Annotated in this window: 45 protein-coding genes and 1 tRNA gene (1 of these 46 running past the window's edge); 23 read left to right on the top strand and 23 right to left on the bottom strand. The window is 62.9% G+C overall.

Annotated elements, in window-relative coordinates; all coding sequences use genetic code 11:
- Window positions 1–116: 116 nt before the first annotated feature.
- Entirely contained in the window at window positions 117–776 is a 660-nt protein-coding gene (locus GNT67_RS02980) for a glycosyltransferase family protein (RefSeq protein ID WP_159628426.1), read from the bottom strand.
- A gap of 137 nt (window positions 777–913) precedes the next feature.
- Window positions 914–1,603, bottom strand: coding sequence for a response regulator transcription factor (locus GNT67_RS02975; RefSeq protein WP_159628425.1), 690 nt, complete (start codon window positions 1,601–1,603; stop codon window positions 914–916).
- A gap of 234 nt (window positions 1,604–1,837) precedes the next feature.
- Here GNT67_RS02975 and GNT67_RS02970 point away from each other — a divergent pair, with 234 nt between their 5' ends.
- On the top strand, window positions 1,838–2,446 hold the full coding sequence (locus GNT67_RS02970; protein ID WP_229407900.1) for a hypothetical protein: 609 nt from the start codon (window positions 1,838–1,840) through the stop codon (window positions 2,444–2,446).
- A gap of 51 nt (window positions 2,447–2,497) precedes the next feature.
- Here GNT67_RS02970 and GNT67_RS02965 read toward each other — a convergent pair whose 3' ends face one another.
- The 4 genes from GNT67_RS02965 to minC all read right to left on the bottom strand — a co-directional run bounded on the left by GNT67_RS02965 (window position 2,498) and on the right by minC (window position 5,170).
- Window positions 2,498–3,034, bottom strand: a complete 537-nt coding sequence (locus GNT67_RS02965) for a carboxymuconolactone decarboxylase family protein (RefSeq protein ID WP_159628423.1) — start codon at window positions 3,032–3,034, stop codon at window positions 2,498–2,500.
- Window positions 3,035–3,255: 221 nt separating this feature from the next.
- A complete protein-coding gene (minE, locus tag GNT67_RS02960; RefSeq protein WP_005663943.1) occupies window positions 3,256–3,507 on the bottom strand; it encodes a cell division topological specificity factor MinE in 252 nt (83 codons plus the stop codon).
- A 1-nt stretch (window position 3,508) separates the two neighbouring features.
- Window positions 3,509–4,324, bottom strand: coding sequence for a septum site-determining protein MinD (gene minD, locus GNT67_RS02955; protein WP_159628422.1), 816 nt, complete (start codon window positions 4,322–4,324; stop codon window positions 3,509–3,511).
- Between the two features lie 36 nt (window positions 4,325–4,360).
- The gene (minC, locus tag GNT67_RS02950) at window positions 4,361–5,170 is read right to left on the bottom strand and encodes a septum site-determining protein MinC (protein ID WP_159628421.1); all 810 of its coding nucleotides are present in this window, start codon (window positions 5,168–5,170) and stop codon (window positions 4,361–4,363) included.
- A 332-nt stretch (window positions 5,171–5,502) separates the two neighbouring features.
- Between minC and GNT67_RS02945 the strand changes: the two genes are divergently transcribed.
- Together GNT67_RS02945 and phbB are read left to right on the top strand one after the other, a co-directional pair.
- Entirely contained in the window at window positions 5,503–6,681 is a 1,179-nt protein-coding gene (locus GNT67_RS02945; RefSeq protein WP_159628420.1) for an acetyl-CoA C-acetyltransferase, read from the top strand.
- A gap of 93 nt (window positions 6,682–6,774) precedes the next feature.
- Window positions 6,775–7,515: an acetoacetyl-CoA reductase gene (phbB, locus tag GNT67_RS02940; protein ID WP_159628419.1), complete on the top strand. Its 741-nt coding sequence runs from the start codon at window positions 6,775–6,777 to the stop codon at window positions 7,513–7,515.
- Window positions 7,516–7,588: 73 nt separating this feature from the next.
- Here phbB and GNT67_RS02935 read toward each other — a convergent pair whose 3' ends face one another.
- A complete protein-coding gene (locus tag GNT67_RS02935; protein ID WP_229407899.1) occupies window positions 7,589–8,776 on the bottom strand; it encodes a hypothetical protein in 1,188 nt (395 codons plus the stop codon).
- A gap of 204 nt (window positions 8,777–8,980) precedes the next feature.
- On the opposite strand from GNT67_RS02935, the gene GNT67_RS02930 reads away from it, so the two are divergent.
- The 5 genes from GNT67_RS02930 (at window position 8,981) to GNT67_RS02910 (ending at window position 14,491) form a co-directional block, all read left to right on the top strand.
- Complete coding sequence (locus GNT67_RS02930) at window positions 8,981–10,303, top strand: amino acid deaminase (RefSeq protein WP_159628418.1); 1,323 nt, start codon at window positions 8,981–8,983, stop codon at window positions 10,301–10,303.
- Between the two features lie 56 nt (window positions 10,304–10,359).
- Entirely contained in the window at window positions 10,360–11,316 is a 957-nt protein-coding gene (pip, locus tag GNT67_RS02925) for a prolyl aminopeptidase (protein ID WP_159628417.1), read from the top strand.
- Window positions 11,317–11,449: 133 nt separating this feature from the next.
- Window positions 11,450–11,926: a DUF2721 domain-containing protein gene (locus GNT67_RS02920; RefSeq protein ID WP_159628416.1), complete on the top strand. Its 477-nt coding sequence runs from the start codon at window positions 11,450–11,452 to the stop codon at window positions 11,924–11,926.
- 22 nt (window positions 11,927–11,948) lie between these two features.
- The gene (locus GNT67_RS02915) at window positions 11,949–12,404 is read left to right on the top strand and encodes a hypothetical protein (RefSeq protein ID WP_159628415.1); all 456 of its coding nucleotides are present in this window, start codon (window positions 11,949–11,951) and stop codon (window positions 12,402–12,404) included.
- A 56-nt stretch (window positions 12,405–12,460) separates the two neighbouring features.
- Window positions 12,461–14,491 (top strand): NADPH-dependent 2,4-dienoyl-CoA reductase, encoded by a 2,031-nt coding sequence (locus GNT67_RS02910; RefSeq protein WP_159628413.1) that lies wholly within the window; start codon window positions 12,461–12,463, stop codon window positions 14,489–14,491.
- Between the two features lie 29 nt (window positions 14,492–14,520).
- Here the strand turns inward: GNT67_RS02910 and GNT67_RS02905 are convergent, their stop codons facing one another.
- Together GNT67_RS02905 and GNT67_RS02900 are read right to left on the bottom strand one after the other, a co-directional pair.
- The gene (locus GNT67_RS02905; RefSeq protein ID WP_159628411.1) at window positions 14,521–15,642 is read right to left on the bottom strand and encodes a beta-ketoacyl-ACP synthase III; all 1,122 of its coding nucleotides are present in this window, start codon (window positions 15,640–15,642) and stop codon (window positions 14,521–14,523) included.
- Between the two features lie 111 nt (window positions 15,643–15,753).
- Window positions 15,754–17,181 (bottom strand): S41 family peptidase, encoded by a 1,428-nt coding sequence (locus tag GNT67_RS02900; RefSeq protein ID WP_159628409.1) that lies wholly within the window; start codon window positions 17,179–17,181, stop codon window positions 15,754–15,756.
- 603 nt (window positions 17,182–17,784) lie between these two features.
- Between GNT67_RS02900 and GNT67_RS02895 the strand changes: the two genes are divergently transcribed.
- On the top strand, window positions 17,785–19,854 hold the full coding sequence (locus GNT67_RS02895) for a M13 family metallopeptidase (RefSeq protein WP_159628407.1): 2,070 nt from the start codon (window positions 17,785–17,787) through the stop codon (window positions 19,852–19,854).
- An 80-nt stretch (window positions 19,855–19,934) separates the two neighbouring features.
- Complete coding sequence (locus GNT67_RS02890) at window positions 19,935–22,001, top strand: M13 family metallopeptidase (protein WP_159628405.1); 2,067 nt, start codon at window positions 19,935–19,937, stop codon at window positions 21,999–22,001.
- An 81-nt stretch (window positions 22,002–22,082) separates the two neighbouring features.
- Here the strand turns inward: GNT67_RS02890 and GNT67_RS02885 are convergent, their stop codons facing one another.
- The 3 genes from GNT67_RS02885 to GNT67_RS02875 form a co-directional block, all read right to left on the bottom strand.
- The gene (locus GNT67_RS02885; RefSeq protein WP_159628403.1) at window positions 22,083–23,096 is read right to left on the bottom strand and encodes a glycosyltransferase; all 1,014 of its coding nucleotides are present in this window, start codon (window positions 23,094–23,096) and stop codon (window positions 22,083–22,085) included.
- 263 nt (window positions 23,097–23,359) lie between these two features.
- Complete coding sequence (locus tag GNT67_RS02880; RefSeq protein ID WP_229407898.1) at window positions 23,360–25,588, bottom strand: RIFT barrel domain-containing protein; 2,229 nt, start codon at window positions 25,586–25,588, stop codon at window positions 23,360–23,362.
- A gap of 321 nt (window positions 25,589–25,909) precedes the next feature.
- A complete protein-coding gene (locus GNT67_RS02875; protein ID WP_159628401.1) occupies window positions 25,910–26,500 on the bottom strand; it encodes a c-type cytochrome in 591 nt (196 codons plus the stop codon).
- 195 nt (window positions 26,501–26,695) lie between these two features.
- On the opposite strand from GNT67_RS02875, the gene GNT67_RS02870 reads away from it, so the two are divergent.
- The 8 genes from GNT67_RS02870 to GNT67_RS02835 all read left to right on the top strand — a co-directional run bounded on the left by GNT67_RS02870 (window position 26,696) and on the right by GNT67_RS02835 (window position 37,088).
- A tRNA-Arg gene (locus GNT67_RS02870) sits at window positions 26,696–26,771 on the top strand.
- Window positions 26,772–26,954: 183 nt separating this feature from the next.
- The gene (locus GNT67_RS02865; RefSeq protein ID WP_159628399.1) at window positions 26,955–28,043 is read left to right on the top strand and encodes an acyltransferase family protein; all 1,089 of its coding nucleotides are present in this window, start codon (window positions 26,955–26,957) and stop codon (window positions 28,041–28,043) included.
- Window positions 28,044–28,343: 300 nt separating this feature from the next.
- Entirely contained in the window at window positions 28,344–29,633 is a 1,290-nt protein-coding gene (locus GNT67_RS02860) for a nucleotide sugar dehydrogenase (RefSeq protein WP_159628397.1), read from the top strand.
- Window positions 29,634–29,689: 56 nt separating this feature from the next.
- Entirely contained in the window at window positions 29,690–30,718 is a 1,029-nt protein-coding gene (locus GNT67_RS02855) for an SDR family oxidoreductase (RefSeq protein ID WP_159628395.1), read from the top strand.
- Between the two features lie 51 nt (window positions 30,719–30,769).
- Window positions 30,770–32,167, top strand: a complete 1,398-nt coding sequence (locus GNT67_RS02850) for a TIGR03013 family XrtA/PEP-CTERM system glycosyltransferase (protein ID WP_159628393.1) — start codon at window positions 30,770–30,772, stop codon at window positions 32,165–32,167.
- Between the two features lie 49 nt (window positions 32,168–32,216).
- Entirely contained in the window at window positions 32,217–34,304 is a 2,088-nt protein-coding gene (prsK, locus tag GNT67_RS02845) for an XrtA/PEP-CTERM system histidine kinase PrsK (protein WP_159628391.1), read from the top strand.
- 13 nt (window positions 34,305–34,317) lie between these two features.
- Window positions 34,318–35,679, top strand: coding sequence for a PEP-CTERM-box response regulator transcription factor (gene prsR / locus GNT67_RS02840; RefSeq protein WP_159628389.1), 1,362 nt, complete (start codon window positions 34,318–34,320; stop codon window positions 35,677–35,679).
- On the top strand, window positions 35,676–37,088 hold the full coding sequence (locus GNT67_RS02835; RefSeq protein WP_159628387.1) for a right-handed parallel beta-helix repeat-containing protein: 1,413 nt from the start codon (window positions 35,676–35,678) through the stop codon (window positions 37,086–37,088). The genes prsR and GNT67_RS02835 overlap by 4 nt, the downstream gene beginning before the upstream one ends.
- A 1-nt stretch (window position 37,089) precedes the next feature.
- Here GNT67_RS02835 and GNT67_RS02830 read toward each other — a convergent pair whose 3' ends face one another.
- From GNT67_RS02830 to GNT67_RS02810, 5 genes are read right to left on the bottom strand one after another with little or no spacing between them, the layout of a single operon-like run.
- Window positions 37,090–37,938 (bottom strand): hydrolase 1, exosortase A system-associated, encoded by an 849-nt coding sequence (locus GNT67_RS02830; protein ID WP_308637943.1) that lies wholly within the window; start codon window positions 37,936–37,938, stop codon window positions 37,090–37,092.
- The gene (locus tag GNT67_RS02825; RefSeq protein ID WP_159628385.1) at window positions 37,935–38,756 is read right to left on the bottom strand and encodes a hydrolase 2, exosortase A system-associated; all 822 of its coding nucleotides are present in this window, start codon (window positions 38,754–38,756) and stop codon (window positions 37,935–37,937) included. The genes GNT67_RS02830 and GNT67_RS02825 overlap by 4 nt, the downstream gene beginning before the upstream one ends.
- Window positions 38,756–39,001, bottom strand: a complete 246-nt coding sequence (locus GNT67_RS02820) for an acyl carrier protein (protein ID WP_159628383.1) — start codon at window positions 38,999–39,001, stop codon at window positions 38,756–38,758. The genes GNT67_RS02825 and GNT67_RS02820 overlap by 1 nt, the downstream gene beginning before the upstream one ends.
- Window positions 39,002–39,013: 12 nt before the next feature.
- Complete coding sequence (locus GNT67_RS02815; protein WP_159628381.1) at window positions 39,014–40,063, bottom strand: GNAT family N-acetyltransferase; 1,050 nt, start codon at window positions 40,061–40,063, stop codon at window positions 39,014–39,016.
- A complete protein-coding gene (locus tag GNT67_RS02810; protein WP_159628379.1) occupies window positions 40,060–41,244 on the bottom strand; it encodes a DegT/DnrJ/EryC1/StrS family aminotransferase in 1,185 nt (394 codons plus the stop codon). The genes GNT67_RS02815 and GNT67_RS02810 overlap by 4 nt, the downstream gene beginning before the upstream one ends.
- A gap of 138 nt (window positions 41,245–41,382) precedes the next feature.
- On the opposite strand from GNT67_RS02810, the gene GNT67_RS02805 reads away from it, so the two are divergent.
- The 5 genes from GNT67_RS02805 to GNT67_RS02785 all read left to right on the top strand — a co-directional run bounded on the left by GNT67_RS02805 (window position 41,383) and on the right by GNT67_RS02785 (window position 47,479).
- Window positions 41,383–42,975 carry an acyl-CoA ligase (AMP-forming), exosortase A system-associated gene (locus GNT67_RS02805; protein ID WP_159628377.1) on the top strand — a complete coding sequence of 531 codons (1,593 nt, stop codon included), beginning with the start codon at window positions 41,383–41,385 and terminating at the stop codon, window positions 42,973–42,975.
- Entirely contained in the window at window positions 42,972–44,204 is a 1,233-nt protein-coding gene (locus GNT67_RS02800) for a pyridoxal-dependent decarboxylase, exosortase A system-associated (protein ID WP_159628375.1), read from the top strand. The genes GNT67_RS02805 and GNT67_RS02800 overlap by 4 nt, the downstream gene beginning before the upstream one ends.
- A gap of 161 nt (window positions 44,205–44,365) precedes the next feature.
- Window positions 44,366–45,313: a hypothetical protein gene (locus GNT67_RS02795; protein ID WP_159628373.1), complete on the top strand. Its 948-nt coding sequence runs from the start codon at window positions 44,366–44,368 to the stop codon at window positions 45,311–45,313.
- Window positions 45,310–46,353, top strand: coding sequence for a polysaccharide deacetylase family protein (locus GNT67_RS02790; RefSeq protein WP_159628371.1), 1,044 nt, complete (start codon window positions 45,310–45,312; stop codon window positions 46,351–46,353). Before GNT67_RS02795 ends, GNT67_RS02790 begins: the two co-directional genes overlap by 4 nt.
- A 61-nt stretch (window positions 46,354–46,414) precedes the next feature.
- Complete coding sequence (locus tag GNT67_RS02785) at window positions 46,415–47,479, top strand: sugar-transfer associated ATP-grasp domain-containing protein (protein WP_159628369.1); 1,065 nt, start codon at window positions 46,415–46,417, stop codon at window positions 47,477–47,479.
- Between the two features lie 6 nt (window positions 47,480–47,485).
- Here GNT67_RS02785 and GNT67_RS02780 read toward each other — a convergent pair whose 3' ends face one another.
- The 6 genes from GNT67_RS02780 to GNT67_RS02755 all read right to left on the bottom strand — a co-directional run.
- Window positions 47,486–48,997, bottom strand: a complete 1,512-nt coding sequence (locus tag GNT67_RS02780; RefSeq protein ID WP_159628367.1) for a lipopolysaccharide biosynthesis protein — start codon at window positions 48,995–48,997, stop codon at window positions 47,486–47,488.
- Entirely contained in the window at window positions 48,994–50,238 is a 1,245-nt protein-coding gene (locus GNT67_RS02775; protein ID WP_201447556.1) for a glycosyltransferase, read from the bottom strand. Before GNT67_RS02775 ends, GNT67_RS02780 begins: the two co-directional genes overlap by 4 nt.
- A gap of 60 nt (window positions 50,239–50,298) precedes the next feature.
- Complete coding sequence (locus GNT67_RS02770; protein WP_159628363.1) at window positions 50,299–51,282, bottom strand: polysaccharide deacetylase family protein; 984 nt, start codon at window positions 51,280–51,282, stop codon at window positions 50,299–50,301.
- A 2-nt stretch (window positions 51,283–51,284) separates the two neighbouring features.
- Window positions 51,285–52,643 carry a putative O-glycosylation ligase, exosortase A system-associated gene (locus GNT67_RS02765; RefSeq protein ID WP_159628361.1) on the bottom strand — a complete coding sequence of 453 codons (1,359 nt, stop codon included), beginning with the start codon at window positions 52,641–52,643 and terminating at the stop codon, window positions 51,285–51,287.
- The gene (locus GNT67_RS02760; protein ID WP_159628359.1) at window positions 52,636–52,797 is read right to left on the bottom strand and encodes a hypothetical protein; all 162 of its coding nucleotides are present in this window, start codon (window positions 52,795–52,797) and stop codon (window positions 52,636–52,638) included. Before GNT67_RS02760 ends, GNT67_RS02765 begins: the two co-directional genes overlap by 8 nt.
- A gap of 124 nt (window positions 52,798–52,921) precedes the next feature.
- On the bottom strand, window positions 52,922–52,987 hold the 3' end of the coding sequence (locus tag GNT67_RS02755) for an XrtA/PEP-CTERM system amidotransferase (protein WP_159628357.1). It continues 1,848 nt past the right edge of the window; the window shows 66 of its 1,914 coding nt (coding positions 1,849–1,914); the start codon falls outside the window, past its right edge; it ends in the stop codon at window positions 52,922–52,924.

Genomic DNA, 52,987 nt, shown 5'->3' with positions numbered 1-52,987 from the left:
TCTTGGCGGCGTATTCGAGGTCGGAGAAGCTCTTTTGCATGATCGATGGCGGGCGAGGAACGTAGCGTCATTGTCTCAGGTTGCGGCACCGGCGGGAACCGGAGCGGCCGAATTAATCAGCGTCTCCCTAGCAACAATGTTTCTTTACTGACATGGCCTGCTGTGAAGACCAGCTCAGGCCATATCGCGAGTATTAGCAAGGCAATATGAGCGACATGTCCAGTACCATCGACGCGCTGTGCCAAATGCCTCACAGCGAAGCAGCTGACCGAAAAGAAGGCAAGATTGACCAATAATGGGAGCCAGTTCGTGTCCCCCAAGAGCGTCATGAACCCGGCATAGACAAACGGCGTTCCGGGAGGCCAGAACGCATGACCATTGAGAAAGTAGGGCTCTCCATCTACGATCAACCGTGCAAGCTGAAGATAGGCCGCGCCGTCGCTTACCGGAGCATTTGGCTGGCCAAGATGCCAGACAACAAGACGCAATGCGATACCGATTAAAAGCAGGTGGATCCAACCGCTATTAGTAGGAAACGCGATCGCCATGACACCACGGGACTCGACAGCGCGCAATATTACCAACAGCACCACTGCGGTTGCAGCCACGGCGACCATGCTGCGATAAGGTATGACTAGCCCAATACCGCTGAGTTGTGCTGTTGCAAGATATACCGTAGCGAAGACACATAGGCCAAACAGTACAGCAAGGACTGAGAAACAGGCTGGCGCCAAACGCCAACGGCGATCGGCTTCGACGTTTTCTAGTTGATTCATATTCGCCTGCAGAGAAATGTATCGAAGTATCTACAGGCGTTATCGATATTGCAAGCAATTTGTGTGGCTGCGCCATCAACTAAGGCTGATGTTGCAGAAAGCTCGTTACCCTGCCCTGATTCTGACCGTGGTCGCAGTCAGGCTCCCAACTTTTCCAGCCGGTAGCCATAGCTATAGACCGGCACAAGGCGGAAGCCGTTCTCTGGCCGAAGGTGGAGCTTGTTGCGCACGCGCGAAACGTGGGTATCCATGGTGCGCGACGGCACATCGTTTTCCCGGACCCAGACCGATTCATGGATGTAGGCGCGCGACAGCGGGCGGCCGATATTCCTGAAGAACAGCAGTGCCAGCGAGAATTCCTTCTGGGTCACGTCGATCACCGAACCGTCCTTCAGCAGACGGCCTGGACGGGTTTCGAAGGTGTAGGGGCCGAATTGCAGCTGCTCGGCGCTGTTCTGCGACGGGTAGGCGCGGCGCAACAGGGCCGAGACGCGCGCTACCAGTTCGCCGCGGCGCAGCGGCTTGACCAGGTAGTCGTCGGCGCCGGCAGTGACGCCGGCAATGATGTCGTCCTCGGCATTGTTCCCGACCAGGAATATGGTAGGTGCGGCGCTGGCCAACTTTTCCTTGGCGCGGCGCAGCACTTCGACACCGTCCATATCCGGCACGTTCCAGTCCATCACCAGCATGTCGGCACTGTCCTTGCGCAGCTGAGCCAATAATTCCCTGGCGCTGTCATAAGACTGGCAGCTGTGGCCAGCAGCACTGAGGACCTGGCAAATCAGGTCAGCTTGGGGACGATCTTGCTCCAGTACGGCGATCTTCATGACAGGACAATATATTGAAAAGTTGCCTATGTAGGAAGATTCCTACAAAGTTAAACCAAATATATCAGACTTTCACAAAACGATGCTACTGATAAACATGGCCCAGACACCAAAAGGTGACATTTGTACTATCAGACTGTTGTGTTAACGGGACCACGCAGAAAATCTTCCCACTGGCGTAGACTGAATTTTATATGTCATTCAGATAATGTAGGGGGGGAAGTTATGTTGTTTATGCGCAAAAATGTCACGGTGCCCGAGGATCGGGTGCCCGTCAGCGGAGTCGCGATCGATGCTACCCGCATTCGTTGCCTGGCCCTGGTCAAGAAGCGCGCCGCGATGTCGGCGGCAGTCGCTGCGGTGCCAGTGCCTGGCCTGGACCTGTTGGCCGACATCACCGGTTTCGCTACCCTGGTCGATGAAATCAATGCCGAGTTCGGCCTGACCCAGCAGCAGATCGAGCGCCTCAACCCGCGCCTGCGCGTGATCGCCTACAAGGCGGCGGCCTCGGTGGGCGGCATGCTGGTCGGCAAACTGGTGACGCGAGGCGCGGTAGCGCGCCTGTTCCGCGTCGTGGCCGGCCGGATGGCGGTCAAGACCACGGCCAAGATGGTGCCGCTGGCCGGGCAGATCGCTTCGGCGGCGATCGGCTACACCTTGTTCAAGCGGATGGGCTCGCAGCACGTCGAGGCCTGCGTGAAGGTAGTGCAGGAGCTCGAGCGCGCCGAGGCGGTGGGCGAGGCGCCGCAGCCGGTAGAGGATGGCGGTGACGACGCCACCACTGAGCAGGTCAATGGCGGCGCGGTCAGCGGGCCGGCGAAAGAGCCGGTATTGGTCATGTGACGGTGGCTGAACGCGTGGACGGCAAAGCCGTCCACCCACCATGCGACGCGTTCAAGCGACTTTCGGAAAATCGATCACCGTATCGTTGATCCGGTTGAACAGGTTCGTCAAGGTGATCGCCGTGATCGCCAGGGTGACGTCGACGATCTGCGCGTCGGTCACACCGGCCACCCTGATCGCCTCGATCACGCTGGCGTCGACCGTGCCGCGGGTCGTCACCAGGTGGCGGGCGAAGTCGGCCAGCGCGTCCTCGCGGACGTTGCCGCTGGCGACGCCCTGGCGCACGGCGGCCAGCGCCTCGGGCTGCAGGCCGGCCATCTTGCCCATCAGGCTGTGCGCGGCCACGCAGTAGTCGCAGCCGTTGGTGGCGCTCACCGCCAGCTTGATGACTTCGATGTCGCGCGCCGACAGCGCGGTTTTCTTCAGGCTGGCGTCCAGGGCCAGCACCGATTCCAGCACCACCGGGCTGTTGCTGCCGATGTCGCGGTAGGCGTTCGGCACGGTGCCGATGGCGCCTTTGATGGCGGTAAACAGGTGGGCGGCGGCGCCGGTGGCCTCCGAGACTGGGCGGGAAGCAAGTCGGGTCATGATGAACTCCTTGTCAAAATAGCGTTGGGTTGGCTTGGCTGGCTGCCTGCTGTGTTGCAGCCATGAACCCAGTATAGGCAAGGGTATCGATACTTTTAATGCTCGAAATTGGCTAAAAATTGCTCGATCGTCTCAGTGTAGCGGACGGAAGAGCCGTTCACGCTATGCCAAAAGAAAATGCCCGCACGCGGCGGGCATTGTTGCCAGCATAGTGGGCCGGCTCAGGTATCGGGCAGCACCACGTTTACGTCCAGCACTTCCAGGTTGCCCTGGCGGTCGAGCGAGACCTTGATGTCATCGGGATTGACCTTGACGTACTTCGAGATCACCGCGATCAGTTCCTGGTGCAGGGCCGGCAGGAAGTCCGGACCGGCGCGGTTGGTCCGTTCGCGTGCGATGATGATCTGCAGGCGTTCCTTGGCGGCTGTCGCGCTCTTCTTTTTTTCGGGGAAGAGGAATGAAAGCAATGCCATCTCACTTGGCTCCGAAGATGCGCTGGAACAGTCCCGGCTTTTCGTAGTTGGTAAAGCGCAGCGGACGCTCTTCGCCCAGGAAGCGCGCAACGACGTCTTCGTAGGCATCGGCCACATCGGTCCCCTTGAAGTGGATCGCCGGGTTGCCCTGGTTGGAAGCGTGCAGCACCGATTCCGATTCGGGAATGATGCCGATCAGGGGAATGCGCAGGATTTCCTGCACGTCCTGGTAGGAAAGCATCTCGTCGGCTTCGACGCGCTTGGGCGAGTAGCGGGTGATGAGCAAGTGTTCCTTGACCGGTTCGCTGCCGCTCTGGGCGCGGCGCGACTTGGCCTGCAGGATACCCAGGATGCGGTCCGAATCGCGCACCGACGACACTTCGGGATTGGTGACCACGATCGCCTCGTCGGCGAACGTCAGCGCCATCAGCGCGCCGTGCTCGATGCCGGCCGGCGAATCGCAGATGATGAACTCGAAGTCCATCTTGACCAGGTCGTTGAGCACCCGTTCCACGCCCTCTTCGGACAGCGCGTCCTTGTCGCGCGTCTGCGAGGCGGGCAGGATGAACAGGTTCTCGCAGTGCTTGTCCTTGATCAGGGCCTGGTTCAGGGTCGCTTCGCCGTTGACCACGTTGATCAGGTCATAGACCACACGGCGTTCGCAGCCCATGATCAAGTCGAGATTGCGCAGGCCGACGTCGAAGTCGATCACCGCGGTCTTGTGGCCACGCATGGCCAGCCCGGTGGAGAAGCTCGCGCTCGAGGTCGTCTTACCCACACCGCCCTTGCCGGACGTCACAACAATAATTCTCGCCACAAAAAAGTCCTTTACAGTATCTGTTCAGTTCGGGGATCAGGCGCGCGGTGCCGGAGCCATCGATTGCAGTTCGATCCGGTCGCCGACCAGCCTGATCTGGGTCGGCTGGCGCGCCAGGTCGGACGGAAAACCTTCGTCGAACGTGCGGTATACGCCGGCGATAGACACCAGCTCCGGCTGCATCGACAGCGCGAAGATGCGCGCGTCCGGATTGCCGGAAGCGCCCGCCAGTGCGCGGCCATTGAGCGGCGCATACACGTGGATGCTGCCGTCGGCGATCAGTTCGGCGCCATTGTTCACCACCGCGGTCACGATCAGGTCGGTGCCGCGCGCATAGATGCGCTGGCCGGCGCGCACCGGCGTGTCGACGATCACCGGCAGCGCGGCCGGGGCCGGCGTTGCGACGGCCGGTTCCGGAGCGGCTGTCGCTGCCGCAGCCACCTCGTTGCCGCGCGGGCGCGCACCCGGGCTCTCCTGCTCCACCGGCGCCGGCGGTGGCGCGGCCGCATGGCCGCCGGCGCGCACGCCGCTCGAACCGTCGTCCAGCGCCAGGCCCTGGGCCCGGATCGCGTCGATCATCGCTGGACCGGCGCCGCGTACGGCGACCGCATTCAGGCGATATTTCTTGAGCAGGGACACGAGCGCCGCCCAGTCGAGCGCTGGCGCTTCGGGCGCGATAGCGGCCACGTCGATCACTGCGAACTCGTCCTCGAAGAAATCGGAGACGCCCCCCGTCATTTGTTCCAGTGCGGAATCGATGGCGTCGAGGTCGGCCGCATGCAGGATCGTGGAAATGGCAACGACCGTGGAAATCTTGATCTCGATAGGAAGCGTGATTTTGGGCATAGAACGGTCTGGTTGGCGTTGCGCTTGTGCATTCTACTGTGAAAATTGTAGAAAAGGACAGACGCGCACGAATCATTCCTAACAGAAATTGAACGTTTGCTGGCAACCAAAAATTAAGTCATGCGGTAGATCAAATCAGTGCAACTGCCGGGTTGTTTTCGATGAATAAACTGCTAAGATTGCTGTTGCATAAACAGCAGCATGGGCCCCTCATTTCGTGACTTGAGGTTATATTAATCCCATGCACAAGGCGTTCTCGCATTGCACGGGGCGCCTGGTCCGAGGGAAATTCTGAACCATGCCGGCCCGCGGCCGGCTGAACGGAGATTGAAATGGAAGACGTAGTCATCGTAGCCGCCGGCCGCACCGCAGTCGGCAAGTTCGGCGGCACCCTCGCCAAGATTCCCGCTGCCGAACTCGGCGCGCAAGTGATCAAGCACCTGCTGGCCAAGACCGGCATCGCACCCGAAGCGGTCAGCGAAGTCATCATGGGCCAGGTACTCACCGCCGGCGTCGGCCAGAACCCGGCGCGCCAGGCCGTGATCAAGGCCGGCCTGCCCGACATGGTGCCGGGCTACACCATCAACAAGGTGTGCGGCAGCGGCCTCAAGGCAACCCACCTGGCGACCCAGGCGATCCGCTGCGGCGACGCCGAGATCGTCATCGCCGGCGGGCAAGAAAACATGAGTGCCTCGCCGCACGTGCTGGCTGGTTCGCGCGACGGCTTCCGCATGGGCGACGCCAAGCTCACCGACACCATGATCGTCGACGGCCTGTGGGACGTCTACAACCAGTACCACATGGGCGTCACCGCCGAGAACGTTGCCAAGAAATACGAGATCAGCCGCGCCGAGCAGGACGAATTCGCGCTGCAATCGCAGCTCAAGGCCGAGGCTGCTCAAAAGGAAGGCAAATTCAAGGACGAGATCATCCCGGTCGAGATCGTCACCAAGAAGGGCACGACCGTCTTCGACACCGATGAATACCCCAAGGCAGGCAGTACCCTCGAGGCGTTGGCCAGCCTGCGTCCGGCATTCAATAAAGAAGGTTCGGTCACCGCCGGCAACGCGTCGGGCATCAATGACGGCGCCGCCGCCGTGATCATGATGAGCGCCTCGAAAGCGAAAGAGCTGGGTTTGACCCCGCTGGCGCGCATCAAGGCCTATTCGTCATCCGGCCTCGACCCGCAAATCATGGGCATGGGCCCGGTCTCGGCCTCGCAGCTGTGCCTTAAAAAGGCCGGCTGGACCCACGAAGACGTCGACCTGATGGAAATCAACGAAGCCTTCGCGGCCCAGGCCATCGCGGTCAACAAGCAGATGGGCTGGGATACCTCCAAGATCAACGTCAACGGCGGCGCGATCGCGCTGGGCCACCCGATCGGCGCCTCCGGCGCCCGCGTGCTGGTCACCCTGCTGCACGAAATGATCCGCCGCGACGCCAAGCGCGGCCTGGCCAGCCTGTGCATCGGCGGCGGCATGGGTGTGGCGCTGGCGGTTGAGCGCGACTGAGGCGAGTAGTCGGTAGGTAGCGGTGGCACGCTGCAGCGGCAGCGGCCGCCGGTTTCACGTGGAATGTTTGACACAATAAAACTGGAGAAGACAATGGCTCGAGTAGCATTAGTAACCGGCGGCATGGGCGGCCTGGGCGAAGCGGTGTGCATCAAGCTGGCCGCACTGGGATATCAGGTCGTTACCACTTTCTCGCCGGGCAATACCAAGGTCGACGCCTGGCTCGGCGCCATGAAAGAACAGGGCCTCGACTTCAAGGCCTATGCCTGCGACGTGGCCGACTATGACGCGGCCCAGGAATGCGTACGCCAGGTGATCGCTGACGTCGGTCCGATCGACGTGCTGGTGAACAACGCCGGCATCACCCGTGACATGACCTTCAAGAAGATGGACAAGGTCAACTGGGACGCCGTGATCAAGACCAACCTCGATTCCGTGTTCAATATGACCAAGCCGGTCTGCGACGGCATGGTTGAGCGCGGCTGGGGCCGTATCATCAATATCTCGTCGGTCAATGGCCAAAAGGGTGCTTTCGGCCAGACCAACTACTCGGCGGCCAAGGCCGGTATGCACGGCTTCACCAAGGCGCTGGCGCTGGAAGTGGCGCGCAAGGGCGTGACCGTTAACACCATCTCGCCAGGCTATATCGGCACCAAGATGGTGATGGACATCCCAAGCGAAGTGCTGGAATCGAAGATCATTCCGCAAATCCCGATGGGCCGCCTGGGCAAGCCCGAGGAAGTGGCGGGCCTGGTGGCCTATCTGTCGTCCGACGAAGCGGCATTCGTCACTGGCGCGAATATCGCGATCAATGGCGGTCAGCACATGTCGTGATCCCTTAGGATCAGCACTAAGTCAACAATGCCGTCCAGCGCAAGCTGGACGGCATTGTTAATTGATGCCTGCTTTACAGCGCCGATTCGTAGGCGCCGACGTCGATGGACTTGACGGCGGGGCGAGTGGCGGCCGAAGCACTGTGTTGATAGACATAGGCCGGCTTGAGCGAGAAGCCGTTCACCGTCGGCGGCGCCGAACCGGCATTCACGATCAGGGCATTGGCGGTCGGACGCAGGTCCCAGACGGCGCGGTTGACGAAGCCCGGCGCCACCGAACGGTAGTTGGTCTTTTCGACGGCCCCGACCTGGTTGGTCACAGCGCCCGTACCGCCGAAGATATTGTTTTGCAGCAGAGCTTTCTTGGTGACCTTGGCGCCGATCATCACAAAGGTTCCACGGGCGCTGTCGTCGTTCAGGAAGGTATTGTTGACCACATACAAATCGTGGCCAGGGTTGCTGGCGCCTTCGGCTCCGTAGGAAACCAGGTTCGAATTGCTGTGTGCGGCCGGCTGGTGGATCACATTGCCGACAATATAAGACGTGCCCGCGTTCGGCAGGTCGATTTCATAGCTGGGCTTGCCGCTGGCGGTGGTGCCGGTCTGGCCTGGCACGGTACTCGAGAAGCGGTTGTACGCGATCGTATTGATGCGGGCGCGCGACTTCAGGTTGTGGCCGACGTCTGCATCATGCGAATAATTGAAGCGGAACGTCAGGCTGCCGGCATTGCCGATATACAGGTTGTGGGTTTGGCCGGTGCCATTGCCGTTGTGGCCGAATTCGCTGTTCTCGATCACGATCTTGCTGGCGGTGTTGACGCCGCTGAGGATGCCGTTTTCGTTATCGTGGATAAAGGCCCGGCGCAGGGTGAAGTTCGTGCCTTCGAGGCGCAGCGCAGCGCCGTTCTTGTCGGGAACCTTGGCGCCGAACATCTCGACGTTCTCGATGACGATATCGTTGCCTTGCACCACCCAGGTACCCTTACCGAGTGCGTTCTTGCCGCCAGCATCGATCTTGGGGCGGCCATTCACGCCGACGATGGTCAGCTTGCTGGGCTTGATCGCGCAGACGTCGCCGCGGTAGGTCGTGTTGCCGGCGATCTCGATCCGGTCGCCAGCTTTCGCGACTGCGAATGCGCGGCATGGTGTGGTGTGGGTCTTGCCCGGGCCGACCGACAAGGTTGCGGCATGCGCGGGGAGGATGATGGCCGAACCGAGTAGGGCGAGGATAGTGCCTAGCTGAACAGTATGACGTGAAGACATGGTTTTTCCCTGGAGTATGAACGAATGTGTCTTTTGCAAGTGACGCCGCGAAACATTTCCGAGCATAACTCCTGCCGGTAGGAAAATCCGTTACAGGTTGTAACAGTGAACTGTTCACAATCTGTCGCGATAAAGAGGTAGCGCCTGCGCCATTGCCTGCACACCGATCTACAATTGGCGCATCCACATTGCCGGGACCAAGCCATGCATACCCTTCCCCACGGCGGCCTCGCGCTGTCCAGCCTCGATGAACAGCTGCTGCTTCCCGGCACCAAGGGTTTGCCCTTGCGCGAACCGTTGCGCCAGGGCGCGATCAGCGTGCAGGGCTGGAATGTGTTGCGCGGCGACACCAGCTTCCCGGTCGCCGTACTCAAGCAAGCGAGCCTGCGCCACAACCTCGCGTGGATGCGCGCCTTCTGCGAGCGTCGTGGGATCAGCCTGGCGCCGCACGGCAAGACCACGATGAGTCCGCAGCTGTTCGGCGCCCAGCTCGCCAACGGCGCGTGGGGCATCACCCTGGCTACCGCGACCCAGGTCCAGGTGGCGCACCGCTTCGGCGTACGCCGTGTGCTGCTGGCCAACCAGCTGGTGGCGCGCGCCGACATCGCGGCCGTGCTGGCGCTGCTGCACGACGATCCCGATTTCGCCTGCATCGTGCTGGCCGACTCGCACGCCGGCGTGGCGCGCCTGGCGCAGGCGGTGGCCGCGTACAAGCTGGCCCGGCCGCTTCCGGTACTGGTCGAGCTGGGCCTGGCCGGCAAGCGCGCCGGCTGCCGCACGCCGCAAGAGGCGATGGACGTGGCGCGCGCCATCGCCGCCGCCGAGGGCCTGGCGCTGGCCGGCTTCGAAGGGTATGAAGGTTTGCTGGTGAGCGACGACCGCGAGCACGACCTGCGCATGGTGGATGCATTCCTCGCCCAACTGGCGGCGTTGGTGCGTGACGCCGACGCCGAAGGCCTGTTCGACGCGCCCGAGATCCTGCTGTCGGCTGGCGGCTCGTCCTATTTCGACCTGGTGGCGCGCGGCCTCCAGGGTGTCGGCGGCCTGTCGCGTCCGGTCCGCCCCATCTTGCGCAGCGGTTGCTATCTGACCAGCGACCACGGCATGTACCGGCGCCACATCGACGAGCTCAATGCGCGCGAAGGCGCGGCGCACGACGGCTTGCGGCCGGCCCTCGAGGTCTGGAGCGCCGTGCAGTCGCGCCCCGAGCTGACGCTGGCCATCCTCACCATGGGCAAGCGCGACGCGTCCTACGATGCCGACCTGCCGATCCCGCTGTACACGGCGCGGCCGGGCGAGGCGATGGTCCCGACCGCGCTGCCGCCCGGTTGCGCCATCGTCAAGATGAACGACCAGCACGCTTACCTGCGGCTGCCCGAGGGCGACCCGCTGTGCGCCAGCCTGGCGGTCGGCGACCTGGTCGGCTGCGGCATTTCGCACCCCTGCACCACCTTCGACAAGTGGCCGCTGCTGCTGGCGGTGGACGACGATTACAACGTCCGCCATGCCCTCAACACCTTCTTTTGAACCGACTGTCCATACGTTACAATCGGCTTCTTGAATCACTGCCAACAAGAGCCGCCATGCCCGTCACGCCGCCGTCGCTGTTCCCGCCGATCCAGCCCCATCGCCACGGCATGCTGGCGGTCGACGAGATGCACACGATCTACTGGGAAGAAGTCGGCAACCCGGACGGCATCCCGGTGCTGTTCCTGCACGGCGGCCCCGGCGCCGGCCTGTCGCCCCAGCACCGCCGCTTCTTCGATCCACGCGCCTACCGCGTGATCCTGTTCGACCAGCGCGGCGCCGGCAAGTCCACGCCGCTGGGCGAGTGGCGCAACAACACCACCGGCCTCCTGATCGAGGACATCGAGCGCCTGCGCGCGCTGTTCGGCATCAAGCAGTGGCTGGTGTTCGGCGGTTCCTGGGGCTCGACCCTGGCGCTGGCCTATGGCCAGGCCCATCCCGAACGCTGCCTCGGCTTCGTGCTGCGCGGGATCTTCCTGTGCACCCGCGCCGAAGTGGACTGGTTCATCAACGAGGTGCGCTGGTTCTATCCCGAGCTGTATGAAGAGTTCGTGGCCCCGATCCCGCAGGATGAACGGCACGACCTGTTGAAAGCCTATGCACGCCGCCTGCTGTGCCACGACCCGGCCGTCTACTGGCCGGCCGCGCGCGCCTGGAGCCGCTTCGAGGGCCGGCGCGTGTTCCTGTTGCCGCAGCCCGAAGAAGTGTCGAACGATACGCTCGACCTGGGCGTGGGGCGGCTCGAATCGCACTACATGCTGCATGGCGCCTTCCTCGAAGAAGACCAGCTGCTGCGCGACCTGGCGCGCATCGCCCACCTGCCGGCCGTGATCGTGCAGGGGCGCTATGACGTGATCTGCCCGCCGCTGGCGGCCTGGCGCCTGCATTCGGCGTGGCCGGGTTCCAGGCTGGAGATGATCGCCGATGCCGGACATGGCGCGCTGGAGCAGGGGATTGCACGGGCGCTGGTGGCGGCCACCGAGCAGTTCAAGCTGCACCGTCGTTTCGAATGAGGTTGTTGGGGGGCGTGGCTGGTACACTATGCTTACGCAGGTTGAACGCGTGGACGGCGTAGCCGTCCACCCTACGCATGCACCGTAGGCAGCGGTCGTCCCAGGCACATTACAACAATTCAAACGTGTTCTTATGAATATCCAGATCAGCGACATCGGCCACGTCATCCAGCTGGCGATCGCGCCGGTGTTCCTGCTCACCGGCGTGGCCACCAAGCTGACCGTGCTGACCAACCGCCTGGCGCGCATCATCGACCGTACGCGGGTACTCGAGGACCGGCTCAAGGTCAGCCCCAACGCCGAGTTCTCGAGCGAACTCGAACTGCTCTACCAGCGCTCGCACCTGATCAACTTCGCGATCGCCTCCAGCACCGCCTGCGGCCTGCTGGTGTGCGTGGTCATCGCGATGCTGTTCGCGGGCGATACCACCGGCATTCCGCTCGACCAGTACATCGCCGCCTGCTTCGTGTTCGCGATGCTCGGCCTGATCAGCAGCTTTGTCTATTTTTTGCGCGAGATCTTCATCGCCTCGCGCTTCATGCGCATGCAGCATCAGCAGATCATGCTCATGCAGCCACCGCCGCCGCCGCCAGCGCCGCCATCGGCTTGAGGGCGCGGCAAGAAAGAACCTTATGCACGACTACCAACGCCCTCCGACCCTGCACCGCTACGCGCTGCGCACCGAACTCGACACCGCGCTCAAGACCGGCCAGTTCCGCCTCGAACCCAACGGCGGCTTCCTGCACGTCTCGTTTTCCACCGTCTGGGACAAGCGCCTGTTCGACATCATCACGCCCAGCGACGCCTGCCTGGTGATCCACAATACCGAGGAATTCGGCGAGCGCCTGCACCGCGCCGTGCAGCGCATGCTGCCCAACTGGGCCGGCATCGATGGCGCCATCGAGTACGGCAGCCGCTCGCCGCTGGGCGCCGCCTTCACCAAGAGCGCCGGCCAGGCGCGGGAACAGGAATGGCAGTTCGCCTGGCGTCCGATGTCGCCCGGCGCCAGCCTGAACCCGGTGGTGGTCAGCATCGGCAGCATCGAGAGCTTCGCCGAAGTGCGCGACCGCGAAAGCCACCTGGCTTGACGTAAGGGCAAGTCGTTTAGACGCACGACTCCAGAAAATCGCGGTGTAATGCCGCGATGACTACCCCTTATTCTCACCTGCTGGCGCCGCTCGACCTGGGGTTCACGACCCTCAAGAACCGCGTCATCATGGGCTCGATGCACACCGGGCTCGAAGACCGCTTCTACAACTACGGCAAGCTGGCCGCCTTCTACCGCGAACGCGCACGCGGCGGCGTGGGCCTGATCGTCACCGGCGGCATTTCCCCCAACCGCCAGGGCTGGCTGCTGCCGTTCGGCGGCACCCTCAACACGCTGCTCGACGTGCCCAACCACCGGCGCGTCACGCGCGCGGTGCACGAAGAGGGCGGCAAGATCCTGATGCAGATCCTGCACGCGGGCCGCTACGGTTACCAGCCATTCGTGGTGTCGGCCTCGACCATCAAGTCGCCGATCTCGCGCTTCAAGCCCAAGGCGCTCACCGAAGCCGGCATCGAGTCGACCATCCGCGCCTATGTGCGCTGCGCCAGGCTGGCGCGCACGGCCGGCTACGACGGCGTCGAGATCATGGCCAGCGAAGGCTATTTGCTGAACCAGTTCCTGTGCGCGCGCGCGAATCGCCGTACCGACCGGTGGGGCGGACCGATCGAGAACCGCATGCGCCTGGCGGTCGAGGTGGTGCGCCGCATCCGTGCGGCAGTCGGCCCCGATTTCATCCTGATGGTCCGTCATTCGGTCCTCGATCTGGTCGAAGGCGGCAATACCTGGGACGAGGTCGTGCTGGTCGCCAAGGCGCTGGAGGCCGCCGGCGCCACGATCCTCAACACCGGTTATGGCTGGCACGAGGCGCGCATCCCGACCATCGTCACCTCGGTGCCGCGCGCGGCATTTGCCGAGATCGCCGGCCGCCTGCGCAAGCACGTCGACATTCCGGTGGTGGCCTCGAACCGCATCAATATGCCGCGCGAGGCCGAGGATATCCTGGCGCGCGGCGACGCCGACCTGGTCTCGATGGCGCGCCCGTTCCTGGCCGATCCCGATTTCGTGGCCAAGGCCGCCAGTGGGCGGGTCGACGAGATCAATACCTGCATCGCCTGCAACCAGGCCTGCCTCGATCACACCTTCGCCAACAAGCGCGCCACTTGCCTGGTCAACCCGCGCGCCTGCCACGAAACCGAACTGGTGTTTCGCAAGACAGCCGCGGCGCGCCGCATCGCGGTGGTCGGCGCCGGTCCGGCCGGCCTGTCGGCGGCGACGGTGGCGGCCGAGCGTGGGCACCAGGTGACTCTGTTTGATGCTAACGACCGTATCGGTGGCCAGTTCAATATCGCGATGCGCATTCCGGGCAAGGAAGAATTCGCGGAGACCATCCGCTACTTCGGGCGCCGCCTGGACCTGCTTGGGGTCGACGTGCGCCTGAACTGTCGGGTGACGCGCGAAGAACTGCTGGCCCAGGGCTTCGACGAAGTGATCGTGGCGACCGGGATCCGCATGCGCACGCCGGCGATTCCCGGCATCGACCACCCGAAGGTATTGAGTTACATCGACGTCGTGCAGGGCGGCCGGCCGGTTGGCGCGCGGGTGGCCATCATCGGCGCCGGTGGTATCGGTTTCGATACCGGCGAATTCCTGGTGCACGATCCGCGGGTGGCACTGCCGGTGCCGGCCGCGCACTGGATGCGGGAGTGGGGCGTCGATCCGCTGGTAGCGCTGCCGGGCGGATTGACGCCGCCCGCGGCGCCGCAGCCGCCGCGCCAGGTCTGGCTCCTGCAGCGAAAAACCACGCGTCCCGGCGCAGGCCTGGGCAAGACCTCGGGCTGGGTGCACCGCGCGACGCTGGTGCGCAATGGGGTGACCATGCTGGCCGGCGTGCAGTACGAACGCATCGATGACGCCGGCCTGCACATCACGGTGGGCGGCGAACAACGTTTGCTGGAAGTGGACAATGTGGTGATCTGCGCCGGGCAGGAAAGCCTGGCGGAACTGATGCCGGCCGCTGGCAGCAGCGGCGGGCCGCGCTTCCACAAGATCGGTGGCGCGGCGCTGGCGAGCGAACTCGATGCCAAGCGCGCGATCCGCGAAGGGGCGGAACTGGCGGCGCGCCTGTAGTAAATGACCCGGCCGCCGCCGGGTCACGCTTACTTCTTGCGCACTACCACGCAGCCGATCGAATAACCGGCGCCGAACGAGCAGATCACGCCATTGGTGCCGGCCGCCAGGTCGTCCTGGTACTTGTGGAAGGCGATGATCGAGCCGGCCGACGAGGTATTGGCATAGCTGTCGAGGATCACCGGCGCTTCGTCGGCTGTCGCATCGCGGCCGAGCAGGGTGCGCACGATCAGCAGGTTCATGTTCAGGTTGGCCTGGTGCAGCCAGTAGCGCGCCACGTCCTTGGTCTCGAGGCCGGCCGCCGCCAGCGTGTCGGCGATGGTCTGGGCCGCCATCGGGCACACTTCCTTGAACACCTTGCGGCCCTGCTGGCGGAACAGCTTATCGGGCTGGCCGATGCCGGCTTCGTCGAAGCGGTTCAGGAAGCCGAAATTGTTGCGGATATTGTTCGAGAAGCTGGTCTGGAGGCGGCTGTCGAGGATTTCCCACTGGTGCGCACCGGTGGCCGTTTCCGCCGCTTCGATCACGATCGCGGTGCAGGCGTCGCCGAAAATGAAATGGCTGTCGCGGTCGCGGAAGTTCAGGTGGCCGCTGGTGATTTCCGGGTTCAGCACCAGCACCGCGCGCGCGCGGCCGCCACGCACCGCGTCGACCGCGGTGGCGATGCCGAAGGTGGCCGAGGAGCAGGCCACGTTCATGTCGAAGCCGAAGCCGTCGATGCCCAGCGCCTCTTGCACCTCGACCGCCATGGCCGGGTAGGCACGCTGCATATTGCTGCAGGCGACCAGCACCATGTCGATGTCCTGCGGCTGCTTGCCGGCACGCGCGAGCGCGTCGCGCGCGGCGGCCACGCACATCTCGGCCTGCAGCGAGATCTGGTCGTCGGAGCGCTCGGGGATGCGCGCCGTCATGCGGGTCGGGTCGAGGATGCCGCTCTTTTCCATCACGTAGCGCGACTTGATGCCCGATGCTTTTTCGATGAAGCCGCTGCTCGACGGTTCCAGCGCCGCGAGCTCGCCCGCTGCGATCTGCGCCGCGTGTTCCTGGTTGTGCAGTTCGACGTAAGCGTTGAAGGCTGCCACCAGCTCGTCGTTCGAGATGGAATGCGGTGGCGTAAACAGGCCGGTGCCGCTGATGACGACAGGTTTCATATTCAGCAAACTTTCAAGGAAAATAAGCGGAGTTGTCCGCAAGGTGGGCCGATTCTACACGCTCGGAACGGGCGTGGGAATCGGTCGCGGCAGGGGACGGGCGGGTTGGCTTCAGTGCTGTTGCTGGGCCAGCGTGGTGGCGGCGCCCGCGCGCTTGGACAGCACCACTTGTTGGCCCTTGAGATGGCGCAGGGCCTGGGCCAGCTGGAAATCGTCGGCGCTGCCGTAGTCGAGCGGCTTGCGGGTGCGCGCCTCGGCCAGGAGGCGCATCTGCTCCTCGATATCGTCCTCGCGGGTGGCGACTTCAGGGCCCGCGCCGTTGGCCAGGTGGTGCTGCAGGTCGGCTTCGCGCATGCGCAGCGCATTCAAGCCATCGCCTTCGAGCGTTTCATCGACCGGGAAGTCGGGCACGATGCCGCGCGCCTGGATCGAGCGCCCGGCCGGGGTGTAGTAGCGCGCGGTGGTGAGCTTGACCGCGGCGTCGCGCCCGATCGGGCGGATGGTCTGCACCGAACCCTTGCCGAAAGTCTGGCTGCCGAGGATGGCGGCGCGTTTATAGTCTTGCAGGGCGCCGGCCACGATCTCGGAGGCCGAGGCCGAGCCGGTATTGACCAGCACCACCATCGGCAGGTTCTTGAATGCCGGCGGCAGGCTGGCCAGCGGATCGGCGCCGCTGCGCAGCATGTAGAACTCGGGGCGGGCGTAGTAGCGCTGGCGCTGCTCGAGCAGCTGGCCGTTGGTCGACACGATTTCGGCGTTCTGCGGCAGGAAGGCGGCGGCCACCCCGATCGCGCCCTGCAGCAGGCCGCCGGGATCGTTGCGCAGGTCGAGCACCAGGCCCTTGATGTCGGGGTCTTCGCGGTACAGCGCCTGCAGCCTGGCCGCCATATCGTCCACCGTGGGCTCCTGGAACTGCGCGATGCGCAGCCAGGCGTAGCCCGGCTCGACCATCTTCGCCTTGACGCTTTTTTGCACGATTTCGCGCCGCTCGATGGTGAAGTCCAGCGGCTCGGGCGCATCCTTGCGCGCCACCGTGAGCGTCACGCGCGTGCCCGGCTCGCCACGCATGCGCTTGATGGCGTCGTCGATCGGCGTGCCCTGGACCGGGTGGCCGTCGATGCGGGTGATCAGGTCGCCCTCCTTGATGCCGGCGTGGTAGGCCGGCGAATCTTCCATCGGGCTGACGATCTCGATATAGCCATCCTCGCTCACGGCGATCTCGATGCCGACGCCGACGAAGCGGCCCTCGGTGCCTTCGCGCAGCTCGCGGAAGGCGCGTGGATCGAGATAGGCCGAGTGCGGGTCGAGCGAAGCGACCATGCCGGCGATCGCTTCGGACAGCAGGGCCTTGTCTTCGACCGGTTCGACATAGGTGGACTTGATGACGCCATACACATCGGCCAGCTGGCGCAACTCGGCGATCGGCATGGCGGCGTCGAGCGGAGGCTTGAAGGCGAGGGCCGAGAATTGCATGGTCAGGCCGACCCCGGCGATCACGCCCAGGCCGACGAGGCAGGAATTCTTGAAGGTGGAACCCATGGTGGTTGATCCGTTGATGGCGTCGTTCGGCACGCGCCGCGTACAGTACCGGCCGCGCGAGCTGATGCCTGAGGTAGCGCAAGCCCAGTATAAACCGGTTCGTGCGCGCTTGCGGGAGGCGGCGCAACACCGCACGACATCGACGACGCCGCAACAACGTGGCTCAGGTAAATACCTGTTGCACTCGTCAAAGCGAAGGTAAGCAATTGTAAGAGTAGGAGGGCGTGCGGATGAGGCAGCCTATAGTTGGAACCAGTTTTTCTCTCTCTCCACTCTTGAAGTGGTCTTTGCCCGCGGCCTCCACCGCGGGCTTTTTTCTTCCTGGTCCGACTTTCGCATACCGTATGGTCTGGCAGGCTGCCTCTGCCTGGATTGTACATTCCCCTTCGCGCGGTATCGGGCGCACGTGTCACCTTGTTGTCATCATCCAACACATGCATACGCGAAAACACATGTGTGCCGTGTATCGAAAAGTAAAAATCGCCGCTCCGCCCGCGAGCGCGTTTCCCTACCCGCTAGAATGTTCTTTTGCCGGCACGCAGCAGGCGCGTCCGGCCGGAACCGATTCATCCCCTGCAATTGACTGCAAGTAAGGAATTTCCCGTGAAGCGACACCTCCTGAGCACCCTGACCCTGTCCCTGATGGCGGCTTTCGCCATGCCGGCCATGGCCGCCGCCCCTGCCGATACCGCTCCCGCCGCCGCCAGCGCGCCGGCCGGCGCGATTTCCGGCATCGACACCCAGTACATCGACAGCAGCGTGCGTCCGCAGGACGACTTCTTTGCTCACCTCAACGGCAAGTGGCTGAAAACCACGGAAATCCCGGGCGACAAGTCGAGCTGGGGCACGTTCATCAAGCTGCGCGACGACACCACGCCGCAGCTGCACGCCATCATCGAGAAGGCGCAGAAGGATGCCAAGGCAGGTGGCGAGACGCGCAAGATCGGCGACCTGTACGCCAGCTACATGAACGAGGCGCAGCGCGATACGCTGGGCTACAAGCCGCTCACCGGCGAGCTCTCGCGAATCCGCGGCCTGAAGGACAAGAAGGGCCTGCCGGCGCTGGTTGCCCACCTGTCGAAGATCGGCGTGTCGACCCCGTACGGCATCTACGTCAGCCAGGACATGCGTGAATCGACCAAACATGCCACCTACCTGTCGCAGGGCGGCCTGGGCATGCCCGACCGCGAGTACTACCTCAAGCTGGACGACGCCAAGCTGGCCGACATCCGCGCCAAGTACCAGGTGCACGTCGAGAACATCCTGACCCTGGCCGGCGAGAAGAACGCCGCCGCCCAGGCCAAGGCGATCGTCGATTTCGAGACCGAGCTGGCCAAGGTGCAGTGGACCCGGGTCGAGAACCGCGATCCGGTCAAGCGCTACAACAAGACCGACGTCGCCGGCCTGGCCAAGCTGGCGCCCGGCTACGACTGGACGGCGGCCCTGGGCGCTGCCGGCGTGGGCAACAAGCTCGATTACATCATCGTCAACCAGCCGAGCTATTTCAGCGGCCTGGACGCGGTGCTGGCCAAGACCGAGCTGTCGACCCTGAAGTCGTATTTCGAATGGCAGCTGCTGCGCGAGTACGCGCCCTACCTGTCGAAGGCCTTCAAGGACGAGAACTTCGCCTTCTACGGCACCGCCCTGACCGGCACCACCGAGCAGGAACCGAACTGGAAGCGCGGCGTGGCCACCGTCGAAGGCGCGCTGGGCGAAGCGCTGGGCAAGCTGTACGTGGCCGAGCATTTCCCGCCCGAGCGCAAGGCGCGCATGGAACAACTGGTCAAGAACCTGATCGTGGCGTATGGCCAGTCGATCGACACGCTCGAGTGGATGAGCCCAACCACCAAGAAGGAAGCGCGCGCCAAGCTGGCCAAGTTCACGCCCAAGATCGGCTATCCGGACAAGTGGCGCGATTACTCGCGCCTGGCCATCAAGCGCGACGACCTGGTCGGCAACATGATGCGCTCCGCGACCTTCGAGTACGAGTACCGCATCAACAAGCTGGGTAAACCGGTCGACCGCAGCGAATGGGGCATGACGCCGCAGACCGTGAACGCGTATTACCGCAGCACGATGAACGAGATCGTGTTCCCGGCCGCGATCCTGCAGCCGCCGTTCTTCGACATGCGCGCCGACGACGCTGTGAACTATGGCGCGATCGGCGCGGTGATCGGCCACGAGATCGGCCACGGTTTCGACGACAAGGGCAGCCAGTCCGACGGCGACGGCAACCTGCGCGACTGGTGGACCGCCGAGGACCGCGCCGCCTTCAAGCAGCGCACCGACAAGCTGGTCAAGCAGTTCGCCGGTTTCAGCCCGCTGCCGGGCTACCACCTGAATGGCGAACTGACGCTGGGCGAGAATATCGGCGACAATGCGGGACTGTCGATCGCCTACAAGGCCTACCAGATCTCGCTGGCTGGCAAGCCGGCGCCGGTGATCGACGGCCTGACCGGCGACCAGCGCTTCTTCATGGGCTGGGGCCAGGTATGGCGCTCGAAGATGCGCGACCAGCAGATGGTCAACCAGGTCAAGAACGGACCGCACTCGCCGGGCCAGTACCGTGCGAACGGCGCCGTGCAGAACATGCCGGAGTTCTACGAGGCCTTCGGTGTGAAGCCGGGAGACAAGATGTACGTGGCCCCTGAAAACCGCGTGATCGTCTGGTAAGCGGCTGTTGACGACGGGCCGGCGCCAATAGCGCCGGCCCGTTTTGCATTGCACTCACACTTATAAAGAGAGAGAAATCCATGAAACGACATTTGTTGAGCGCCGCCGCGCTCGTGCTGGTGGCTTCGTTCGCGCACGCCGAATCCGGCGCCGCCGCCGCCCCAGCGACCGCCGCCAAGGCAAGCACGGCTTCTTCCGGCATCGCCACCCAGTACATCGAGGCGGGCGTGCGTCCGCAGGACGATTTCTTCGAACACCTCAACGGCAAATGGCTCAAGAGCGTCGAGATCCCGGCCGACAAGTCGACCTGGGGCGCCTTCCACCAGCTGCGCGACGACACCCTGCCGCAGCTGCGCGCGATCATCGAGAAAGCGGCGATGGAAAAGAGCGGCGCCAACGGCACCGAGGCGCGCAAGATCGGCGACTTCTACGCCAGCTACATGGACGAAGCGCGCCTGGAGCAGCTCGGCGCCAAGCCGCTGGCCGGTGAGCTGGGTAGAATCAATGCAGTCAAGACCAAGGGCGAACTGCCCGCCATGTTCGCCCACCTGGGCCGCCTCGGCGTGAACGTGCCGTTCGTGTTCTTCATCCACCAGGATGCCAAGGATTCGACCAGGTACGTGGCCGACCTGTACCAGGCCGGCCTGGGCATGCCCGACCGCGATTATTACCTGAAGCTGGACGACGCCAAGCTGGCCGACACCCGCGCCAAGTACCAGCAGCACGTCGAGAAGATGCTGGCGCTGGCCGGCGGCAAGAATGCGGCGGCCGATGCGAAGGCCATCGTCGAACTGGAAACCGAGCTGGCCAAGGTGCAGTGGACCAAGGTCGAGAACCGCGACCCGATCAAGACCTATAACAAGGTCGAGCTGGACAAGCTGGCCGCCATGGCGCCCGGCTACGACTGGCAGCAATGGCTGAAGGCGTCCGGCCTGCAGGGCAAGGCCGACTACCTGATCGTCAGCCAGCCGACCTACCTGAAGGGCTTTGCCGAGGTGTTGAACCGCGTGCCGCTCGAGACCTGGAAAGCCTATCTGCGGTTCCAGACCGTGAACGGCTACGCCAACTACCTGTCTAAAGCCTTCGTCGACCAGCGCTTTGCCTTCAATGGCACCACGCTGGCCGGCATCCCGCAGCTGGAGCCACGCTGGAAGCGCGGCGTCTCGACCCTCGAGGGCAGCCTGGGCGACGCGGTCGGCAAGCTGTACGTGGCAAAGCACTTCCCGGCCGAACGCAAGGCGCATATGGAAGTACTGGTCAATAACCTGCTGGCCGCCTACAAGGAGTCGATCGACACCCTGGACTGGATGAGCCCCGCGACCAAGAAGGAAGCGCAGGCCAAGCTGGCCAAGTTCACGCCCAAGATCGGCTATCCGAACAAGTGGAAGGATTACGCGGCGTTGACCGTCAAGCGCGACGACCTGGTCGGCAACGTGATGCGTTCGCGCGAAGTGGAATACAACCGCGAGCTGAACAAGCTGGGTAAACCGATCGACCGCGACGAGTGGGGCATGACGCCGCAGACGGTCAACGCCTATTACAACCCGGAGCTGAACGAAATCGTGTTCCCGGCCGCGATCCTGCAGCCGCCGTTCTTCGACGCCAATGCCGACGACGCGGTCAACTACGGCGGCATCGGCGCCGTGATCGGCCACGAGATCAGCCACGGCTTCGACGACCAGGGTTCGCAGTACGACGGCGACGGCAATATGCGCAACTGGTGGACCGAGGAAGACGGCAAGCGCTTCGGCGAAAAGACCAAGGCGTTGATCGCGCAGTACGCCGCCTTCAGCCCGTTGGAAGGCTATAACGTCAACGGTGAACTGACGCTGGGCGAGAACATCGGCGACAACTCGGGCCTGGCGATTGCCTACAAGGCTTACAAGATTTCGCTCAAGGGCAAGCCGGCGCCTGTCATCGACGGTCTTACCGGCGACCAGCGTTTCTATATGGGTTGGGGCCAGGTGTGGCGTACCAAGATGCGCGAGCCGGCGCAGATCGCCCAGATCAAGACCGATCCGCATTCGCCGGCGCAGTACCGTGCGAACGGGACGCTGAAGAACCAGCCTGGTTTCTATGAGGCGTTCGGGGTCAAGGCGGGGGACAAGATGTATCTGGCGCCGAAGGATCGGGTGATTATCTGGTAGGCTGGCCCGGCGCCAAGGCGCTGACATGAAATCTCCTCCCCAAGGTGCGATGCGCATCTTGGGGAGAAGGCGATGTCGATGTCATTCCGATCGTGGCGCAGGAAGCAGGCCACAGGATCCGATAATTGCTCGCAGTATGTTTTTTGGATACTTGATCGCGTCAATCAAGAACGTCGCTGCGGTGTAGTCGGGAACGCAGGCCATTTGCCGGAAATACCCTGCCAACCCCAACCGCGATGCCTGGTAGCGCAGGGCCTGCACCCGTGAATGCATCATGACGCGTATGTCCGAGCGTTGCGCGTCCGTCAAGGCGATGCCGGCGGAGCCCTCCAGCAAGGTCTGGTACCCGATGATTTTCTGCCGCGAGGCATCGGCGGCAGCGCTGGGGTGGGTCAGATTGTTCGCGTGGCGGTGTACCACCGAAAGATCTTCCAGCAGGCATACGAAGCGACCACGCTCGCTCATTTTCAACCAGAACAGCCAGTCTTCGCCAGCACGATAGGCAGTCGGCATCGCGCCGATCGCCAGCGCATCCACGCGCCGAAAGCAAGATGAGCAAGTCGGTATCAGGCTGGCCTTGAGCAAGGTGGCTTTTGCATCGCGTAGCCACCAGGTTGACGCACCAGGCGCGGTAGGTTCGACCGTCCTGCCGACATCGATGCGTTGTTGGAACATCGCATTCGGAATCGTTTTCGTGGGTGTGATCTTGGTAGCGTCGCCGAACGCCACCACGGCGTCGCGATGCGACTCGAGCGCACCTACCAGCTTTTCCAGCGTGCCAGGCAGGTGCTCGTCGTCCGAATCAAGAAACGCGATGAAGCTCGTCGTAGCGAGCGCCATGCCACGATTGCGTGCGGCGGCCGGTCCGCCATTGACGGTCATCCGTTCTATCGTCACTGGAAATGCCGTGTGTTTGCTCCAGGCCAGGACCTGCTCGACCGTATCGTCGGTCGAAGCATCGTCGACGACAATCAGCATTTTGGGAGGTCGTGCCTGCCGACGAACGCTCTCCAGCGCCCGCACGATCAGACTGGATCGGTTGAACGCGGGCATGATGACACTGACGTCGAGAGCCGATTGGACAGATGCGTCCATGTTTTCCTCCTTGGCGGTTGAGTACGTGACTCAGATCGTTTGAACACAGATGCCATCAAAAGAATATTGATGAGCGGCGCTATTATGAGTCAGAAGTAGGAGTAACGTTGTACGAAGATCATCGGTGCCGCGCCTCGGCTTGTACCGGAAACGGATCCACAGACGGCCGCCACCTTGTGCATCAGGACGGTATGGTTTGCTTGCGTTAACGAAAAAAGCCGGGATTGGTAACAATCCCGGCTTTTGACTACCTTGCTGATGGATTAGCGCGGCACGATTGCAAACTGCGGTGCGGTGCTGTAGTTAGGCTTGACAGTGCGCGCCATGAACGTAGCCCACGCGGTTTTGCCAGTTTCGCCAGAGATTTGAGCACCGTAGGCCAGGGCCGGCTGCATGTTCGAAGGATAGCCGGTCGCTGCCGACGAGTATCCAGTCATTTCGCCCACTTTCAACTTCAGTGCATTAGCCATTGCCACGCTTCCGCATGCCAGCGCTTGCACGGACGCTTCCTGGGTTTCGGCGGCTGCTTGCTTCAGGTCAGTGAAGAAAGGCGCAGTGCTGCTTTTGCGGATGTTCAACGAATAAATGGCACCACTGATCCAGCACAGGCCATTATTGCTCATCCTTTGGACAGGGAATTTGGCTTTCCACACCAGCAGGCGATTGGCTTCCGTGAAGCCCAGTTCAGTGGAATGACCGATAACCGAGGTAAAGAAGTCATCCTGCCAAGGTGCAATGCCTCGGCCGTTGTTATACACGACCGCTTTATTGATCAGCACACCGAATTTGTTTGCATTAACGTCATCGGTATAGTTAGCGTTGTACCATGCCAGATTATTCTGCATGAATCCCATGAAGTGCGATTTCAGGCTGTCGCTGTCTGGGGTGATGAATGCAGCATGCGCCAGAGTGCGCAGGCCCCACGCCTGACCACGTACCTGATTGGAATGCAGAAGTCCTTTGCGCGTTTCACGGTATCCCGGGTTAGCGGACAGGATGTTATACATTGCCCAGAACTGCAGTTCTTCCAGGTAATAATAGTCGCCAGTAACCAGATAAGGAACATACGCAAATGATGCCTGGTGCGAGGTATCATGCTTGTATGGGGTCGTGCAGTTGGCGCCGGTTGCGCATTCCGGGAAGGCTTCCCGTTTGCCAGTCGCCGGATTGCGCGTATCACTCGCCTTACCCAGCGTAGTCATGTATGGGTAGTCGACGACGCTGACCGGACGGTCGGTCAGCTTGTCGCGGTAGTGAATCGACCAGCTGCCTGCCAGGTCACCATTGGCCAGGGTAACCCGCTTGGTGCGCGAATCCATGCTGAGCAGGTAGGTCGCTGCCCATGCCGGCAACAAGCCGATCTCATCGCGGCCACCAGTCGATGGCATATAAGGATTGGCACTGCCGACGCCCATTGGTTCGGTCTTCGCTCCGGTCCAGTTGCTCTTGAACAAAGCCAGGGTAGCTTCCTTGACGACGATCGACTGGTCGTAATTCGGGACAGCCCCAGTACCGAGCAGGTACGCGGTGTCGAGTTTGACATCGATGCTGTCGGCTTCGGTCGAGCCCATCCAGAAGACCTTGCGCCAGCGTGCATGGTGATAATGTTCCAATGCTGGCTTTGCATATACGCTCTTGCCGCCGACCAGTACTTCTGCATCATAGATGAAATTACTAGGAGATGCCTCGTAAGCCCATGCATTTTCCACGGTGACGTCGACGCGCGCTTTCTTGGCCGCATCGAACCAGCGGATTGCGAAGCGGGCGGTTAGGTGGGGGTGCTGGAGGCCGCTGGCAGTTTTCAATGGCGCCGACACATGCCATTCGGTGGCAGTCGGACCAGCCAGCCAGGTCGTCGTGCGGCCAGCCTTGATGAGTTCATCCGCCGAAGCAGTATAACGCTGGCCGCCAATCGTGGCGCTGACCGATGCAGTAAAGCCGCTGCCAAGCAGCTGGGCCGTGGTGGCAGCAGGACCAGTCGTAGCGGTGGCTGGCGCCAGGGTCATCTTGCTAACCTGGTTGGCGGCGATCGTCGGGACGACGCCTGACACGACGGCATGGCGTACCGAGCCATCCGGGTGGAATGCTTTGGCATCGACCTGCAGTTGCAGGGTTTCGCCGTTATCGAGACGGCCGGTGAGCGACATGCCTTTGGCAAGGTGGCCGGCTGCGAATACCTGGCCGAAGGTGAACGGCATGTTTGATTGGACTACAGCGGCCTGGTTAACCAGGCTCACGCTCGTGATTGCTGCGGCTGGATTGGTAGCGACCGGGCTCTTGACCGGCGGCGTCGGGTTCACGGTCGGGCGGCCGGCTTGAATCTTGGCCAGACTGGTCGCTTCCATCGAAGCAGACACAGGCGTCGCTTCGATCGAAGCGGACAAAGTGGCATTGCTATCTACCGAACTTCCACCGCCGCAGGCGGCAAGCAGGGCACCGGACACGGTGGCGACGACAGTACGGACAGCAAAAGAATACGTGGTGTTGGTCATTGTGGTCTCGGGAGAGTGCTGTGGCTGACTAGGAGATTCTCTGCCACGGGAGAACCTGAAGGTTACGCCAAAGCAAAAGATATTCCTAGTGGAATCAAACTTTCCGCACGGAATTTCTCGCAAACGCAACACAAAATTATCCCGTTTTTAACGAATATTATTCGTATGAAAACGGGTTTATTGCATTTATTATTCGATAGCTGAGAAGATGGAACGGAGGAGGGGCAACGCGGAGTAATGAAGAGGGGAAATTATTTGGCAGCAAAGATGTGATGTCAAGTAACTCATCCGGCATGGCTACGAGCATGCCGGATCATGCCGTCATTGGGCTCCGGCAGGCCCCGCAGTATCGGCAGGTGCCGCATCGGTAGAGGCGGCGTCAGCCGGTGCCGCCTCGGCTGGCGCCGGCGCTTCGGGCTCCTTGAAGCTGGCGCCGCTCTTGTTAGACATGAACACGACGGCCCGTGCGACCTCGACATCGTCCAAGTCTGGATTGCCGCCCTTGGCGGGCATCGCGCGGATGCCTTCGATCGCATGCTTGAGCAGCGTGTCGTAGCCCTGCGCGAAACGCGCGCCCCAGGCGCCGTTATCGCCCGTTTTCGGCGCGCCGGCCATGCCGCTGTCATGGCATGCCGCGCAAGTAGCCGTATAGACGGCGGCGCCGGCCAGCAGTACGCGCGGTGCATTCGCATCGACCAGCGTGAAACCTTCTTCCGCGACCGGGCGCATGCGTGCCGTGATCGCTTCGGCGTTCTGGCCATCGGTGCCGGCGCCGGTCACTGGGGATGTCGTAACAAAGGAAACGAGGAGGATGATACCGATCACGATCACGAGGAAGAACCCCGTAACGGCAATGACGAGTTGCTTTGGTGTCCGAATGAGGGATTGATGTTCGGTATGTGCGTCGCTCATGATTTCCTTAGAGGATAAAAAAAACTTGCGAACCCGCTCGACATGCCGTTTCATGCCGAATTGCAAACTCCGGTAGCGGCCGATTATAGTCCTAAAGTTTGCTGGTTGTAACTAGTTATAAGGGATGAGCACGGCAGTTCGCCATGGACGGGCGGACAGAAAGACTGTATCCTTCGGACACCCGTAATTCCCTGCGCGGCTGTAGCTCAGTGGATAGAGTATTGGCCTCCGAAGCCAAGGGTCGCTGGTTCGATCCCAGCCAGCCGCGCCACCCCTGTTGTCAATCCCCATCCCATCTCCGGTTGTTCGCTGGTGGCCTGAGTTCCATGGCATACCTGCCCGATAGGACACGCGCATCTGGCACGATCGCACGCAACACGGCCGGACGCCAGTTAACCGTGCATGATGCATCCTCGGATAGAATTGATAGATTACATTCTTCTAGGTCGTCACAATGCACACACTTGGCGGTCCAGCGCAGAATGACACTCTCCAGCGTATCGCCATGCTCAGGTATGCGATGATCGTCGGGATCGTCATCCTGCATGTGCCGCCATACGTGCCGATTGCCGAAGTGGGCAATGGCCTGTTCGACCAGCTCAAGGCATTTTTCCAGAATGCGGCGTTTCGGGCCACCGTGCCGGTGCTGACGGTCATTTCAGGCTACCTGCTGTTCTGGTCCGGGCTCGACCAGCATTGGCGCAAGCTGGCTGCCAAAAAACTGCGCACTATTGTACTGCCGTTCCTGGTATTCAATCTGGGCTTGCTGGTGGCGGCATACTGGATGCAGCGCTGGTTCGGCATTGCGGCGAGCTACCAGTTGACGCCGTTTGATATGCCTACCTGGATCAATGCCGCACTCGGCCTGACCAAGTCGCCGATCAATTACCCCTTGAATTTCTTGCGCGATCTCATTGCGGTCATGATGCTGGCGCCGCTGATGGGTGTCCTGTTGCGCAAGTTGCCCTGGCTGGGCTTGGTGCTGGTCATTATCTTTTTCTATAACAATTTGGATGGATTGTTTGTCCTGCGCGACGTCATGCCGATCATGTTTTATATAGGCGGACTGGCGGCGGTGCGAGGCTGGAACCTGCAGGCGCTGGACCGGTTTGCCTGGCCTTGCCTGCTCATCTTCATCCTGGCATGCATGGCAATCGTGCATTTCCAAGTCGCAAACACCAATTATTTTCGTTTCATCGCCCCATTCCTGATCTGGCCTGCGATGGCTCTGCTGAGCAATACAGCGATTGGGCGCTGGTTGATATCGCAAAGTCCCTATAGTTTCTTCATCTTTGTTGCACACGCACCACTGCTGCTGATCTTGGCAATGGTTTATAAGAAGCTTGGCGGCAGTGTGCCTTACGTCATATTCTGGATATGCGCGCCGCTTGTCATCGTAATGGTGTTGACCGTAACCTATCGGATCCTTATGTCGAGCTTTCCGACTGCATTTTCCACCATCATTGGCGCCCGCGCTGGCGCCAGGCAGTCGAAGCTGCTGCCATGTGCAACTGACGAGATCGGTGGTATCCCCGAGCGTTAACGCAGCAACTGGGCGGCACCGGCTTGCTTAGCCGCCATGCGCACGATTGAGCTTTGAGAAAGCTTGTCCTGGAGAAAATGATAATATTGCACCTAAGACACGGTTGATGTGCCTTGAAATAAGTACTTCAACGGTTGTCGCGCTGATTTCGCGCATTAGCGTAAAAAAAAGGTAACAACTATTCCTTACTGTGGTTACTCTCCGACAAAGTGGTATCGCGTCGGTTGAGTGCGGCATCTCATTCGTGCTATAGTAAAATTAGCATAATAGCAAAATTTAATTCTATGATGGAACCCGATTATGAAAGCAGATGAAGTCGTTGCAGTGGTTGGACTTGGCTATGTAGGCTTGCCCCTCGCGGTCGAGTTCGGCAAGAAGGTTCGTACCATTGGATTCGACCTGTCTGCAGCCAAGATCGAAAACTACAAGCGTTTCGTCGACCCAACCGGAGAGGTCTCGAGCGAACAACTCCAGCAGGCGCGCCAGCTCGAAGTGACCACCGATGCGTCGCTGCTGGCCCGCGCCGACTACATTGTGGTCGCGGTGCCGACCCCGGTCGACATCGCGCACAACCCCGACTTTACGCCGCTAATCGGCGCCAGCAAGTCGGTCGGCGCCCACATGAAACGCGGCGCCGTGGTCATCTACGAGTCGACCGTGTATCCGGGCGCGACCGAGGAAGTCTGCGTCCCGATTCTGGAGCGTGAATCGGGCCTCAAATGGATGCAAGATTTCCATATCGGTTTCTCGCCCGAGCGCATCAACCCGGGCGACAAGGAACACACCCTGACCACCATCCTCAAGGTGGTCTCGGGAGACGACTCCGATACGCTCGAGCGTATCGCCCAGCTCTATGAAGCGGTGATCACGGCCGGCGTCTACCGTGCCCCGAGCATCAAGGTGGCCGAAGCCGCCAAGGTGATCGAAAATACCCAGCGCGACTTGAACATCGCCCTCATGAATGAGCTGGCGATTATCTTCGACAAGATCGGCATCGATACGCTCGATGTACTCAAGGCCGCCGGCACCAAGTGGAACTTCTTGCCGTTCCGTCCAGGCCTGGTGGGCGGCCATTGCATCGGCGTCGATCCGTATTACCTGACGCACAAGGCCGAGATGATCGGCTATCACCCTCAGGTGATCCTGGCCGGGCGCCGCATCAATGACGGCATGGCCAAGTTCGTGGCCGAGAAAACCGTCAAGTCGATGATTTCTTCCGGTTTCCATGTCAAGGGCGCCAAAGTCAATGTGATCGGCCTGACGTTCAAGGAAAACTGCCCCGACCTGCGCAACTCGAAGGTGGCCGACATCATCCATGAGCTGCAAACATACGGCGTGAACGTGCATGTGCATGACCCGGTTGCCAATGCCGGCGAGGCGCAGCACGAGTATGGCGTCCAGCTCGAAAGCTGGGCCAGCCTGCCGAAGGCCGACGCCATGATCGTGGCAGTCCCTCACAAGGAAGTTATGGCCCTGTCGCTGGCCGATATCCAGTCCAAGCTCAACGCCGGCGGCTGCTTCATCGACGTCAAGTCGCAGTTCGATCCGACAGCCCTGCAAGATGCCGGGCATTGCGTCTGGCGCCTGTAAGCGCCGGTCATGCAGGCCGCCGCATGCGGTGTGCCTAATCTAGGAAGTGTGTTAACGTGAACAAGTACGACGAAGTCCAGCAACAGCTCGCGCAACAGCCCCTTCACTGGCTAGTCACCGGTGCGGCCGGCTTCATTGGTTCCAACCTGGTGGAGGCCCTGCTGCGCCTGAACCAGCGCGTGGTTGGTCTCGACAACTTCGCGACCGGCCATCGCCATAACCTGGAACAGGTGCGTGCCGCCGTTGGTGATGGCGCTTGGCAAGGCTTTACCTTCATCGAAGGTGATATCCGTAACGCCGACAATTGCCACCGCGCCTGCAAGGGCGCCGACGTCGTGCTGCACCAGGCCGCACTCGGCTCGGTGTCGCGCTCTATCGACGATCCGGTGACCACCAATGCCGTCAATGTCGACGGCTTCCTGAACATGCTGGTGGCGGCGCGCGACGCCAGCGTGCGGCGCTTCGTGTATGCCGCTTCCAGCTCGACCTATGGCGATCATCCCGACCTGCCCAAGATCGAAGACCGGATCGGCAATCCGCTGTCGCCGTATGCCGTGACCAAGTATGTCAACGAGCTGTATGCCAATGTTTTCGGCCGTACCTATGGCCTGGAAGCAATCGGCCTGCGCTATTTCAACGTGTTCGGACCACGTCAGGATCCGAATGGCGCCTATGCCGCCGTGATCCCGCAGTGGATCGCGGCGTTGATTCGCAATGACGAATTGCGCATCAACGGCGACGGCGAGACCAGCCGCGATTTCTGCTTCATCGACAATGTGGTGCAGGCGAACATCCTGGCTGGCCTGGCCGGCAAGGATGCCGCCGGCCAGGTGTTCAATATCGCGCTGGGCGAGCGCACCACGCTCAGGCAGCTGTACCAGATGATGCGCGCTGCGCTGGCGCCGCGTTTCGCGCATGTGTCCGGGCACCAGCCACGTTTTGTCGATTTTCGCCGCGGCGATGTGCGCCATTCACAGGCCGACATTGGCAAGGCGGCATCCCTGCTGGGTTACCGGCCAACGCACCGTATCGATGCCGGTCTGGAACAGGCGATGGACTGGTATGTGGCCGACCTGGCAAAGTAAGCGAACCACGATGCAAATCCAGAAAAGTAACCGGAAAACCGGAGGCTGAACGTGTTTAGAATCGCCAACCATTACGTATCGAAGATCGCTTTCCTGCTGCTATTCGTCGAGCTCCTGGTGCTGCTGGCTGCCGCCTATCTCGGCGTGGCAGTACGCATGCTCGAGTACGAAGGCGCTACCCTGCAGTTCGATCACTTGTTCACATCGGCCTTTGCGTTTGCCGCTGCCATCATCTTCAGCATGAGCGCGATGGGCATGTACCAACTCGATTTCGACGAAGGCCTGCGCCACCCCTTCTTCATGAAGTTGATGCCCGCCTTCCTGATGGGCTTCGGCATACTGGCGCTGGTGTTCTATATCGCGCCCGAATTGTATCTGGGGCGCGGCACCATGCTGGTGGTGTTCATTCTAGCCGGCTGCGGCATCTTCCTGGCGCGCATGGTGTTCTTCAAGACCTCCGAAGCCAGGCTCCTTCAGTCACGTATCATGTTCCTGGGCGGCGGCCCGCTGGCCAAGGAGTGCAGCGAACTGGCGACCCGCAAATCACGTTATCATAAATACGAGATCGCCGGCTTCATCCCAAATCCAAGCGAAGAATTGTGCGTCGCCCCAACCAGCCTGCTCAAGGTGCGCGACGGCGACAGCCTAGTCTCCCTGGCGCGCCTGTACAACGTCGGCGAGATCGTGGTGTCGGTGCAGAACCGGCGCGGCGGCTTCCCGATCAAGGAACTGCTGGACTGCAAACTGCAGGGCATCAAGGTCACCGACGCCGCCACCTTCTTCGAGCGCGAAACCTGCCAGATCCGGGTCGATTCGCTCCAGCCTTCGTGGCTGGTGTTCGGCGGCGGCTTCGACCAGAGCTTCGTGCGCACCTTCATGAAACGCAGCTTCGACTTGGTTTGCAGTGTCCTGATCCTGCTCCTGACCTTCCCGCTGATGCTGGCTGCAGCAGTGGCCGTCCGGTTCGAAGACCGCGGTCCGATTTTCTATTCGCAGGAGCGGGTGGGCAAGGATGGCAAGCCCTTCCTTGTTCATAAATTTCGTTCGATGCGCGCCGATGCCGAGAAAAGCGGCCAGCCACAGTGGGCGGCGCAGAACGATCCGCGCGTGACCCGTGTTGGTAATTTCATGCGCAAGACCCGGATCGATGAACTGCCGCAAATCCTCAATGTGTTCAAGGGCGACATGTCCTTTGTCGGACCGCGTCCCGAGCGCCCGTATTTCGTCGAACAGCTGATCGAAGTGGTCCCATACTATAATGTGCGCCATAGCGTCAAACCGGGTATCACGGGCTGGGCCCAGGTGCGCTACGGCTACGGTTCCTCGGCCGAAGACGCGCTGCAGAAACTCCAGTACGATCTCTACTACGTCAAGAACAATAGCCTGTTCCTCGACATCCTGATCTTGATAAACACGCTCAAGGTCGTCCTGTTCCGCAGCGGCCGCTGATGCCGCGCCCGTCGGCGGCGCTGCCGCCGGCCCAACCACCTTGTTTCCCATGGACGTCGCCTCGCTGACCAGTATCGTCATCTATAGCCATGCACTGGCGGCGGCTTGCTTCGCGGTGCTGTGCGTGCCTCTGCTGCGACGCCGCGATTCGTTGCCGCGCACGATGCTGGGCGTAGCTTCGCTGCTTACCGTGCTGTGGGGTTCGGCATCGGCGCTCGAAGCCAGCAACGGTTTCATGTGGTCGAGCCTGACCGATGGTTTCGAGATCCTGCGCAACGCCGGCTGGTCGCTGTTCATGTTGGCGTTGCTGGGCAATTGGTTCACACCCAGCAGCCGCCTGCCGTTCGGCCTGCGTCCAGTCCTGGCGCTGGCGGTGCTGGCCTACCTGCTGTCCCTCGCTGCGAATATCGCCGGTGTCTGGAATCTGGGCCTGTTGCGCGAGCAAAGCCAACTGCCGGTGATCGCGCGGGTCGGCATGGCGATCTGGGGGATGCTGCTGGTCGAGCAGGTGTACCGCAGCCGTTCGCTGCAGCAGCGCTGGGCCACCAAGTTTGCCTGCCTCGGGGTCGGCAGCATCTTTGCCTATGACTTTTACCTGTATAGCCACGCCATGCTGTTCCGCGAAGTCAATCCGAACATCTGGGCTGCGCGCGGCCTGGTCAATTCGCTGAGTGTACCCCTGCTGGCGATCTCGGTGGGACGCAGCGAGTCGTGGACCTCGCCGCTGACGCTGTCGCGGCGCGCGGTGTTCCACTCCGCGGCACTGTTCGGCTCAGCGGTGTACCTGCTGGCAATGGGTTTCGCCGGCTACTACCTGCGCCTGGTCGGCGGCGACTGGGGCATGGTGATGCAGGTGACTTTCCTGTTCGGCACCGTGATCCTGCTGGGCAGCATCCTGTTCTCGGGGACCTTTCGCGCCTGGCTCAAGGTCTTCATCAGCAAGCATTTTTACCGCTATAACTATGATTACCGCGAAGAGTGGATGCGGTTTACCCGCACCCTGTCCAAGCCCGGCCCGGACCTTGGCCAGCGCGTGATCGAGGCGGTGGCGGCCCTGGTCGAGAGCCCGGGCGGGGTGTTGTGGCAGCGCCGCGAAGCAGGCGGCTTCGAGCCGCAGGCGCACTGGCATATGCCGGTCCTGGCCGTATCTGAAGCAGCCGATTCGCCCTTCGTCGCGTTTCTCGAATCGAGCCAGTGGGTGATCGACCTCAATGAGTACGAGAGCAGCCCCGAAAAATACGATGCAATGGCGCTGCCGTCCTGGTTGCAGGAGTATCCGCGTGCCTGGCTAGTGGTGCCGCTGATCATGCACGGCCGCCTGTCCGGCTTCGTGGTGCTGCAAGAGGCGCGCAGTCCGATCAAGCTGAACTGGGAAATCATCGACCTGCTCGGCGTCGCCGGCAGCCAGGCCGCCGCCCACTTGGCGCAGCAGGAGGCGTCCGAAGCGCTGCTGGTGGCGCGCCAGTTCGAATCGTTCAACCGCATGTCGACCTTCGTGGTGCACGACCTCAAGAACTTGGTGGCCCAGCTGTCGCTGATGAACGCGAATGCCGCGCGCCACAAGGACAATCCCGAGTTCCAGGCCGATATGCTGGAGACCATCGATTTCTCGGTGCAGAAGATGAAGCTGCTGTTGCAAAAGCTGAGCCGCACCACGAATACCCAGGAGCGGCCAGTGCCGCTGGTGGTCGAAGAGGTGGTGCGCCAGGCGCTGGCCCTGAAGGGCGCGTTCGAGCCGCATCCATGCCTGCGGATTGAAATGGCGGGCCTGTCCGTACTGGCCGAGCGCGAACGCCTCGAACGGGTGGTTGGCCACCTGATCCAGAACGCGATCGAAGCGACACCGAAGAGCGGCCAGGTCGATATCCGGGTCGCCGAGACGGCGGCCGGGGTGCTGGTCGAGATCGTCGATACCGGCGAAGGTATGAGCGAGGAGTTCATCCGCGAGCGCCTGTTCCGGCCCTTCGATTCGACCAAGTCGGCCGGCATGGGGATCGGCGTATTCGAAAGCCGCGAGTATATTCATGAACTTGGCGGCTGCCTGGAAGTCATGAGCGAACCAGGCAATGGCACCACCTTCCGCATCGTGCTACCGCCATACCGACAAGAAACGCAGTTGGCCCCGAGGGCCGCTTGACACCAGGAATACCGTGACCGCAAACAAATCCAAACTCTTGATCATCGAAGACGACCCGGGCCTGCAGAAGCAGTTGCGCTGGAGCCTGGACGCCTATGACGTGGCGGTCGCGGGCGACCGCGAGGCGGCGCTGGCCCAGATCCGGCGCCACGAACCGGCGGTGGTGACCATGGACCTGGGCCTGCCGCCCGATCCGGACGGCTCGACCGAAGGCCTGGCGACCCTGCAGCAGATCCTGGCGCTGGCGCCGGATACGCGCGTAATCGTCCTGACCGGCAACCAGGACCATGGCAATGCGGTCAAGGCGATCGGCATGGGTGCCTACGATTTCCATCACAAGCCGGTCGATCCCGAAGTGCTGAACCTGGTGATCCAGCGTGCCTTCTTCCTGCACAATCTGCAGCAAGAGAACCGCCGGATGCAGCAGAGCGGCGCCGACTCTCCGCTGGGCGGCGTGATCACGCGCGACCCCGGCATGCTCAAGGTCTGCCGCACCATCGAAAAAGTGTCGCCGACCTCGGCCTCGGTGATGGTGCTGGGCGAATCGGGCACCGGCAAGGAAGTGCTGGCGCGCGCCATCCACGCCCTGTCGCCGCGCGCCAAGGGCCGTTTCATGGCAATCAACTGCGCCGCGATTCCCGAGAACCTGCTCGAGAGCGAACTGTTCGGTTACGAGAAGGGGGCCTTCACCGGCGCGGCCAAGCAAACCAAGGGCAAGGTCGAACTGGCCCATGGCGGTACGTTCTTCCTCGACGAGGTGGGCGACCTGCCGATGCCGCTGCAGGCCAAACTGCTGCGCTTTTTACAGGAGCGGGTGATCGAGCGCATCGGCGGCCACGAGGAAATCCCGGTCGACGTGCGCATCGTCTGCGCGACCCATCAGAAGCTCAAGGAGTTATGCGCTCAGGGACGCTTCCGCGAAGACTTGTACTACCGCCTGTCCGAGATCGTGGTGACGATCCCGCCGCTACGGGTGCGCGAAGGCGACGCGGCGCTGCTGGCGCACCACTTCAAGAATAAGTTCTGCGCCCAGGAAGGACGGGCCGCGCTCAATTTCGCGCCGGATGCGATCGCCGCCATCGAAGCCTATGGATGGCCCGGCAATGTGCGCGAGATGGAAAACTACATCAAGCGCGCGGTCATCATGGCCGACGGTAATACCATCATGGCCGACGATCTCGGGCTGCCAGTCGAGGGACTCGAAGAAGAACCGATCAACCTGCGTCAGGTGCGCGACGAGGCCGAGTACAAGGCCATTGTCAAGGCGCTGGCGCGGGTCGACGGCAATATCGTCAAAGCGTCCGAGGTCCTGGGAATAAGCCGACCGACCCTGTACGACCTGCTGGCGCGCCACGGGATCAAGGCCGGGGCGTGAGGCTGGCGCGGTGCGCGACCGCTTCCCTGATCGTGCTGGCGGGCCTGGTGGCCGTCGTTGCACTGTTCTACCTGCACGCGCAAGGAGTGACACCGCGTGCACTGGCGCCCTATATCGAACGGCGCAGTTCCGGCCACAATGCGCTGATCACCGGCACCGGCAGCTGGACCGGCGCCGTCCTGCGCCGGCTCGACCGCGGCACCGATGGCGGACCCTATCCCTTGCCGCAGTTGGTGGCCGGCGCCCAGCCCCAGCCAGTGGGCGAGACCGGCCGCGCGGGCCGGCTGGTGACTGACGTCGAACAGGCGCGCCAGGCCTTTGCAGGCGCACTGGCCGGCGACACCATCACATTCGCGCCGGGGATATACCGGGTGCGCAAGCTGGAAGCGCGCAGGCCGGGCGTGAAGGGCGCGCCGATCGTGGTGCGCGCGGCGCAGCCGGGCAGCGTGACGATCGAGTTCGACGGGGCCGAAGGATTCCTGGTCGCAGCGCCTTACTGGCGCTTCGAGAACCTCACCATCCGCGGCGTGTGCAAGGTGCATGCCCATTGCGAGCACGCCTTCCACGTGACCGGCAGGGGGCAGGGATTCGCAGCGCTGAACAACACCATCAGCGACTTCAACGCCCACTTCAAGATCAACGGCAGCCGCCACGGATTTCCGGACGACGGCCTGATTGCCCAGAACAGCCTGAATAATGGCACCGTGCGCAAGACCAGCAAGCCGGTCACGCCGATCGACCTGGTGGCGGCCAGCGGCTGGGTCATACGCGGCAACCTGATCACCGACTTCGTCAAGGCGGGGGGGGACGGCATCAGTTACGGCGCCTTCGCCAAGGGCGCGGCCACGGGCACCCTGTTCGAACGCAATGTGATCGTGTGCGAACACCTGTTGCGCGGCCATTCCGGCCAGCGCGTCGGCCTCTCGTTCGGTGGCGGCGGCTCCGGCAGGCGATATTGTCGCGACGGACGCTGCGCTGCCGAGCATGAAGGGGGAACGATGCGCGCCAACCTGGTCGCGTCGTGTTCCGATGCCGGCATCTATGTCAACCGCGGCGCAAACAGCCGCATCCTCGACAACACGCTGTTGGACACCGCCGGGGTGCAAGTGCGTTTCGCCGAGAGCAGCGCCCGCCTTGATGGCAACCTGGTCGACGGCGGACTGCTAGCACGCGACGGCGGCCGGCTAAAGCTGGGCGACAATCGGGTCACGCCGATCGGGCTGACCTATCTCGGCTACCACCCGCAGCGGCTGCTGTTCGCCGATCCTGCCACGCTCGACCTGCGCTGGAAGGATGGGGCGCCTTTACGCGACGCCGCCACCGCCGGTCCCGACCTGTGCGGGGCGCCGCGGCCGGGCGCCCCCGCCTACGGCGCGTTCGAGGACTTCGCGGCCTGCTTGCGGCGCTGAGTCACCAGCCGGCGAGCCAGCCGGCGGTCCAGGCGCCGGCCTGTTCATGCCACGCGCGGCGCGAGAAAGTATGGTCGGCGCCGGCCAGCACCTGGCGCGTGAAGCGCGGCTCCTGCAGCAGGCTGCGCCAGTGCGGCGCCTCGGCCACCACGCTGAATTCCTGGGCCGTCAGGTCGGCGCCGCTGAGCACCACCAGCACCCTGCCCCCGAAGCGTCGCAGCGACCCATGCAGGCGCTCGGGCAGCGCCGCGCCGCAATCGGCATCCGGCCTGGCCGGCGCCGGCAGCAGCGCGCGGCGGGCCACGCCGACGAACGATGCCGCGGCCTTGATCGGGTTGAAACCGCCTTGCGCGATCTTCTTCCACAAAGCCGGGTCGCGCAGGCGGTCGCGATAATAGTGCTTGAGGGTGGCGCGCGCGGCGCCTTCCTCGGTACGCACCCAGGGATTGAGCAGCACCAGGCCTGCCACGCGCGCATCCTGCGGCGCATACAGGGCGGCGGCGGCGGCGCCATCGCACAAGCCCCACAACACGATTTCGCGCAGGCCAGGCACTGCGCGCTGGAAGCAGTCGATCGCGGCGCGCAGGTCGTCGTCGACGCTGTCGAAGGCGCGCTGCGCGCCTTCGCTGTCGCCCATGCCGCGGTAGTCGAAGCGCAGCACCGGCGTGCCGCCGGCGGCCAGCATGCGCGCCAGCAGGGTGAACTGGCGATGGCTGCCGCAGCGTACCTGGGGGCCGCCGACCACGATCACCACGCCGCGCGGGGCCGGCTCTTGCGGCAGGCTCAGGATGCCGATCAAGTGCTCAGCGCCGCAGGCAAAGGAGAGTGCGCGTTCGCTGATTGGCATCATGCGGTGTCCGGGTAGGTATTGGCGCTGGCGTCCAGCAGGGCCGGTGCTTCGGCGATCTCCTGCGTGGTCCAGAAGGCGGGTCCGGCAAGCGTGGCCAGCTGCGCCTCGCCCCCGCCCGCGCGCCAGCTGTCGACCAGGCGCGCAGATGCCGGTGCCGGCGGGCGGCCGGCCTCGGGCACCATCTCGAACCAGTCGACATGGCAACGCGGCGCGGCCATGCGCGCGGCATCGACGCCGTCAAGCGCCAGCGCCAGCGCCGGATGCAGTTCGTAGCCACCGATCTCGAGAACCTCGCCGGCTTGCAGGCGCGCGCGCAGCGCGGCGGTGCCGCCAGACGCGCCGCCTTCCTGCAGCATTTCCCCGGCCACGCGCAGGCGCAGGAACTGGTTCAGGTGCTGGGCGCCGGACAGCACCGGCTGCCACAGCAGCAGCCGCGCGGGCGCCTGCTGCGCCCGCGCCGCGTAATCGAGCCCCAGCAGGGCGCCCAGGCGCAGGCCCCACAGCCCGGGCTGCAGGCCCAGGCGCGCCTGCAGCCAGTCGAGACCGGCCTTGACGTCGGCTTGCCAGCCATCCCAGCGCGCCTCGTGGAATTCGCCGGCGCTGTCGCCGCAGCCGTGCAGGTCGAGCTGCAGCACGCCGACCCCGCGCGCGGCCAGCCGGCGCGCCGCCAGGGCAGCCATGCGGCGCGACTTGTTCATCTCTTCGGCGAACGGGTGCAGGTACAGCAGCGCGCCGCGCGTCTCGCCATGGGGAGGGTGGTACAGGCAGAAGCGCGCGCCGCCGGGGGTGTCCAGGAATAGCGGCTCGGCGCGCGACATCAGGCGGCCTTGGCGGCCACGAAGTCGGCCAGGCTGCCCAGGGTGGAAAAGGTGCTGGCGCTGATGTCGTCGTCGTCGATCATGATACCGAACTGCTCTTCGAGTGCTCCGATCAGGGTCACGACCGCCATCGAATCGAGTTCCGGCAGGCTGCCCAGCAGCGGTGAATCGGCGTCCAGCGCCTGGCCCGAAGGGCCCAGGGCAAGCACGTCGATGAGAAGGGTTTTGACTTGGTCAAGATACATGAATTGCTCCGTTCACTGCGCCGCCGGACGCGCGGCGATGCTCGATTCACGGATCGACTCGAGCATCGCCTGCAGGCGCCGTACCGCCGGCCAGCGGTAATAATTGATATGGTACATAGTGCGTACCTCCCCGGTCCAGCGCAGATGCCACTCCATCACGCGGCCATAGAACTCCAGGCGACTGAAGCGGCCCTCGTCGAACAGGCGGCGGCACGCTTCCTCGCGCATCAGCAGCGTGGGCGACAGGCCAGCGCCGACGCTTTCGTCGTAGGCCGTCTTGAGCACCACGATGCTGTCGCCATCTTCGACGCACAGGTCCATCGCCACCAACTGCTCGCCAAACCAGTAACGATACACGCTTGCCGCGCCGCGCGCTGACAGCGCCTCGAGCATGGCGCGATAATAGCGGCCCTGGGTATTATTGGCGTGTACCGCCGTGCCTTGCCCGGACTTCCAGCCGCTGCTCTCGAGTAGCCCGTACTGGGCCACCGCCGCCGCCATCGCAGCCGGTGTGCGCACGATCTCGAGGCGAGGCGCCACGCCCTCACGCTCCAGGCGCGCGCGCTGCTTTTTAAGGTTGGCGCGCAGGTTCTTGCCGCGCGCCTGCCAGTAGGCGTCGAAGCCACCCGCCAGCGTGACGCGCGCGGTGTCGATATAGTCCAGGGTGCGCAGCCGTGGCGAGTCGGGCGGGCGCGCCAGCAGCATCGGATCGGCCTGGGTCAGGCCGAGCACCAAAGGCAAGCCCGGCAAAGCGCGCAGCAAGCCAGCCAACAGCGGCGCCAGGGCCTGGTCCGGCGCCATCAGCCACAGGCCGAGCGGGGCCTGGCTCGGCTGCAGCGTGGCCCAGGCCCCACGTCCGCTGGGCGCCACCAGCGCCATCGCGAGCGTGACGCCCTGGCTTTCGCAGCAGGCCAGCAGCGTGCCGGGCCGCGCGAAGCATTCCACCAGCGGCGCCACGAAGTCGGCGTCCAGCAGCACGCTGGCGGGGCCGCGCGCATGCAGTGTGCGCCAGCGTTCGGCGAACTCGGGGAAGCGCGCCGCTGGAACCAACTGCCACTTCATGCTCCCACCGCCTTGCGGGTGGCTGCGATCAGCCAGTCGAGCTCGCGCGGCCGCAGCTCCTGGTGGCAGGGCAGGGCCAGCACGTGCTCCGACAGGTGGACGGCATTGGCACAAGTGGCGGCGTCGACGCCCTGCCACAGCGGACGCCCGAAGCGCAGCACCGGCACCTCGGCGCCGCCGAGGCGCGCGGCCAGGCGGTCGGGATCCTCCACCAGCAGCGGGTAGGCCCAGGGACAGACACCGTCCGGCAGCGTCGGATACAAGGGCCGGATACCGGGCAGGCAGCGCAGCGCCGCGTCCAAGCGCAGGTAGTGGGCACGGCGCAGCCTGGCGATGCGCGTGGCCGAGGACAGCCGCAGCAGCACGCGCGCGAACAATGATGAGCGCTTGTCGATCCAGGCCGGGTCGAGCGTGAAGCTGCTGTCGGACGAGGACGGCGCCAGCGCCGGCGCCGGCCCCGTGGACGCGCCGCGCGGCTTGCGCAATGCGTCCTTGAGCGCGAGCGCCGGCCACAGCAAGGCACGCAGGAGCGCCAGCCGCCCGTACTCGAAGCCGCGTTCGAGCGAATTGAGCGCGATCTTGGCCTCGAAGGCGACGCCGGCCGGTTGCAGGACGACCGTTGCCAGGTCATGGCGCGCCGAGACCAGCAGTCCGCCCTCGTAGACGGGCAGGAATTTCATGGTGCTGGCGATCGCATAGTCGCCGAACGACCCCAGCGGCCGGCCCGCATGGCTGCCGATGAAGGCATGCGCGCAATCTTCCAGCAATTGCAGGCCGTGTGCGTCGCACAGCGCCTGCAGCGGTGCCAGATCTTGCGGAAAGCCGAAATAATGGGTGGCCATCAGCACCTGTGCCTGCGGCGCCTTGGCCGCGATGTCCGCCAGGTCTGCTGCGCCGTCGGGCCCGACCCGATAGAACACCGGCACCGCACCGCGCCACAGCACCGGCGGGATCATCGACGGGCTGTGCCAGGCCGGTACCAGCACCCGGTCGCCGGCCTGGACGCCCATCGCGCGCAGGGCTAGCGCGATCGCCACTCGGCCGCTGGTGACGCAGCGCACGGCGCCGGCGTCGAGCACCGAGGGCAGGCCGGGGCCACGCGCGCGCCGCAGCGAGGTGGCCGACAGCACCGGTGCGATCGGAATCCGGGGGCGCGTTGATGAAGGGGCTACGGGGGGCATGCGGCGAGTATAGCGGCTGACGTGCAAAATTTGCCACGAATCATGGCTTTTGCGAGCCAGGCCAGGGCGGCGAGGGCGCACAAGCTGTTAAGATTGCGCCCTGCACGGCGGCCAGGACCGCACCCGAGAGACTAGACCATGCCCGACCTGATCCACGATTTCATTTTCGACTCCGCGCGCCGTACGCCCGGCGCCGAGGCACTCGTCCATGGCGCCCACCGGCTCGACTACGCCGCCCTGGCACGGCTGGTCGAACAGGCGTCTGGCACTTTTATTGCCGCCGGGGTGGAACGCGGCGAGCGGGTCGCCGTCTATCTCGACAAGCAGGTGGAGAATGTAGCGGCGCTGTTCGGCGCCGTAGCCGCCGGCGCCGTGTTCGTGCCGGTCAATCCGCTGCTCAAGGCGGACCAGGTGGCGTATATCCTGGCTGACTGCGCGGTGCGCTCGCTGGTGACCTCGCCCGAGCGCCTGGCGGGACTGGCCGCGGCGCTGGCCGATTGCCCGGCGCTGCGGTCGATCTTCGTCACCGGCGCGCCGGGGACGTATCCGGAGCTGGCAGCGCGCGGCATCGCCGTGCGCGCCTGGAGCGCGGGGCAGCCGGCCGCCGAGGCCGAGCTGGCGGTGCGGCGCGTCATCGACGCCGACCTGGCGGCCATCTTGTACACCTCGGGCAGTACCGGCAAGCCGAAGGGCGTCGTGCTGTCGCACCGGAACCTGGTGGCTGGCGCGCGCAGCGTGGCGGGCTACCTCGGCAACGGCCCGCATGACCGCATCCTGGCCGTGCTGCCGCTCAGCTTCGACTATGGCCTGAGCCAGCTGACCACGGCCTTCCTCAGTGGCGCCACAGTGGTGCTGATTAACCACCTGTTCGCGAAGGACATTCTGAAGGCGGTGGCGGCGGAGCGCATCACCGGCCTGGCGGCAGTGCCGCCGCTGTGGATCCAGCTCGCCGCGCTCGACTGGCCGCGCGACACCAGCCTGCGTTATTTGACCAATTCCGGAGGCGCCATGCCGGCCACCACGGTGACGGCGCTGCGCGCTGTCCTGCCGGACGCGCGGCTGTTCCTGATGTATGGCCTGACCGAGGCCTTCCGCTCGACCTACCTGCCGCCCGAGGAGCTGGACCGGCGCCCGGATTCGATGGGGCGCGCGATCCCCAACGCCGAGGTGCTGGTGGTGCGCCCGGACGGCACACCGTGCGCGCCGGACGAGCCGGGCGAACTGGTGCACCGCGGTGCACTGGTGGCGCTGGGCTACTGGAACGATCCGGCCAAGACCGCCGAGCGCTTCCGCCCGGCGCCAGGGCGCGATGCAGCGCTGCCGCTGGCCGAGATGGCGGTATGGTCGGGCGATACGGTGCGCATGGATGCCGAGGGCTACCTGTATTTCATCGGCCGCAGCGACGACATGATCAAGGTGTCGGGCTACCGCGTCAGTCCGAGCGAGGTCGAGGAAGCGGCCCACGCCAGCGGCCTGCTCGCAGAGGCGGTCGCTTTCGGCGTGCCGCACCCGGTCCTGGGCCAGGCCATCGTGCTGCTGGCGCAGCCACGCGAAGCGACCCTGGAGGCGGCCGCCTTGCTCAAGGAATGCCAGCGCCGCTTGCCGGCCTGGATGGTCCCGGCCCATATCGCCCTGCGCGTACAAGCCTTCCCGCGCAACCCGAACGGCAAGTTCGACCGCGTGCAGCTACGCGCCGCCTTCATTCACCTGTTCGGAGATTCTGCTCCATGAGTATCAAGCCGGCGCACGCCGCCCAGACCCTGTTTGCTGTGGTTGACAACTGCCTGCAGGTAGGCGGGATTGCTTTGACCCGCCTCGCGCAGCGGGTGGGCCAGACGCCGTTTTATGCCTACGACCGGGCCCTGGTCACGCAGCGCGTGCAGCTGCTGCGCCAGCACCTGCCGCCCGATATGGAGCTGCATTACTCGATCAAGGCCAATCCGATGCCGGCCCTGGTGCAGCATTTGTCGGGCCTGGTCGACGGCCTGGACGTCGCGTCGAGCGGCGAACTGAAGGTGGCGCTGGATACCGGGATCGCCCCGGAAAATATCAGCTTCGCCGGTCCCGGCAAGCGCGACGCCGAACTGGCCCAGGCGGTTGCCGCCGGGGTAAGCGTGCACGCCGAATCCGAGCGCGAAATCCGTTCACTGGCGCGCATCGGCGCCGAGCTGGGCATCGCGCCATTGCTGGTGTTGCGCATCAATCCAGATTTCGAGCTAAAGGGCTCGGGCATGCGCATGGGCGGCGGCGCCAAGCAGTTCGGAATCGATGCCGAGGACGCCCCGCGCCTGCTGGCGCTGGCCGGCCAGCTCGGCTTGGACGTGAGGGGCTTCCACATCTTCAGCGGCTCGCAGAGCCTGAAGGCAGATGCGATCGTGGAAACCCAGGCCCGGACGGTCAACCTGGCATTGGCGCTGGCGCAGGCCAGCCCGCATCCGGTGCGCACACTGAATATCGGCGGCGGCTTCGGCATTCCTTATTTCCCAGGCGAGATGCCGCTGGACCTGGCGCCGATCGGCGCCGGACTGCAGGTACAGGCAGCGCGCGTGCGAGCCGGGCTGCCGCAAGCGCGCCTGTCGATCGAGTTGGGACGCTACATCGTGGGCGAGGCCGGCGTCTACGTGGCGCGCGTGATCGACCGCAAGCTGTCGCGCGGCCAGGTGTTTTTGGTAACCGATGGTGGCCTGCATCATCATCTGGCGGCATCTGGAAATTTCGGCCAGGTGATCCGCAAGAATTACCCTGTCGCGATCGGCAACCGGGTCGACGCCGGGGAGCACGAGGTGGTGTCGGTCGTCGGTCCCCTATGTACTCCGCTCGACCTGCTGGCCGAGCGCATGGCGCTGCCGCATGCGGATGTTGGCGACTTGGTAGTGGTGTTCCAGTCGGGGGCCTATGGGCCGAGCGCCAGCCCGGCGGCTTTCCTCGGTCATCCGTCGGCGCCAGAGGTGCTGGTGTAAAACCTGTTACGCGTCGAATGGCGGTATCGGCCAGGCACACGGCTGAGTACTGAAGTGATGCTTTGGCAATATCTCGTCTATAATTCCTGTGCTCCGCACCGGGATGCGCCACATCGCGCGTGGCCGGCCTTCACTCTGCGGAGGGCTCCTGAGAACAAATAATGTCCGTAGAGAACTGCTCTGAACTGCATGCACGTCTGCGTGCCATCTTGCCGCTCAAGCTGTCCGACGCCACGCCACGTTTCAATCGGGATCTGGATGCGATCGGCCATTTCCTGGCCACGTTCTGCGCGCCTCCGCTTGGCGCAGGCTATCGTCATGTGCCGGCCTCGGCACGTCAGACGCTAGCTGCGCTCGTGGCGCGCGATGGCAAGCCTGGGGCCGAGCGCGACTTCCTGTTTGCCGCACTGCTGACCGCGATGGGCGAGACATTGGCGAACCCGGCTTTTGTACGCCTGCCACCGCGTGTGATTGGCCACCAGCTCAGGCATTACGAGCGCATCCTCAGCGATCCGGGGCCGACCCACGCAGCATGCACCCTGGACGATGACCTGTTCCTGAAAGATTTTGGACTGGCGACGCTGCGCATGATCGCCGCCGGCTCGAACCTGATCGATACCAATTCGGGCGTTGGCCGTTCGGTCCTCTGGAAAGCGGGCTGGTCTGCATTCATGGGCCGGCTGGCACTGTTCTTCCGTATCGGCGGATTCCGGCCCTTCCTTGAAATTCATGCGCACAAGTTCTACATGGCCGAATTCAATGAGGCGGGTCGCAACGAATGCTATCGTTGCTGCGCCGACCTGTACGAACACTATCCCATGGCGCGTGGCATGATTGCCGGCAGCTGGTTCTACGATCCGGCCGTCGCGACGGTCAGTCCGCACCTGGCCTACCTGCGCGAAGTGCCCCAGAAGGGCGGGGCACATGTGCTGTTCATGTCGTTCGACGAGGCAGCGCGCGGCAATGCACTGGCCAAGTCGGCGACCCGGAGGCGCTTGTTTGAAGCGGGTACCTACCGGCCAGCCGCCTACACCCTGGTCTGGCCGCGTGCGCGGCACCAGGAGTGGGCACAATATCATGCCGCCAAGGTCAATGGAGCGCCGACATGAGCCTGAAACTGAATGTCCTGCGCCTGGCGCGCGCCGTGGGGATCTTTGCCCTGTTCCGCCGCCTGACGCGCCACCGTGGACGCATCCTATGCTACCACGGTGGTGCGCTGGGTGATGAGCATCGGTACAACGGCAAGCTGTTCTGCCAAAGCCAGATGCTCAGGCAGCGCCTGGACTGGCTGCGCGCCAAGGGATTCGTGTCGGCCAGCCTGGACCAGATGGCGACGCCGAACGGCGCCTCCGGCGGCATCCCGCTTGCGATCACGCTCGATGACGGCTGGTATTCGAGCGAGGCCTGCCTGTTGCCACTTTTGGCTCAATATGGTCATCAACCGGTCCTGTACCTGCATACCGAGATCTGCGATACCGGTGCGCCGGTCGCAGGGGTGGTGCTGCGCTACCTAGTATGGAAGTCAGTCCTGCCCAAGGTCGAATTGGCTGGATTTGGCGTACCGCTCGATGGAAATTACGCGCTCGATGTGCGGGAAGAACGCGCGCGCCTGATCGAGAATGCCGATCGCTGGTTCGGCGCGCAGCCGCGCGATGCAGACGCCGTCACGACGGCACTCGAGCGCTTCGGCAGCGCGCTGGGCATCGATCCGGCTACCCTCGACCTGGCCTCGCGCCGGTTCAGCTACATGCGTCCGCACGAATTGCGCGCGGCTGCCGCGCGTGGCTGCCGGATCGAACTGCACGGGCGGGCACACCATTACTACAAGGGCGACCCGGATCGCAACCGCGCCAATATCGAGGCCTGTCGCCAGTACATCATGGCCGCCGGCCTACCGCGACCGCACCACTATTGCTATCCGAGTGGCGCCTACGACGCGGCGGCGGCGACCACTCTGGCCGCGCTCGACGTGCGCACCGCCACCACCTGTGTGCCGGGACTGACGCGCGGCGCAGGCGAGGACGAGCGCTATTTCCTGCCACGCTTCCTCGATGGCGGTAATGTCGACATGATCGAATTCGAGGCCGAGATGAGCGGCGTGCTCGAATTCGCGCGGTTCCTGGCGCGGCGCGACGGTGTACCGCGCTAGCCCGACCGGGGCCCCGCCATGCCCGCGGCGGGACTTTCCCAAACCGTCAACAAGGTAAGACATGAGCTTGCAAGCCATCAAAGACGTACGACAAGCATGGGCCACGTTGCGCACGCGCCCCGACCTGGAACACCTGCCGTTCTGGCGCCAGTCGATTGAAATGGCGGCCCTGTTTGCTTTGCGCGGCATCGGCCCGGGCTACTACCTCCAGGCGCGCTGGTGGCGGCCCGGGGTTCCGTTTGGGGACAAGTGGGCACATCTGAACCGCAAGGAATACAACGCATTCATCGATCGCTGGAACGCGCGCCCTTACCAGAAGAGTTCGCAACACAAGCTCATCGAAAAGGCCGTGCTGCAGCTGGTCGGCGTGCCGACGCCGGAATGCATCGGCTTCCTGCATCCGCAGCGTGGGGCGCGCACCGACGGTAGCTCCCTGCGCCAGCTGGAAGACCTCGAGCGCCTGTGTCGGGAATTGATGGGAAAGACCATTTGCTTCAAACCGGTCGAGGGCTATGGAGGCGTCGGTTTTTCTGCCTTTCGCATCGGGGCCGGTCCAACGTTGATCCACCCGGCCACCGGGCAAGAGACCAGCCTGCCCGACTGGTGGGAGCTGGCCGCACGCAACCATGAAGGCTATATCGTCGAGCACTACCTGGAACAGCATCCGGTGTTGTCGGCAATCCACCCGAGTTCGGTCAATACCCTGCGTATCTGGCTGTACCAGGCCCGCGGGGAAGTCAGGATTGCCGGCGCTTTCCTGCGCGTGGGACGCCATGGAAGCCTGGTCGACAACACCAGCAGCGGCGGCCTCTATTGCCCGGTCGATCTCGCTAGCGGCAAGTTGCTGCATGCCGCCAATGCGAAGAATCCGCTACAGACCATGAACCGGCATCCTGACACTGGCGGCCAGGTCGCGGGGGTGGCGCTGCCCTACTGGGCCGATTGCCAGGCCGTGGCCGCGCGCGCCATGCAGGCCTTCCCGAAAATGAACGTGGCCGGCGTCGATGTCGCGATCGCTGTCAATGGCCCCCACATGATCGAGCTGAACGTGCGCCCCGACCAGATCGGCTGCGCACGTATCAATCTTCCGCTCAGGCAGGTCGACCGCTGGATGCGGGAACCCTGAGCCCGCTCAACTCACCAGCTTGATCCGGATGCCGGCCTTGCCCAGCATGCCTTGCAAAGTCAGGAAAGCGTGGCGCTCGATGCCGGCGTTCTGCGCGAACAGCCGCCACAACAGGTAGAGCACCGGCACATAGACCAGGACGCCGACCGCGACGCACAGTAGCAAGGCCAGTACGTAGTCCAGGGTTTCGTGGCGCAGCACCAGTTGACTCTTCAGCGCCATCAATACCAGTGCCATGATACTGGCCGCCGCCAGCGGCCGCAGCAGTTCGCGCATGAAGGTGCTGCCGTCCAGGTCGAGGCAGCGGGCAACCAGTACCTGGTTAACCGGGATCATCAGCACGCCGGTGGCGAGATAGGCGCCGGCCGCACCCATCACACCCCACTCGATCGTGCTCGGAATCAGCACCAGCAGCAGGAAGGCGACCTGGATACATGAGATCCAGGTAATCCGGCGCACCTGGCCGAGGGCCAGGTAGATATAGGAAATGTTAGTCTGCACCGCCTTGATCACGCCGAACACCGCAAGCAACTGGATCACTGGAATGGCGCTTACCCATTTCCAGCCAAGTGCGGCGGGCACCAGCAGATCGGCGAGCATAATGATGCCGACCCCGCTTGGAATCGAGACCATGGCGATGGCGCCGATCACCTTCAGGAAGCTGGCGCGCAGTGCCGGAAGGTCGTGCGCGACCTTGGCGTAGCCGGGGAAGGCGGCGCGGTTGACTGGCGCTACCAGCTCATTCGAGGGCAGGTGGGCGATCTCGGTGGAAATCGAATAGATACCGACGGCATCGGCGCCGCTGCTGCGCGCCAGCAGGAATCCAGCGGCGCGGTTATGGATGAACTGGAAGAAGCTGTTCAGCATCAGCCATTTCGAGGTATGGAACATATCAACCTTGGCCTTGAGCGAAAAGCGCGGACGATAGGTGCTGACCACATACGAGAGCGCCAGCGAGAGCACGATGCCGGTCAGTTGGCCGATGACCAGCGCCCAGTAGCTGCGCAGATAGATCGCGAGCGGGATAGTGACCACCAGGCTTGCAAGGCGCTTGCTCATCAAGAATTTGAATTCCCGATCGAAACGCATTTCGCGTCGGAATGCGACGGTGCCAATGTTCGAGAAGCCTTCCAGCGCGAAACCCACCGCAAGTACATAGACAATGGCCTCGAGCCGTGGCTCGCGATAGAACGTGGCAGCTGGCGCAGCCAGCAGCATCAGGATCAGGGCACAGCCGACCGAGAAGATTACGCTGAAAGTCCATGCGGTATCGAATTCGTCGCGTCCGGCATTGGGATTCTGGATCAGCTGGATGTCAAAGCCGAATGACACGAGCAGGCTCAGCGCAGCCAACAGGATCATCGCCATCCCGACCAGGCCGAAATCGTGGGGGTCGAGCATGCGGGCCAGGATGACCGTGCTGACGACGGCAATGCTGCGATCGAGCATCTTGAACGCCACCATCCAGATCGCGCCCTTGGCGATCTGGCGGTTGACGTTCTCTTTTTGCTTGCTCATCGGCTTGCCTCATCGAATAGCACGGCCAGTTCGCCGGCCTTGTGGGTGCGGGTCGAGCGCGCGACGACCGCATCGCTCGCGACATAGGCGCTGCCACCACGAACTTCCGGAATGAAGCGGTCGAGGGCGTCGACGATGGCGTCGGTCTGGTCAGTAGCGACGATACCATCGAAGCCTGCTTCGCGCAGGATCGACGCAGTCTCGCCAGCCGGATCGACCAGCCCCAGGATCGGTTTGCGCGCCCGGAAGTACTCGTAGACCTTGGCCGGCACCTGGCTATTGAACGGCGTTCCCTGGAACAGCAGCAGCGCGTCGGCGCTCATCATTTCGGCCAGCGCCTCGCGGTAGGGGACCGGCGGCAGTACGGAGACGATATCGTCCACGCCCTGGCGCGTTACCTTGGCCCTGGTGCCGTTGATGTCACCTGGCGCGCGCAAGACCACACGTAGCGACGCCGCATCGATTCGACCAGCTGCTTTCAGCGCCGCCAGTGCCACCAGGAATGGCTCGGGATCGCGACCGTTGCGGTACAGGACGCCGCTATGCAGGAGTGTCACCGCTTGCTGCTGGCTGCGCATGGGCATCGTGTCGCCGATCAGGGCGCCGAATTCTTCCTCGTCGTAGCCGTTCTCGATCAGGCGCAGCTTGGCTGGGTCGATATCCGGGAAACGCATGCGGTAGTCGGCAAGTGCGCTCCGGGTGGTGAATACCGCGTAACGGCAGCGCAGCAAGGTCTGCCGTTCGAGCCAGCCATAGATGCCGCGCTGGCGCTTCGACACCGGATAGCTCGGTTGCAGCATGGGATCCCTGAAGTCGGCGATCCAGGGCAGGCCGGTCAGGCGCTGCAGCGTCAGGCCGATCAGGTGCGCGGTCGGTATCGGGAAGGTCGACCATAGCACCTGCGGCCGATGCTTGCGCACCAGGCGCAGGCCCGACAGCACACCATCGCACCACCAGCTGATCCAGCGGTCGGGAAGCGCCATCGTTTCCGGATAGCGTCCCTGCAAGCCGAGGTGGCGCTTGGTATCGAGCGCGAACGCACGCCGCACCACCATACTGGCTGGAATGCTGGCGAGCTGGGACGGGTTTTGCTGCAAATAAGCCCGTGGATGGGCTGACAAAACCATTGGTTCCCAGCCATGACGCACAAGATACTTTGAAAAACTCAAGGTCCGTTGGATGCCACTGCTTGCGGCCTGGGGCGGAAAGTGGAAGGCAATCAGTAATGCACGTTTACTCATGTTTCTATATCCATCTTGCAGGCGCAGACTCTGGGGAGGTCTAGATCGGTCTGGACCATCTCAGGGCGCCCCCGGCGCAAGCCAGCGCAACAGGCGTAGGCCAAATGTTAACGGGGCATCATCCCAAGGACGGCTGCGTGGCAGTTTGAACGGGTCATGGCAACGGCCGAATGAACCCGCGGCGGTGGTAAACGCAGCATCGAAGCCGGCTTTGCGCACCATGGCCACATGACGCTCGTCGAAATCCTTGCCGTCCTTGCCGTTGGGGTAGGCGAACAGGCGCACCGACTTGCCGATGATGGCTTCAAGCTGCGCCTTGCCACCCGCAATTTCATGCCATGCAGTTTGATCGTCCAAGCTGGTAAGGATGGGATGGGATACGGTATGTGCGCCGATATCGATGCCATGATGATTGAGATCAATAATCATGTCGCGTGTCAGCATTGGATCGTGCCGGGTTTCCTTGTCCGTTAGTCGATCGAGCCGGTCTACCAGATTATCACGGGCAGCTGGCGGCAGGTATTTGGACCGTTCGATGAGCAGTTCAAGCGAATGCCTGCGCTGCGCAAGATTGCGCAGCTGGTAAGTGCCAAGTCCAATGTCCTCCAGGTCGAGCTCTCCGGCCGGGAGAGCTTGTACCGTGGCGATGATGCGATCGTTCCACATGCTGCCCTGACCAATGTAGCCACTGGTCACGAACACAGTAGCAGGTAGCCCGAACTCGCGCAGTACGGGTAGTGCGAGCTCATGAATCGATCGATAACCGTCATCGAAGGTAATACAGACAGCGCGCTGCGGTACTTTGCCAACGGCGATTGCCCGCAATGCGTCATGGAGAGACATCACATGGAAACAGCGAGCCAGTAGTTCCATTTGCCAGCGAAACGTATCCACGTCCGGTTCGGATGCCAGCAGCGGTTCAGGGCTGTGCAGCACCCGGTGGTAGTTGATGACGCAGACACGATTCCTGCCGATGGTAGTGCCAAGGGCATTTCCGAGCGCACGCAGGGTCAGTCCAGTGAGCGGAGAGTGGGACGCGTGCATGATCATTGAATTGGCAAACTTGTTTTGGCGAGCTGGGAATGATCGATGGGCGCGGCCAGCGTCGCCGGGATTGCCGACGGCAGCACACGCTTTTCGAGTACGATCACGAGTCCGATCAAAGCGAAAATCAAATCGAAATAGGCAAAGCTGAGTGCGGCTGCGCCAACCGAGAATGCAAAAATACTAAGCTGGAGCATAGTCGCGAGCGTACGCAACCAATTGGGTGCGCCGCGCTGGCGGGCCTGGCGCGCCACGCTTCCGGCTTTGAGGAAAGCAGTCACCAGCATTGTCACATACAGCCCTAGACCGACAAATCCGTGCTCGCCCAGTACTTGGAAATAAACGCTATGCGCTGCACGTGCAAACTCGGTGTTGGGTAAACGATCTCCTGTATAAAACCACGGGTAAGAAAAAAAATCGCGTGAGAGTTCAAGCCATACCGCGAAATTCTCGAGTGATTTGAAGCCACCCCCAAAAAATGGGTTTTGCATTGCAAGGATGAAGCTCAGTTTCCAGGCCACGACTCGTCCCATGAAGGACGCGTCGTCGGTTGCAGTTTCGATCGTGTTGATGCGGCCGAGCCAATCATCGGAAGCAATCTGGGCGATGACGGCAATGAGGATTATTCCTAGAATACCAACTAAAATCTTGCGTTCGCTCTTGAGGAAAAGATAAGCAGCCAGAACGGTGAGCGCGATGAATCCGCCGCGCGACTGCGTACCTACGACACCGAAGACAAGCAGCGCCATGGTCCCCATTAAACCTAAGCGCATGATCTGCGATCTCTTCCCATACTCACCCAATAAATAGTAGCAAATTGGCAATGTCATGCAAAACGCAACCGCTAGCTCATTACGATCACCTAGGACGTGGCCAGACATTCCGTGAATCATGTGGTTACCACCAGATACGATGAATTTTAGCGATTCGAGATTGGCGTAAAATCCGACCGATAACACCACACATCCCAGCATAAAGTCGACATGCAGCTTTTTCTCAATGATAAGCAGGACGAATACGAATAGCGTAATAATTTTCGCGAAACGAGTCCAGATTTCCCAAGCCACATCAGGCCGCCCGATTGTGAACATCGTGCTGAACGTGGTCCATATGAAAAATAAGAAAACCAGGCATCCTAGCCCACCGGGCAAGAATTTTGGTTTATTTTTCATGACCATATAGGACAGGATAGATACTCCAGTAAATAGTAGATTGTAGCGGATGCTTGAAGCAGCACCGTAGACCCATGCGTTAGGGAAGAACAAAGCAGTCCATACCCACATACCGAGACCGATAAACGGCCGTTTGGCCATTAGGTATACTAGGAGTGGCAAAATACCGAGCATGAAAATATCACGCATGGTCGCGCTTCCGTGTCTGCTCGCGGCCAGCTTCAGGAGTTACTTGTTTACCGCCAGGCATATCGTCATGTTTTGAATTACTGTCTTCGCGAATGGCCCAGATGCAAAAGTACGCCACCAGGGCCAGATCGATTGCCCACAAAAGTGATTCCATTGTTATACCTTTGAGTACTCGCTGCGCGGGTAGTATGGCGCAACTATCGGATGATGCGCGCGTTCGGCGCAGTTGCATAGGCAAGCCGTCTCGACAGTCCGTATCGATTGCTGGAGCATTCTGGTCATTGCTGCATTGTTGCCGTGCCGGCTCCATTCTTGCGCAAGAATGCATCGAACATCAGCACCGA

It is taken from the genome of Massilia puerhi (assembly GCF_009861485.1).
Note: the sequence above shows the minus strand (reverse complement) of the source record. Positions and strands in the feature narration are given on the sequence as shown.

What these genes read in the sequence shown, in the direction of transcription:
- GNT67_RS02965 (WP_159628423.1), bottom strand. Translation starts at nt 3,034, where the DNA reads ATGACCCGACTTGCTTCCCGCCCAGTCTCGGAGGCCACCGGCGCCGCC.
- GNT67_RS02975 (WP_159628425.1), bottom strand. Translation starts at nt 1,603, where the DNA reads ATGAAGATCGCCGTACTGGAGCAAGATCGTCCCCAAGCTGACCTGATT.
- pip (WP_159628417.1), top strand. Translation starts at nt 10,360, where the DNA reads ATGCCCGTCACGCCGCCGTCGCTGTTCCCGCCGATCCAGCCCCATCGC.
- GNT67_RS02810 (WP_159628379.1), bottom strand. Translation starts at nt 41,244, where the DNA reads ATGCCCCCCGTAGCCCCTTCATCAACGCGCCCCCGGATTCCGATCGCA.
- GNT67_RS02820 (WP_159628383.1), bottom strand. Translation starts at nt 39,001, where the DNA reads ATGTATCTTGACCAAGTCAAAACCCTTCTCATCGACGTGCTTGCCCTG.
- GNT67_RS02935 (WP_229407899.1), bottom strand. Translation starts at nt 8,776, where the DNA reads ATGTCTTCACGTCATACTGTTCAGCTAGGCACTATCCTCGCCCTACTC.
- GNT67_RS02930 (WP_159628418.1), top strand. Translation starts at nt 8,981, where the DNA reads ATGCATACCCTTCCCCACGGCGGCCTCGCGCTGTCCAGCCTCGATGAA.
- GNT67_RS02900 (WP_159628409.1), bottom strand. Translation starts at nt 17,181, where the DNA reads ATGGGTTCCACCTTCAAGAATTCCTGCCTCGTCGGCCTGGGCGTGATC.
- GNT67_RS02765 (WP_159628361.1), bottom strand. Translation starts at nt 52,643, where the DNA reads ATGCGTGATATTTTCATGCTCGGTATTTTGCCACTCCTAGTATACCTA.
- GNT67_RS02770 (WP_159628363.1), bottom strand. Translation starts at nt 51,282, where the DNA reads ATGCACGCGTCCCACTCTCCGCTCACTGGACTGACCCTGCGTGCGCTC.
- GNT67_RS02790 (WP_159628371.1), top strand. Translation starts at nt 45,310, where the DNA reads ATGAGCCTGAAACTGAATGTCCTGCGCCTGGCGCGCGCCGTGGGGATC.
- GNT67_RS02905 (WP_159628411.1), bottom strand. Translation starts at nt 15,642, where the DNA reads ATGAAACCTGTCGTCATCAGCGGCACCGGCCTGTTTACGCCACCGCAT.
- GNT67_RS02805 (WP_159628377.1), top strand. Translation starts at nt 41,383, where the DNA reads ATGCCCGACCTGATCCACGATTTCATTTTCGACTCCGCGCGCCGTACG.
- GNT67_RS02780 (WP_159628367.1), bottom strand. Translation starts at nt 48,997, where the DNA reads ATGAGCAAGCAAAAAGAGAACGTCAACCGCCAGATCGCCAAGGGCGCG.
- GNT67_RS02795 (WP_159628373.1), top strand. Translation starts at nt 44,366, where the DNA reads ATGTCCGTAGAGAACTGCTCTGAACTGCATGCACGTCTGCGTGCCATC.
- GNT67_RS02800 (WP_159628375.1), top strand. Translation starts at nt 42,972, where the DNA reads ATGAGTATCAAGCCGGCGCACGCCGCCCAGACCCTGTTTGCTGTGGTT.
- GNT67_RS02815 (WP_159628381.1), bottom strand. Translation starts at nt 40,063, where the DNA reads ATGAAGTGGCAGTTGGTTCCAGCGGCGCGCTTCCCCGAGTTCGCCGAA.
- GNT67_RS02885 (WP_159628403.1), bottom strand. Translation starts at nt 23,096, where the DNA reads ATGGACGCATCTGTCCAATCGGCTCTCGACGTCAGTGTCATCATGCCC.
- GNT67_RS02785 (WP_159628369.1), top strand. Translation starts at nt 46,415, where the DNA reads ATGAGCTTGCAAGCCATCAAAGACGTACGACAAGCATGGGCCACGTTG.
- GNT67_RS02910 (WP_159628413.1), top strand. Translation starts at nt 12,461, where the DNA reads ATGACTACCCCTTATTCTCACCTGCTGGCGCCGCTCGACCTGGGGTTC.
- GNT67_RS02775 (WP_201447556.1), bottom strand. Translation starts at nt 50,238, where the DNA reads ATGAGTAAACGTGCATTACTGATTGCCTTCCACTTTCCGCCCCAGGCC.
- GNT67_RS02945 (WP_159628420.1), top strand. Translation starts at nt 5,503, where the DNA reads ATGGAAGACGTAGTCATCGTAGCCGCCGGCCGCACCGCAGTCGGCAAG.
- GNT67_RS02915 (WP_159628415.1), top strand. Translation starts at nt 11,949, where the DNA reads ATGCACGACTACCAACGCCCTCCGACCCTGCACCGCTACGCGCTGCGC.
- GNT67_RS02970 (WP_229407900.1), top strand. Translation starts at nt 1,838, where the DNA reads ATGCGCAAAAATGTCACGGTGCCCGAGGATCGGGTGCCCGTCAGCGGA.
- minE (WP_005663943.1), bottom strand. Translation starts at nt 3,507, where the DNA reads ATGGCATTGCTTTCATTCCTCTTCCCCGAAAAAAAGAAGAGCGCGACA.
- GNT67_RS02865 (WP_159628399.1), top strand. Translation starts at nt 26,955, where the DNA reads ATGCACACACTTGGCGGTCCAGCGCAGAATGACACTCTCCAGCGTATC.
- GNT67_RS02860 (WP_159628397.1), top strand. Translation starts at nt 28,344, where the DNA reads ATGAAAGCAGATGAAGTCGTTGCAGTGGTTGGACTTGGCTATGTAGGC.
- GNT67_RS02890 (WP_159628405.1), top strand. Translation starts at nt 19,935, where the DNA reads ATGAAACGACATTTGTTGAGCGCCGCCGCGCTCGTGCTGGTGGCTTCG.
- prsK (WP_159628391.1), top strand. Translation starts at nt 32,217, where the DNA reads ATGGACGTCGCCTCGCTGACCAGTATCGTCATCTATAGCCATGCACTG.
- phbB (WP_159628419.1), top strand. Translation starts at nt 6,775, where the DNA reads ATGGCTCGAGTAGCATTAGTAACCGGCGGCATGGGCGGCCTGGGCGAA.
- minC (WP_159628421.1), bottom strand. Translation starts at nt 5,170, where the DNA reads ATGCCCAAAATCACGCTTCCTATCGAGATCAAGATTTCCACGGTCGTT.
- GNT67_RS02880 (WP_229407898.1), bottom strand. Translation starts at nt 25,588, where the DNA reads ATGACCAACACCACGTATTCTTTTGCTGTCCGTACTGTCGTCGCCACC.
- GNT67_RS02830 (WP_308637943.1), bottom strand. Translation starts at nt 37,938, where the DNA reads ATGATGCCAATCAGCGAACGCGCACTCTCCTTTGCCTGCGGCGCTGAG.
- GNT67_RS02875 (WP_159628401.1), bottom strand. Translation starts at nt 26,500, where the DNA reads ATGAGCGACGCACATACCGAACATCAATCCCTCATTCGGACACCAAAG.
- GNT67_RS02825 (WP_159628385.1), bottom strand. Translation starts at nt 38,756, where the DNA reads ATGTCGCGCGCCGAGCCGCTATTCCTGGACACCCCCGGCGGCGCGCGC.
- GNT67_RS02760 (WP_159628359.1), bottom strand. Translation starts at nt 52,797, where the DNA reads ATGGAATCACTTTTGTGGGCAATCGATCTGGCCCTGGTGGCGTACTTT.
- GNT67_RS02920 (WP_159628416.1), top strand. Translation starts at nt 11,450, where the DNA reads ATGAATATCCAGATCAGCGACATCGGCCACGTCATCCAGCTGGCGATC.
- GNT67_RS02980 (WP_159628426.1), bottom strand. Translation starts at nt 776, where the DNA reads ATGAATCAACTAGAAAACGTCGAAGCCGATCGCCGTTGGCGTTTGGCG.